Below are 56,276 nucleotides of genomic sequence, written 5' to 3'. Positions count from 1 at the left end.
GCGACGGAGGTGTACTCGCCGGCCGCCATCGAGAAGGCTCCGGCCGCGAGGCCCGCCAGCCCTGTGATCACGACGGTCTGCGGGGCGACGGCACCGCCGGCCACGCCGGTCATCAGCGCGAGGTTGGAAACGAGCCCGTCCATCGCACCGAACACGGCCGGCCGCAGCCATCCGCCGTTGACGTCACGGTGGGTGTGGTTGTCGCGGTGCGCGGTATGCAGCGGTGCTTCGATGTCGATGATGGACATGACGGATTCCTCCCCTTTTGTACGAGTGGGTACGCTGAACCACGCCATGCGCGACACGCAGGCACCCACTCCCCTGGAACACCTCGAAACTACGCACGATTTCTGCCGCCCGCCAGCAAGGAAGGCCGTACTTACCTGGGGTTTCGCGGGTCGGCGACCGGGTGACGGGGGCCTGGGCGGGGTGTTTCGCGGCAAGCGACAAACCACATGCCATGGCACAAATCCCCCAAGGGCTCATGATGAGCCCCATCCAAGTGGGAGAGGCGCGCCATGGAGCTGATGAAGCAGATTGCATGCAATCCGCAGGTCCTCCTCGAACGGGCCAGGGGCGCTCTTCTGGGCCTCGCGGCGGGTGACGCGCTCGGGGCCCCCGCCGAGAACATGAAGCCCTCCGAGATCCGGGCGAAATGGGGCCGCATCGAGGGCTTCGTGTCGGAGGACCCGGCGGGCACCGACGACACCGAGTACGCGATCTTCTCGGGGCTGTTGCTGGCCCGCCACGGTTCGGCGCTGACCGTCTCCCACGTCGAGCGGGCCTGGCACCACTGGATCGCCGACCTCGACGAGGGGCCGTTCCGCGGGGCGGGCTTCAGCGAGCGCGGCACCCTGGAGAACCTCCGCCGGGGGCTCGCGGCCCCCATCTCCGCGCAGCACCGCCACGCGTGGTCGGACGGCCTGGCGATGCGGGCGGCGCCCTTCGGGGTGTTCGCGGCAGGCCGCCCGGCGGAGGCCGCCCGGCTGGTCGCGATCGACGGCTCGGTCAGCCACGACGGCGAGGGCATCTACGGCGGCCAGGCGGTGGCGGCCGGCGTCGCCGCGGCGATGGCGGGCGGCTCGCCCGCCTCCGTCATCTCGGCGGCCCTCTCGGTCATCCCCTCCGACTCCTGGACGGCCCGGTCACTGCGCCGGGCCGTCGCGGCCGCCCCGCGCGGGGAGCGGGCGGTGCGCTCCGCGGTGGTGATCGGCGGCTACCCGTGGACGGACCTGGCCCCGGAGGCGGTGGGTCTGGCGTTCGGCGCCTTCGCGACGTGCGGCGGCGATTTCCCGTCGTCGGTCCTGACGGCGGTGAACATGGGCCGCGACGCGGACACGACGGCCGCGGTGGCGGGCGCCCTCGCCGGCGCCCTGTCGGGCGTCGCCGCCATCCCGGCCGCCTGGGCGGCGGCGATCGGCCCGGTCCGGGGCAGCTGCCTCCCCTCGATGCGGGGCTACCACGTCCTGGACATCGCGGACCTCCTCACCCCGGAATCCGAGACCCCCCGATGACGCCCCCCTCCCTCCCCCCGAACGCGCCGGCGGTCGACGCCGGGCCGGGCGCGGAGGTGCGTACCGCCCCCGCGGGGGCCGCGCAGGCCCGCAGCCTCGAGCCCTCTGCGGGGGCCGCGCTGGCCCGCGTGCCCCAGCCCCCCGCCGGGGTCCGGCGGATCGAGGGGTTGCTGCTCGGGCTCGCCGCAGGCGATGCCGCCGGCTGGCCCGCCGCCCGGCACCGGGCCAGCCGCATGCCCGAGTGGACCCGCCGCCTCACCCGCGAGCTCGACACCTTCGCCGAGCAGAACCAGACCACGACCCTCCCCGTGCCCATCGCCCTGAACCAGCCCCCGGAACCGCTGCGCCTCGGCCCCTCCGACGACGCCGAATGGGCCGCCTTCGCCGCCGAATCCGTGCTCACCGCGGCCGGCGTGCTGCTCAGCGACCTCAGCCGGTCCCGCCGGATGCGGGCCGCCATCGACCTCGCCTGGAACGCCCTGGCCAGCGAGATCGCCGCGGCGGCGGAGCGCGCCCCCGAGGTGGAGTCGGCCGTGCTCCCGCTGCGCGCCCGCATCTCCGTCCGCGCCGGCCTCGGCAACCTCGCCGCCGGCCTGCGCCCGCCCGCCACCGGCCACGACAACCCGCACTACTTCGACGACGCCGCCTGCATCCGCGCCTGCGTCCTCGCCGTCGTCCACCCCGGGGACCCGGCCGCGGCCGCGGACCTCGCCGAGTTCGACGCCCGCTACACCCAGGACGGCGACGGGGTCCACGGCGCCCGCGCCATGGCCGCCGCCCTCGCGGCCGCCCTCGCCGGCGCCGACACCGACACCGCCGTCGACGCCGCCCTCGGCCAGCTCCCCGAGGCCACCGAGATCGGCCGCAATGCCCGTCACGCCGTCAAGCTCGCCCGTACCCACACCGGCGGGGACGGCGCCTTCGCCATCGTCCCCACCCTCGAGCACGAGATCGTGGACCACGTCTACAGCTACGGCATCGCCGCCGCCGAGACCGTCCCCGTGGCCCTCGCCCTCGCCACCGCCGCCCGCGGCCGGGCCGCCGAGGCCGTCCCGGCCGCGGCCTGCCTCTCCCGCGTCGCGGACTCCGCCCCCGCCCTCGCCGGCGCGCTCACCGGCGCCCTCGGCGGCGGCGACTCGATCCCCACCGCCTGGCGCGAGGCCTGCCGCACCCTCTCCGGCTGCGCCCTCCCCCGCCTCGCCGGAACCGATCTGGTCGAACTCGCCGCGCTCCTCGCTCGTACGGAACTCACCTCACCCAAGGGATGATTCGGACATGACGCTCACTCTGGAAGACCGGGCGGCGGGCTGCCTCGTCGGAGCCGCCGTCGGCGACGCGCTCGGCGGTCCGGTGGAGGGCTGGTCCCCGGACCGGATCGTGGAACGGCACGGCGGCCGCGTGCACGGCATCGTCGGGCCGTGGCACGAGGACTGGCGCACCGCCCGCCCCATCGCGCCGTACCACAAGGGCGACGGCCACGTCACCGACGACACCCTCATGACGCATGCGCTGGTGCGGGTCTACGAGGCCGTCCGCGACCACCTCGACGCCTACGCGATCGCCGACCACCTGGTCCCGGACCTGATGACCAACCCGCGCTGGATCCCCGAACTCGAGGCCGAGGCCCTCCCGCTCCAGCGGATCTTCCTGGCCGAGAAGTGGATCGTGACCCGGCTGCACTACGCCCACGCGGACCCGCGCGAGGCGGGCGACGGCAACATCGTCAACTGCGGTGCGGCGATGTACATGGCGCCGGTCGGCATCGTCAACGCCGGCAATCCGGCGGGCGCCTACGCGGAGGCGCTGGACGTCGCCGGCGCGCACCAGTCCTCGTACGGGCGCGAGGCGGCGGGCGTCTTCGCGGCGGCGGTGGCGGCGGCGTGCGTGCCGGGGGCGACGGCGTCCTCCGTGGTGGACACGGCCCTGGCGCTGGCCAAGGACGGCACGCGGGCCGCCATCTCGGCGGTGTGCGAAGTCGCTGCGGGCCACCGGGACTTCGAGTCGGCCCTGGCCCCCCTCCGGGCGGCCGTGGCCCCGTACGACTCGGTGGGCCCGGACTACCGCTCCCCCTCGCTCGGCGCCCGCCGCCCGTCCCGCCTCCACTCGATCGAGGAGCTCCCGATCGCGCTCGGCATGCTGATCGTCGCCGGCGGTTCGTACGAGGGCTCGGTGCTCGGTGCCGTCAACTACGGCCGGGACTGCGACTCCATCGCCACGATGGCGGGGGCGATCGCCGGGGCCCTGGCCGGCGTCGCGGCGGTCCCGCCCGCCTGGGCCAAACAGGTCGCCGAGGCCAGCCGCCTCGACCTGCACGCCCCGGCGTCGGCGCTGGCCGCGGTGACCCGCGAGGTCTTCGCCCGGGACCACGCCCGCCGCCGCGCCCACGAGTCGGCCTTCTCCTCGATCGCCGCCCCGCAGTGACCGGCACCCCGCCCTGCGGTTCCCCCGCCCTCCCGGCCGCGTCCCCGCCCCCCGGCGGCGGTTCGGCTGCGGCGCTGCGGCTCAGCTGGCTGCAGCCCGAGGACCTGGTCGGGCACGAGCTGCGGCAGGCCGCCGAGGACGGGCGGGACGCGGAGCCCCTGCTCCGTGCCTGGCTCGCGGCCGGCGGCCACCCGGCGCCCGGCCGGGCCGGCGCCTCCCCCGCCCCGGCCCCGCCTGAGCTCCGTGCCCTGGCCTCCCGCCTCCTGACCGAACTCGCCGGCCTCCCCTCCCCGTCGGCCCGGGACGAGCCGACGGCCTGGCCGGCCATCGCCGCCACATGGACCGCGGCGCCGGCCGGCACCGGCCGCCGGGTCGACCCCGGGCTGCGGGAGCGGCTCGAGCGGGCCTGGGTGGGGCGGGCCGTGGGGTGCGTGCTCGGGAAGCCCGTGGAGAAGCTCCCGCTCGAGGGGATCCGGGCCCTGGCCCGGGCCGCCGGGAACTGGCCCCTGGACGACTGGTTCACCGAACACGGCGTCCCGGCGGAGCTGCTGGCCGCCCACCCCTGGAACCGGCGCTCCGCCGCCACCTCCCTCGCCGAGAACATCGACGGCGCCCCCGAGGACGACGACCTCAACTACCCGCTCCTGAACCTGATCCTGCTGCGCCGCTACGGCAAGGGGTTCACCACCGCCGACGTCGCCCGCCTCTGGCTCGACGAGCTCCCCGCGGGCCGGACCTTCACCGCCGAGCGCCTCGCGTACCGGAACCTGCTGCTCGGGCTCGGGCCCCCGGCCACCGCCACCCACCACAACCCCTTCCGCGAATGGATCGGCGCCCTCATCCGGGCCGACGTCCACGGCTGGACCAACCCCGGCGACCCGGCCGCCGCCGCGGCCCAGGCGTACCGGGACGCCGCTCTCACCCACACCGGCAACGGCGTCTACGCCGCCCTCTTCACGGCCGCCGCCATCGCCGAGGCCGCCGGCGGCCGGGCCGACGTCCACACCGCGCTCCGGGCCGGACTGGCCGTCGTACCGCCCCGCTCGCGGCTCGCCGAGGCCGTCCGGCACGCCGTCGGCACGGCCGCCCGGCACGCCGACGCCGGCTTCGACCGCGTCGTGGACCACCTGCACGCCCGGTACGGGCACTACCACTGGGTGCACGCCGTCCCCAACACCGCCCTGATCGCCGCCGCCCTCACCCACGCCGACGGGGACTTCACCCGCTCCGTCTGCCGTGCGGTGTCCGGCGGCTGGGACACCGACTCCAACGGGGCGACCGCCGGCTCCCTCGCCGCGCTCGTCGACCCGAACGGCATCCCGCACCGCTGGTCCGCCCCCCTCAAGAACCGCCTCGCCACCACCGTCCCCGGCTTCGACGGCATCGGCTTCGACACCCTCGCCCACCTCACCGCACAGGAGGCAGCCCGCCCATGACGGCCATCGCCGTGCTCGGCAGTACCAACATGGACCTCGTCGCCTACGTCCCCAAGGCCCCCCGCCTCGGGGAGACCGTCACCGGCCGCGAGTTCCGCACCGTTCCCGGCGGCAAGGGCGCCAACCAGGCGGTCGCCGCCGCCCGCTGCGGCGGGGAGGTGGTGATGATCGGCGCGGTCGGGGCCGACGAGTTCGGCGTACGGCTGCGCTCCGCGCTCGCCGCGGCCGGGGTCGAGACGGCGGCCCTGCGCACCGTCGAGGGCGCCAGCGGCACCGCCCACATCACCGTGGACGACGAGGGCGGGAACAGCATCATCGTCATCCCGGGCGCCAATGCCCACGTCACCGGCCTGGAGGCGGGTGACGACTCCCGTATCGGCGCGGCCGGCTCGCTCCTGCTCCAGCTCGAACTCCCGCTCCCCGCCGTCCTCGCCGGCGCGCTCGCCGCCCGCGCCCACGGCGTCCGTACGGTCCTCACCCCGGCCCCTGCCCAGCCGCTGCCCGCGGAACTGCTCGCCGCCACCGACCTGCTGGTCCCCAACGAGCACGAGGCCGCCGCCCTGACCGGCCTCACCGACCCGTACCAGGCCGCCGAGGCCCTGCTCCACGAGGTCCCGGAGGTCGTCATCACCCTCGGCGCGGCAGGGTCCCTGTACGCCGCCCGCGGGCGCGAGCCGCTGACCGTGCCCGCGCCCCGGGTCCGGGCGGTGGACACCACCGCCGCCGGGGACACCTTCGTCGGAGCGCTCGCCGTGGCCCTCGGGGAGCAGCGGCCCATGCCGGAGGCGCTGCGCTGGGCGTCGGCGGCGGCCGCGCTCTCGGTCCAGCGCCCGGGAGCCCAGGACTCGATGCCGACCCGCGCCGAGACGGACGCCTTCGCCGCGACGGCGGCCGGTCCCGGGGCCGGCACCGGCCGCGTCTGCGGAGCCACCTCGTGACCCCCGACGGGCAGCCCGGATCCGGAGCCGAGGGCGGATCCACGACCGGGCCGCTGGCCGGGATGCGGGTGCTGGACCTCGCCACGCTCTTCGCCGGGCCGCTCGCCGCCACCCTGCTCGGGGACTTCGGCGCCGACGTGGTCAAGGTCGAGCACCCGCAGCGCCCCGACCCCTCGCGCGGCCACGGCCCCGCCAAGGACGGCGTCGGCCTGTGGTGGAAGCTCCTCGGCCGGAACAAGCGGACGATGACCCTCGACCTGTCCACGCCCGGCGGGCGCGACACCCTGCTGCGGCTGGCCGCCACCGCCGACGTGGTCATCGAGAACTTCCGTCCCGGAACGCTCGAGAAATGGGGCCTGGGCTGGCCCGAGCTGTCCGCCGCCAACCCCCGGCTGGTCCTGACCCGCGTCACGGCCTTCGGCCAGCAGGGCCCGTACGCCCACCGCCCCGGCTTCGGCACCCTCGCCGAGGCGATGAGCGGCTTCGCCGCGATCACCGGGGAGCCGGACGGCCCGCCGACCCTGCCGCCCTTCGGCCTCGCCGATTCGATCGCCGCGCTGACCACCGCGTACGCGGTGATGACCGCGCTCGCCGGCCGGGACCGCAGCGGCCACGGGCAGGTGGTGGACCTGGCCATCATCGAGCCGATCCTCACCGTGCTCGGCCCGCACCCGCTCTGGTACGACCAGCTCGGCTACGTCCAGCCGCGCACCGGCAACCGTTCCACCAACAACGCCCCCCGGAACACGTACCGCAGTGCGGACGGGCGCTGGCTGGCGGTCTCCACCTCGGCCCAGTCCATCGCGGAGCGCGTCATGCGGCTCGTCGGCCGGCCCGAGCTGATCGCCGAGCCCTGGTTCGCGACCGGCTCCGGCCGGGCGGCCCACGCGCCCGTCCTCGACGAGGCCGTCGGGGGCTGGATCGGGCGCCACAAGGCCGACGACGTGGTCGCCGCCTTCGAGGAGGCCCAGGCCGCCGTCGCCCCGGTCTACGACGTACGGGACGTCATGGCCGATCCGCAGTTCGCGGCCCTGGACACCGTCACCGAGGTCAAGGACCCGGAACTCGGCCCGCTCCGGATGCAGAACGTCCTGTTCCGGCTGTCCGAGACCCCCGGCGGGATCCGCTGGGCGGGCCGCCCGCACGGCGCGGACACCGACGCCGTACTCACCGAACTCGGCCTGTCCGAGGCCGAGATCAGCGCACTCCGGATGGAGGGGGCCCTGTGATCCTGACCTGGCTCTACGTACCCGGCGACCGCCCGGAGGTGGTCGCCAAGGCCCTGCACTCCGGGGCCGACGCCGTCATCGTCGACCTCGAGGACGCGGTGTCGGCCTCCCGCAAGGAGTACGCCCGCGCCGCCACCGCGGAACGGCTGGCCGAGCGGCCCCCGGTCCCGGTCTTCGTCCGCGTCAACGCCCTGGACTCCCCCTGGGCCGGCGCCGACCTCACCGCCCTGACCGGGCTGCACGGCCTCACAGGGCTGCGACTGCCGAAGATCTCGGCCCCGGAGCAGATCGCCGCGGTCGCCGACCGCACCGGCGGGGTGGCCCTGCACGCCATGCTGGAGTCGGCGCTGGGCGTGGAGCGCGCCTACGAGATCGCCCGCGCGCACCCCGCCCTGCGCGGGCTCTCCCTCGGAGAGGCCGACCTCCGCGCCGATCTGGGCATCAGCGCGGAGGCGGGCCTGGACTGGCCGCGCTCCCGGGTGGTGGTCGCGGCCCGGGCGGCGGGGCTGGCCCCGCCCGCGCAGTCGGTTTTCCCCGACATCCGGGACCTGGAGGCGCTGGCCGTCTCCAGTGCGCGCGGGCGGGCGCTGGGCTTCCTGGGCCGGGCGGCGATCCACCCGCGCCAGCTGCCGGTGATCGAGCGGGCGTACCTGCCCGCCCCGGAGGAGGTCACGGCCGCCCAGGAGATCGTCGCGGCGGCACGGCGCACCCCGGGCGCGGTGGCCCTGCCGGACGGCCGCTTCGTCGACCCGGCGGTCCTGGCGGGTGCGGAACGGGTCGTCGCGCTCGCCCGCCGGGAATGACGGCCGCGCACCCGGCCCGCCGGACGGCCGGGTCGACGCCGGTGGAAGCAGAAACGGGAGGGGCGCCGCGCGGTGGCGCGGCGCCCCTCCCGTGTGATCGGGATGACCCGGTCAGAGCTTCTTGGCGGCCTTCGGAGCCTCGGCGTCGGGCTTCGGCTCGGAGTCCTCGGCCCCGGCGGTGGCCGCGGCGTCCGCGCCGGTGTCCTCCGCCTTGACCTCGGCCTTGTCCGCGTCCTTGACCTCGTCGGCCTTGACCTCGTCCTTGGTCGCCGGGTCGGATGCCGCGGGTCCGCGGTCCGGCTCCACGACCTCCTCGCGGCCCGGCCGCAGCTTCGCCGACAGCACGAGGTAGACCACGGCCAGGACGAAGACCACGATCGAGGTCCACACGTTCAGCCGGAGACCCAGGATGTGGTGGGCCTCGTCGACGCGCATGTACTCGATCCAGCCGCGGCCCACGCAGTACGCGGCGACGTACAGGGCGAACGCCCGGCCGTGGCCCAGCTTGAAGCGGCGGTCGGCCCAGATCACGAGCGCGGCGACACCGAGGCACCACAGCGACTCGTAGAGGAACGTCGGGTGGTAGGTACCGGCGACCCGGTTGGGGCCGTCGCTGATCTCGACCGCCCAGGGCAGGTCGGTGGCCCGCCCGTACAGCTCCTGGTTGAACCAGTTGCCCCAGCGGCCGCAGGCCTGGGCCAGCGCGATACCGGGTGCCAGGGCGTCGGCCCAGGCCGGCAGCGGGATGCCGCGCAGGCGGCAGCCGATCCACGCGCCCACCGCGCCCAGCGCGATGGCGCCCCAGATGCCGAGGCCGCCCTCCCAGATCTTGAAGGCGTCGACCCAGTTGCGGCCCTCGCCGAAGTACAGCTGGTAGTCGGTGATCACGTGGTACAGGCGACCGCCGATCAGGCCGAACGGCACAGCCCACACCGCGATGTCCGCGACCGTGCCCGGCTTTCCGCCGCGCGCGATCCACCGCTTGTTGCCGAGCCAGACGGCGACGAAGACGCCGATGATGATGCAGAACGCGTAGCCGCGCAGCGGGATCGGTCCGAGATGGATCACGCCGGTCGACGGGCTGGGGATATAGGCAAGGTTCATGGCAGTGCCGACGCTACCCTGCCGGGCGGTACGGACCGCAACCCGCCCGGCAACCTGGCGCCAAATCGAGACGGGACTCAGGGGGTGTCCGAGGTCCCCTTCGGGGCCGCGGCCGAACCGGCCCGCGACCCCGTCGAGGACGACCCGGACGAGCCCGAGGAAGCGGACGAAGACTTCACCGAGCCCGACGAAGAGCCCGCCGAAGAGGCCGACGGCGACGCGGACGCCGAGCCCTTCGCGCCCTTCCCGGAGGGGCTGGGCGAGGCGGACGGCGAGGAGCTCGCGCCCCCGGTGCCCTTCGCGGTGCCCTCCACCTGCTCCTTGAGCTTCTGCGGGGTGAGCGGGTTGGCCTGGTCGGCGAAGATGTCCTTGCCGTTCAGCAGCACGGTCGGGGTGCCCTTGAACTTCCCGGCGCGGAAGGCCTCGAAGGACTTGTTCACCCAGCTGTTGTGCGTCCCGTCCTCGACGCACTTGCGGAACTCCGGGGTGTCCAGCCCGTCCACCTTGGCGGCCAGCTCCAGCAGCTTGGCGTTCTTCCCGTAGGCGTCGTCGACCTCCTGCGGCTGGTTCGCGAACAGGACGTCGTGGTACGCCGCGAACTTCCCGGCGTCCTGCGCGCAGGCGGCCGCGTTCGCGCCCTTCAGCGAGCCGCTGCCGCCCATGTTCCCGTCGATCAGGGTGACGATGTGGTAGTCGACCTTGAGCAGCCCCTTGGCCTCCAGCTCGTGGATCGTGTCCCGGTAGTTGGTCTCGAAGGACTTGCACGCCGGGCAGCGGAAGTCCTCCCACACCGTCAGCGTGGACTTGGCCTCGGGCTTGCCCGTCTGGATGGCGAGCGCGTCCTTGCCCGTCGCCCCGGAGGGGGCGGTCACCGGGCCTCCGTCGGCGGACTTGTCCCCGTTGCCGGTGTTGGCCGCGATCAGGCCGACGACGGCCGCCAGGCCGAGGACGCCCACCACGGCCGACGCCACGATGATGGTCCGCCGCCGCTTTTCCCTCTTCTTCTCGCGCTCACGCTCCAGCTGGAGCCGCTCGCGGGCCGATCGTTTCGCTTCGCGGTTCGCACCGTCGTTCTTCTCGCTCACGTTCGGCCAAACGAAGCGGGGAGGCACTCGCGTGCCTCCCCGCCCCTACTTCCACCCGATCGGGCTACAGAACCCGATCAAGGGTTCGCGCCGTGAATCGAACGCTTGGGTCAGCTCCTGCGTACGCCCTCGGCGAGCTCGCCCGCCAGCGCCCGTACGGCGGCCAGCCCGGCCGGCAGGTCCGGCGCATCCAGCAGCAGCTTCACGAACGCCGAGCCGACGATCACCCCGTCGGCGAAGCCCGCGACCTCCTTGGCCTGCACGGCGTTGGAGACGCCGAGGCCGACGCAGACGGGGAGCTCGGTAGTGGCGCGGGTACGGCGGACCAGCTCCTGGGCCTCGTGGCCGACCGACTCGCGGGTGCCGGTGACGCCCATCAGCGAGGCGGCGTAGACGAAGCCGGAACCGGCGGCCGTGATGGTCGCCAGGCGCTCGTCCTTGCTGCTCGGAGCGACGACGAAGACGGTCGCCAGACCGTGCTTGTCGGCGTGCTCACGCCACAGCGCGGACTCCTGGACCGGCAGGTCGGGCAGGATGCAGCCCGCGCCGCCCGCCGCGGCCAGCTCGGTGGCGAACCGCTCGACGCCGTAGCGGTCGATCGGGTTCCAGTACGTCATCACCAGCACCGGGGCCCCGGTCGCCGCGTGGGCCTCGCGCACGGTGCGCAGCACGTCGGCGATCTTGACGCCGCCGCGCAGGGCGATGTCGTCGGCGGTCTGGATGATCGCGCCGTCCAGGACCGGGTCGCTGTGCGGGAGGCCGACCTCGACCACGTCCGCGCCGCCCGCGATGACTGCCTTGACGGCCTCGATGCCGCCGTCGACGGTCGGGAAGCCGGCGGGGAGGTAGGCGACGAGGGCCGCGCGGTCCTCGGACCTGGCCTTGGCGAGGGTGTCGCTCAGCAGCTGGATGCGCCCGGTCTTCTCGCTGGCCCTGCTCACTTGTTCTCCCCCTCGGTGTTCCCGGTGTTCTCCGTGCCGTCGTACAGCCCGAAGTAGCGGGCCGCCGTGTCCATGTCCTTGTCGCCGCGGCCGGACAGGTTGACCACGATCAGCCCGTCCTTGCCCAGCTCCTTGCCCAGGTCGAGGGCGCCCGCGAGGGCGTGTGCCGACTCGATCGCCGGGATGATGCCCTCGGTGCGGGAGAGCAGGCGCAGGGCCTGCATCGCGGCGTCGTCGGTGACTGCGCGGTACTCGCCGCGCCCCGAGTCCTTGAGGAAGGAGTGCTCCGGGCCGATGCCCGGGTAGTCCAGACCGGCCGAGATCGAGTACGGCTCGGTGATCTGGCCCTCCTCGTCCTGGAGGACGTAACTGCGGGAACCGTGCAGGATGCCCGGCTCGCCGGCGGTCAGCGTGGCCGCGTGCTCTCCGGTCTCGACGCCGTGCCCGGCGGGCTCGAAGCCGACCAGGCGGACGCCGGCGTCCGGGATGAAGGCGTGGAAGAGGCCGATGGCGTTGGAGCCGCCGCCGACGCAGGCCGCGACGGCGTCGGGCAGCCGGCCGGCGCGCTCCAGGATCTGGCGGCGGGCCTCGACGCCGATGACCCGGTGGAAGTCGCGGACCATGGCCGGGAAGGGGTGGGGGCCTGCGACCGTGCCGAAGAGGTAGTGGGTGCGGTCCACATTGGCGACCCAGTCGCGGAACGCCTCGTTGATGGCGTCCTTGAGGGTCCGGGAGCCGGACTTCACCGCGATGACCTCGGCGCCCAGCATCCGCATCCGGGCCACGTTCAGGGCCTGGCGCTGGGTGTCGATCTCGCCCATGTAGACGGTGCACTCGAGGCCGAAGAGCGCGCAGGCGGTGGCGGTGGCCACGCCGTGCTGGCCGGCTCCGGTCTCTGCGATGACGCGGGTCTTGCCCATGCGCTTGGTGAGCAGCGCCTGGCCCAGCACGTTGTTGATCTTGTGCGAGCCGGTGTGGTTGAGGTCCTCGCGCTTGAGGAAGATCCGGGCGCCGCCGGCGTGCTCGGCGAACCGCGGCACCTCGGTGAGGGCGCTGGGCCGGCCGGTGTAGTTGACCATCAGGTCGTTGAGCTCGGCCGCGAAGGCCGGGTCGTCCTTGGCCTTCTCGTACTCGACGGCGACCTCGTCCACGGCGGCGACGAGCGCCTCCGGGATGAACTTGCCGCCGAAGTCGCCGAAGTAGCCCTCGGCGTTGGGGACGTGACCCTCCGGGTCCGGAATGAAGAACGAGCTGCTGGACATGCCCAGTACTCCTACGGGTGCGATGGGATGGTTGCACCGTATTGCGCTGCAGGCCCGCCGCACGCGCACCCCGCTGCGGGGGTGGGGATGCGTACGGACGCAGCGGCCCGCGCCCTGAGCCGGCGGCTCGGGGCGACAGGCCGTAAGCGAGCACCGCGCGGGGCGGTACGCCGGGCGGCGTCGGGTGACGACCTCAGGCGTACCGGACCGGGACGGCCCTCGTTACAGCGCGCCTGTGGAGCGCCATCGCATGCCGTTGACCTGACCGGGCTCGGAGCCGATCACGTACCTGACCCGCCGCCCGTGCACCCGCCGGGCCGGGGCACGGCAGCCGCGGGGGCGGCAGCCGCGCGCCAGCGGCGCGTGCGCCGTCGGCACGCCGGCCGGGGCGTGGCCCGGTCGGGTGCGGACGGAGGGGCGGTCACAGGCCATGGGACGGGTCAGCTCCGTCCGTGGCGCAGGGCGGGGTGGGCGCCGGCGGCGACGAGGTCGGCCACGGCCGACTTCGGGTCGCGTCCGGTGACCAGGGACTCCCCGACGAGGACGGCGTCGGCGCCCTCGTTGGCGTAGGCGATCAGGTCGTGCGGCCCGCGGATGCCGGACTCGGCAACCTTGACGATGTGGGCCGGGATCTCGCCGACGACGCGCTCGAACGTGGAGCGGTCGACCTTGAGGTCCTTGAGGTTGCGGGCATTGACGCCGATGATCTTGGCGCCGGCTGCAACCGCGCGCTCGACCTCGTCCTCGTCGTGGACCTCGACGAGCGGGGTGAGCCCGATGGACTCGGCCCGCTCGATGAGGGAGACGAGGGCCTCCTGCTCCAGGGCCGCGACGATCAGCAGCGCGAGGTCGGCGCCGTAGGCGCGGGCCTCCCACAGCTGGTACGCCGTGACGATGAAGTCCTTGCGCAGGATCGGGATGTCCACGCGGGCGCGGACGGCCTCCAGGTCGGCCAGCGAGCCGCCGAAACGGCGCTGCTCGGTGAGGACGGAGATGACCGCCGCACCGCCCGCCTCGTAATCGGCGGCGAGTCCGGCGGGATCCGCGATGGCGGCCAGCGCGCCCTTGGAGGGGCTGGAGCGCTTGACCTCGCAGATCACCTTGACGCCGTCGCCACGCAGGGCCGCGACGCCGTCCTTGGCCTGGGGCGCCTTGGCGGCACGCTCCTTGAGCTCGTCGAGGCTCACGCGGGCCTGCCGTTCGGCAAGGTCTTCGCGGACCCCTTCGATGATCTCGTCGAGCACACTCACGCGAGCGGCCCCCTTCCGGGTCGATGACGGTCGGCCGCCTTGCAGACACGTACAACTGCAAGGTCAGCAATCAAATGGTATCCGCAGGAAGCCTTGCGCTCCGCACGCGGTTGACGGCGTCCCAATCACTGGACATTCGGAATCCGGGATTCATATAGGTTCCGGGCAGGCCGGATAAGGCCTCAGGGGGCCAGGGCGGATCCGAACGGCAGGTTTCGGACCACCACGAAAACCAGCGCCAGCACCCCGATGACCCACCAGTACGGCCGCCGCAGGGCGAAGCGCGGGGCCGGGCCGCCGCGGTAGGCGCGAACCAGCCACAGGATCATGAATCCGGCGAAAGCGAAGTAGCCGATGACGGCCAGGGCATTTGCCCCGAAAGCCGTGACCAGATCGCCGTGGGCGAACGCGTGCGCACTGCGCAGCCCGCCGCATCCGGGGCACAGAATTCCGGTCAGCCGAAAGAGCGGGCAGACCGGATAGTGGCCGGGTTCATTGGGATCCACGGCCCCCACGTACGCAAAGGCCAGCGCCGCCGAGGCCAGCGTGAGCAGCGGCACGGCCAGCCGCCGCGCGCGGCTCTGCGGAGGCGCGGGCGGTGCGGGCGGCACGTGCACCGGCCCGTGGCCGGGCCCGGGCACGGGCGGCGCGGGCGCGGGCCCAGGCACCGCGAAGGGGCTGCGTGAGGCGTCGTCCACCCGCTGATTCTCTCCGCTCATGACAAAAGGCGCAGCCCGACGGGGCCGCGCCTTTCGAAGGTGTACCGGTACCCGGACCTCTGCGGTGCTCAGACCTTGGCGGCGGCCTTGTTGGCGGCGATGACCACGGCCAGGTCCTCGTGGGCGGCCTTCGGCGCGCCCATGCCCGCGGCCTTCATCGCCAGGCCCACGACACCGCCGAGCGCGACGACGACGAGACCGGCCCAGAACCCGAGCGGGTTCGCGATCACCATGAACGCGCCGGAGATGCAGAAACCGATGAAGGCGATGGTGACACCGGTCCAGGCGGCCGGGGTGTGTCCGTGGTTAGTGCCCGCCATGAGTTGCTCCTCGTTTGCTCTGTCGCTGTGCTGTTCAGAAATCGCGGTCTGTGTCGAATGCTCGGTGCCCATTGTCCCGCACCGGGCGCGGTGCACGGTCAGCGGGTCGGGTCCTCGCCGCGGTCCAGGGCCTTCCACAGGTCCTCGGGCCGGTCGGGGTCCACCGAGGCCGCCCTGCGGGTCCGGGGGCTGCCGTCCCGCTCGTAGCGGCCGCCCATCGCCGGCCAGCTGCGGCCGAAGCGCAGGGCCAGCAGTCCGGCGACCAGGATCAGGGCCGCACCGGCGGCCGTGATGTACGGCCAGGCCGTGTGCGTCAGCGCCCCCACCTGCGCCGCGGTGTCCGCGGCGGTACGGGCGGCCTGCGCGTCCAGCGCCTGCCGGTCGTCGGCGGCCAGCACCGCGGAGACCGCCGCGCCCAGGCCGCTCAGCGCGAGCAGCCCGGAGACCAGCAGCCGGCTCCTGCCGCGTACGGCGAACACGGCCACGAGGGCCGCGAGGCCCACGATGGCCAGGGCCGCCGGGAGCCCGGTCACGGCCCGCCCGTCCGCGGTCAGCGGCAGCGAGCCGCCCCCCACGGCGGCGGTGCCCCGGGCCCAGACGCGTCCGGAGGCGAGCAGGACGACGGTGGCACCGAGCGCGCCGAGCAGCAGGGCGACGGCCACGCTGCGGCGGCCGCCGCGACCGTCGCCGCCGCCCGCGGTGTCCGCGGCGGCGGAGGGGGCGTCGGTGTCGTTTCGGGGTGGGGGTACGGCACTCACGTACCCCACTATCCCCTACGCCGTCACGAGCCGTTCAGCCGGTTCGCCGCTCCCACCGCGCGCAGGACGGCGGCCGCCTTGTTGCGGCACTCCTTGTCCTCCAGCTCCGGCACCGAGTCCGCGACGACTCCCGCACCGGCCTGGACATACGCCGTGCCGTCGCGCAGCAGCGCGGTGCGGATGGCGATGGCCGTGTCGGAGTCCCCGGCGAAGTCGAGGTAGCCGACGCAGCCGCCGTACAGGCCTCGGCGGGAGGGTTCGAGCTCCTCGATGATCTGCATGGCGCGCGGCTTGGGCGCGCCCGAGAGAGTGCCGGCCGGGAAGCAGGCGGTGAGCACGTCGAAGGCGGTCCTGCCCTCGGCGACGCGGCCGGTGACGGTGGAGACGATGTGCATGACGTGCGAGTACCGCTCGATCGACATGAAGTCGACGACCTCGACCGATCCCGGCTCGCAGACCCGGCCCAGGTCGTTGCGGCCCAGGTCGACGAGCATCAGGTGCTCCGCGCGCTCCTTGGGGTCGGCCAGCAGCTCATCGGCGAGCTCGTGGTCCTCCTGCGGGGTGGCCCCGCGGTGGCGGGTGCCGGCGATCGGGTGGACCATGGCCCGCCCGTCCTCGACCTTGACCAGGGCCTCGGGGCTGGACCCTACGACGTCGAAGCCGTTCTCGAAGCGGAACAGGTACATGTACGGGGACGGGTTGGTGGCCCGCAGCACCCGGTAGACGTCCAGCGCGGAGGCCTTGCAGGGGGTCTCGAACCGCTGCGAGGGCACGACCTGGAAGGCCTCGCCGGCCCGGATCCGCTCCTTGATGTCCTCAACGGCGTCCTGGTACTTCTCGCCGCCCCACAGCGCCGAGAACTCCGGGAGCTCGGAGGCGGGCAGCGGCGTGGGGGTGTACGGGGCGGGCCGCGCGAGGTCGGCCTCCATCGCGTCGAGCCGGGCCACCGCGTCCGCGTACGCCTCGTCCACGCCGGTGTCGAGGTCGTTGTGGTTGATGGCGTTGGCGATGAGCTGGACGGTGCCGTCCCAGTGGTCCATGACCGCCAGGTCGGAGGTGAGCAGCATGGTCAGCTCGGGCAGCTGCAGGTCGTCGGCGGTGTGCTCGCCGATGCGCTCCAGGCGGCGCACGATGTCGTACCCGAGGTAGCCGACCATGCCGCCGGTGAACGGCGGCATCCCGCCCGCGAGGTCGCGGGGCGTGTGCAGGGTCTGGACGGTGGCGCGCAGGGCCTCGAGCGGGTCGCCGTCGGTGGGGACGCCGACGGGCGGGGTGCCGATCCAGTGCGCCCGGCCGTCGCGGACGGTCAGCGTGGCGTCGCTGCGTACGCCGACGAAGGAGTAGCGCGACCAGGAGCGGCCGTTCTCGGCGGACTCCAGGAGGAAGGTGCCCGGGCGTTCGGCGGCCAGCTTGCGGTAGAGCCCGACGGGGGTGTCGCCGTCGGCCAGCAGCTTGCGGCTCACGGGGATGACGCGGCGGTCCGCCGCGAGCTTGCGGAACGTCTCAAGATCCATGGCTTGGGACCCTACCTACCTATTCGGCCAGCGGAAGGACATCGGCGTCGAAGCACGTACGGGCGCCCGTGTGGCAGGCGGCGCCGACCTGATCGACCTTGACGAGGAGGGTGTCGGCGTCGCAGTCGAGGGCGACGGACTTCACGTGCTGGAAGTGGCCGGATGTGTCCCCCTTCACCCAGTACTCCTGGCGGCTGCGGGACCAGTACGTGCAGCGGCCGGTGGTCAGGGTGCGGTGCAAGGCCTCGTCGTCCATCCAGCCGAGCATGAGCACCTCACCGGTGTCGTACTGCTGGGCGATGGCGGGAACCAGGCCGTCGGCGGAGCGCTTGAGCCGGGCGGCGATGGCGGGATCGAGGGAGGACGTACTCATGGGGGACATTGTGCCGCGCCCGGGCGGCGGTGACGGATCACCGTCCGCCTGATGAGCGGGCACGGGCCGGGTTCCGGCCGTAGGGTGGCCCCCATGTCTACCCATGCGAAGCGTGAACGCCTGCTGCTGGCGGACCTGTTGGAGGCGGCCGGGCCGGAGGCGCCGACGCTGTGCGACGGCTGGCGGGCCCGGGAGCTGGCGGCGCACGTGGTGGTCCGGGAGCGTCGCCCGGACGCGGCGGGCGGCCTGCTGCTGAACGTCCTGAAGGACCGGCTGGACAGGGCGATGGCCGAGTACACGGCCAAGCCGTACGAGGAACTGATCCAGCTGATCCGGACCGGCCCGCCGAAGATGTCCCTGTACGCGCTGAAGCAGATCGACGAGGCGGCGAACGCGGTGGAGTTCTACGTCCACGCGGAGGACGTACGCCGGGCCCAGCCGGACTGGTCGCCGCGCCAGCTGGACCCGGTGTTCTCGGACGCCCTGTGGTCCCGCCTGGAGAAGCTGGCCCGCCTCACGGGCCGCCGCTCCCCGGTGGGCCTGGTGCTGCGCCGACCGAACGGCCAGACGGCGGTCGCCCACAAGGGCACCCCGGTGGTGACCGTCACCGGCGAACCGGGCGAGCTGACCCTCTTCTGCTTCGGCCGCCAGGACGCCGCCGCGGTGGAACTGGACGGCCCGAAGGAAGCCGTCGCCAAGCTGACGACGGCGAAGCTGGGCATCTGATTCTCCACGGCGTGCCCGGGGCAGCGCCCCGGGCACCGTCGTCGCCGCCCGGCCAAGGCGTCAGCGGACCGGGTGGCCCGCCTCCCTCAAGGTGGCCTTGACCTCGGAGATCCGCAGGTCGCCGAAGTGGAACACCGAGGCTGCGAGCACCGCATCGGCGCCCGCGTCGATCGCCGGGGCGAAGTGCTCCAGCCTGCCGGCACCGCCCGAGGCGATCACCGGCACCGTGACGTGCTTGCGCACGGCCGCGATCATCTCGGTGTCGTACCCGTCCTTCGTCCCGTCCGCGTCCATCGAGTTCAGCAGGATCTCCCCGGCGCCCAGTTCGGCTGCCCGGTGCGCCCACTCGACGGCGTCGATGCCGGTGCCCCGGCGGCCGCCGTGCGTGGTGACCTCGAAGGATCCGGTCGGCGTGCGGCGGGCGTCGACGGACAGCACGAGGACCTGCCGTCCGAAGCGCTCCGCGATCTCCTGGATCAGCTCGGGCCGCGCGATGGCGGCGGTGTTCACGCCCACCTTGTCCGCACCGGCCCGCAGCAGCCTGTCCACGTCCTCCGCGGTGCGGACGCCGCCGCCCACGGTCAGCGGGATGAAGACCTGCTCGGCGGTCCGCCGCACCACGTCGTACGTGGTCTCGCGGTTCCCGGACGACGCGGTGATGTCGAGGAAGGTCAGCTCGTCGGCGCCCTCGGCGTCATACAGCTTGGCCATCTCCACCGGGTCACCCGCGTCGCGCAGGTTCTGGAAGTTGACACCCTTGACGACGCGGCCGTTGTCCACGTCCAGGCAGGGGATCACTCGTACGGCGAGCGACATCAGGACTCCCCTCGGAGGGTTTCGGACCGGAAGGCTTCGACCTCGACTTCGACGACCAGGCTGGGGTCGATGAAGCCGGAGACGATGATCATGGAGGCGGCGGGACGGACGGAGTCGAAGAGCTCCTTGTGGGCGCGGCCCACCTCGTCCACATCCCGCGCGTGGGTGATGTACATCCGGGTCCGGACCACGTGCTCCGCACCCAGGCCGGCCTGCTTCAGCGCGTCGATCGCGACGCGGAAGGAGTTGACGGTCTGATCGTACGGGCCGCCGGCCACGATCTTGCCGTCGACGACGGAGGTGCAGCCGGAGACGAGCACGAGCCCGTTCGGCAGCTCCACGGCGCGGGAGTAGCCCACGGCCTCCTCCCACGGGCCGCCCGACGAGATGCGGCGGACCTCACCAGCGCTGCTCATGAGCCGGACACCACCCGGAGGGCCTCTTCCAGGGTGAACGCCTTGGCGTACAGGGCCTTGCCCACGATCGCGCCCTCGACGCCCAGCGGCACCAGCTCGGACAGCGCCCGCAGGTCGTCGAGCGAGGAGATCCCGCCGGACGCCACGACCGGCCGGTCGGTGGCGGCGCAGACGTTCTTCAGCAGCTCCAGGTTGGGGCCGGTCAGCGTGCCGTCCTTGCCGATGTCGGTGACGACGTACCGGGCGCAGCCCTCGGAGTCCAGGCGCGCGAGGGTCTCGTAGAGGTCCCCGCCCTCGCTGGTCCAGCCGCGGCCCTTGAGCGTGGTGCCGCGTACGTCGAGGCCGATGGCGATCTTGTCGCCGTGCTCGGCGATGGCCTTGGCGGCCCACTCGGGGGTCTCCAGGGCGGCGGTGCCGAGGTTGACGCGGGTACAGCCGGTGGCGAGGGCCGCGGCGAGCGAGGCGTCGTCGCGGATGCCGCCGGACAGCTCGACCTTGATGTCCATGGCGCCGGTGATCTCGGCGACCAGGGCGCGGTTGTCGCCGGTGCCGAAGGCGGCGTCCAGGTCGACGAGGTGCAGCCACTCGGCGCCGGAGGCCTGCCAGGCGAGGGCCGCATCGAGCGGGGAGCCGTAGGAGGTCTCGCTGCCGGACACCCCGTGCACGAGGCGGACGGCCTGCCCGTCGCGGACGTCGACCGCGGGGAGGAGTTCCAGCTTGTTGACGGGCATCAGAGGGTCTCGATCCAGTTGGTGAGGAGCTGGGCTCCGGCGTCGCCGGACTTCTCGGGGTGGAACTGGGTGGCCCACAGGGCCCCGTTCTCCACCGCCGCGACGAACGGCTCGCCGTGGGTGGCCCAGGTGACCTTGGGGGCGCGGATCACCGGGTTGGTGACCTCCAGGCTCCAGTCGCGCACCGCGTACGAGTGCACGAAGTAGAAGCGGGCGTCGTCGTCCAGGCCCTTGAAGGCCTGGCTGTCGGCCGGGGCGTCCACGGTGTTCCAGCCCATGTGGGGCACGATCGGGGCGCGCAGCGGCTCGACGGTGCCGGGCCACTCGTCGAGGCCCTCCGTCTCCACGCCGTGCTCGATGCCGCGTTCGAAGAGGATCTGCATGCCGACGCAGATGCCCATGACCGGGCGGCCGCCGGAGAGCCGGCGGCCGATGATCCAGTCGCCGCGGGCGTCCTTGAGGCCCTGCATGCAGGCGGAGAAGGCGCCGACACCGGGGACGAGGAGTCCGTCGGCGTCCATCGCCTTGTCGTAGTCGCGGGTGATCTCGACGTCCGCGCCGACGCGCGCGAGGGCGCGCTCGGCGGAACGGACGTTCCCGAAGCCGTAGTCGAAGACCACGACCGTCTTGGTTGGTCTGGCGGGACTAGCGGCGCTCATCCCAACCTCCTTGCGTGAAAACTCCCGGTTTCAGCCGGGTGGGGAAGGCATCTGCGGCTCGGGACCGCGCCCAGGCGCGGTGCCACTGCGTGATGCCGTGACCTGTACTTGTGTTCGGATCGTGACCGCCTCTAGCGTCCGGGGCGTGGCAACCTCTCCTCCGGTGAAGCGGGCGTTCAAATACCGCTTCCACCCGACCGATGCGCAGGCAGCCGAGCTGTCGCGGACGTTCGGGTGTGTACGGAAGGTCTACAACCTGGCCCTGGCCGCCCGCGCGGACGCGTGGACCCGCCAGGAACGTGTGGACTACGGACAGACGTCGGCCATGCTCACGGCGTGGAAGCGTACCGAGGAGCTGGCGTATCTGGCTGAGGTGTCCTCGGTGCCGTTGCAGCAGGCACTCCGGCATCTGCAGAGTGCGTTCGTCGGCTTCTGGGCGAAGCGATCGCGATGCCCCCGCTTCAAGTCGAAGCGGAAGTCCCGGGCGTCGGCCGAGTACACGCGCAGTGCCTTCCGCTACGCCGACGGCCGACTGACGCTCGCGAAGATGGCAGAGCCCTTGGACATCGTGTGGTCCCGCAACCTGCCCGCGGGTGCGCAGCCGTCCACGGTCACGGTCTCGTGTGACCGTGCCGGGCGCTGGTTCGTGTCGCTCCTGTGCGAGGACACCCCGGCTCCCATGCCGGCCACGACGAACGCTGTGGGTATCGATGCCGGTCTTACGGCTCTGGTCGCCCTTTCCACGGGCGAGAAGGTCACCAACCCGCGGCACGAGCACCGAAGCCGGGAACGACTGGCCCGCGCGCAGCGGGCGCTGTCGCGGAAGGAGAAGGGCAGCAAGAACCAGGCCAAGGCCCGCACCCGAGTGGCCCGTATCCACGCCCGGATCACCGACCGGCGCCGGGACCATCTGCATCAGCTGACGACTCGACTCGTGCGTGAAAACCAAACGCTCGTGATCGAGGATCTCGCCGTCCGCAACATGCTGAAGAACCACGCGCTGGCCCGCGCCATCACCGATGCGGCATGGCGTGAGCTGCGCAGCATGCTGGAGTACAAGACTGCCTGGCACGGACGCGAGCTGATCACCGTCGACAGGTGGTTCCCCAGCACACACCTGTGCTCGGTCTGCGGGACCATCGCCGACAAGATGCCCCTGACCGTCCGTGAATGGACGTGCGAGAGCTGCGGGACGACCCACGACCGGGACGGGAACGCGGCGATGAATCTTCTGGCCGCCGGGCTGGCGGTTGCTGCCTGTGGAGCGGGTGTAAGACCTCAACGGGAGTCCTCCTCTCGGTCGGGGCGGTCCGTGGTGAAGCAGGAAACTCCACCCGCAAGGGTGGAAACTCCCTCCGCTGCGGAGGGAAGGAAGTCAATCCCAAATCCCCTGGATCCGCAGGACTCCGGCGGCGAGGCACATCGCGGAGCCGATGGCGAGCAGGATGATGACCGACTTGGGCATCTGCTGCTTCTGGAAGGAGTAGACGCCTCCGGCCAGGAAGAGGCCGAAGACGATCAGGATGGTGTTGAGGCCGTTCACGGCTAGAGGGCGCCCTTCGTGGAGGGCAGGATTCCGGCGGCGCGCGGGTCGAACTCGGCCGCGTAGCGCAGGGCGCGCGCGAGGGCCTTGAACTGGCATTCCACGATGTGGTGGGCGTTGCGGCCGTACGGGACGTGGATGTGCAGGGCGATCTGGGCCTGCGCGACGAACGACTCGAAGATGTGCCGGGTCATCGTCGTGTCGTACTCGCCGATCATCGGCGCCATGTTCTCGGGCTCGGTGTGCACGAGGTACGGGCGGCCGGACAGGTCGACGGTCACCTGGGCGAGGGACTCGTCGAGCGGCACGGTGCAGTTGCCGAAGCGGTAGATGCCGACCTTGTCGCCGAGGGCCTGCTTGAAGGCGGCGCCGAGCGCGAGGGCGGTGTCCTCGATGGTGTGGTGGCTGTCGATGTGCAGGTCGCCGTCCGTCTTGACCGTGAGGTCGAAGAGGCCGTGGCGGCCGAGCTGGTCGAGCATGTGGTCGTAGAAGCCCACGCCCGTCGAGACGTCGACCTTGCCGGTGCCGTCGAGGTTTATCTCGACGAGGACCGAGGTCTCCTTCGTGGTCCGTTCGACCCGTCCGATGCGGCTCATGCGTGCTGCTCCTTCTTCAGTGCGCGAACCGCTTCCAGGAACGCGTCGTTCTCGGCCGGGGTGCCGGCGGTGACCCGCAGCCAGCCCGGTACGCCGTTGTCACGGACCAGGACACCCTGGTCGAGGATCTTCTGCCAGGCGGTGTGCGAGTCCTCGAACTTCCCGAACTGGACGAAGTTCGCGTCGGACTCGGTGACCTCGTAGCCGATGGCCCGCAGTTCGACGACCAGCCGGTCCCGCTCGGCCTTGAGCTGCTCGACGTAGCCGAGCAGGGTGTCGGTGTGTTCCAGGGCGGCCAGCGCGGTGGCCTGGGTGACGGCCGACAGGTGGTACGGCAGGCGTACCAGCTGGACGGCGTCGACCACGGCCGGGTGCGCGGCCAGGTAGCCCAGGCGCAGACCGGCGGCGCCGAAGGCCTTGGACATGGTCCGGGAGACCACCAGGCACGGGCGGCCCTCGATCAGCGGGAGGAGGGAGTCCCGGTGGCTGAACTCGACGTAGGCCTCGTCCACGATGACCAGGGAGGCCGAACCCCGATCGGCACGCGCCGCCTGCGCGGCCTCGTAGAGGGCGAGGACGGTCTCCGCCTCGACCGCGGTGCCCGTCGGGTTGTTGGGCGAGGCGATGAAGACGACGTCGGGGGCGTTCTCGGCGATCGCCTGTTCCGCCGCCGCCACGTCGATGGTGAAGTCCTCCCGGCGCGGGCCGGAGATCCAGCCGGTACCGGTGCCGCGAGAGATCAGCGCGTGCATCGAGTACGAGGGCTCGAAGCCGATCGCGGTGCGGCCGGGCCCGCCGAAGGTCTGGAGCAGCTGCTGGATGACCTCGTTGGAGCCGTTGGCGGCCCATACGTTTTCCCGCGCAACCGGGTGCTTGCCCGTACGGGTGAGGTAGGCGGCCAGCTCGGTCCGCAGCTCGACCGCGTCCCGGTCGGGGTAGCGGTTGAGGGTGCGGGCTGCGTCGGCGACGCGCTCGGCGATGCGCCGTACGAGCGGTTCGGGCAGCTCGTACGGGTTCTCGTTGGTGTTCAGCTGGACGGGCACGTCGAGCTGCGGGGCTCCGTACGGGGTCTTGCCGCGCAGCTCGTCCCGGATGGGGAGGTCGTCGATTCCGAAGCTCACTGGGTGGGCACCTTCCAACCGAAGCGGGCCTTGAGGGCTGCGCCGTGCGCGGGCAGGTCCTCGGCCTCGGCCAGCGTCACCACGTGGTGGGTGACCTCGGCGAGGGCGTCCCGCGTGTAGTCGACGATGTGGATGCCGCGCAGGAAGGACTGCACGGACAGGCCGGAGGAGTGGCAGGCGCAGCCGCCGGTGGGCAGCACGTGGTTCGATCCGGCGCAGTAGTCGCCGAGCGAGACGGGGGCCCACGGGCCGACGAAGATCGCACCGGCGTTGCGGACGCGGGCGGCCCAGGCCGCGGCGTCGGCGGTCTGGATCTCCAGGTGCTCGGCGCCGTACGCGTCGACGACCTTGAGGCCGTCCTCCAGGCTGTCGACCAGCACGATCGCGGACTGCTTGCCCGCGAGCGCCGGCTTGATCCGGTCCTCGACGTGCTTGGTGGCCGCGACCTGCGGCTCCAGCTCCCGCTCGACGGCGGCCGCGAGCTCCTCGGAGTCCGTGACGAGCACGGCGGCGGCCAGCGGGTCGTGCTCGGCCTGGCTGATCAGGTCGGCGGCGACGTGCACCGGGTCGGCCGTGGAGTCCGCGAGGACCGCGATCTCGGTCGGGCCGGCCTCGGTGTCGATGCCGATCCGGCCGGTGAAGTAGCGCTTGGCGGCGGCGACCCAGATGTTGCCGGGGCCGGTCACCATGTTGACCGGGAGGCAGTCCTCGGTGCCGTACGCGAACATCGCGACGGCCACCGCGCCGCCGGCCGCGTATACCTCGTCCACGCCGAGCAGTGCGCACGCGGCGAGGATCGTCGGGTGCGGCAGCCCGCCGAACTCCTTCTGCGGCGGGGACGCGAGCGCGATCGACTGGACGCCCGCCTCCTGCGCCGGTACGACGTTCATGACGACGGACGAGGGGTACACGGAGCGGCCGCCGGGCGCGTACAGGCCCACGCGCTCGACCGGAACCCACTTCTCGGTCACGGTGCCGCCGGGGACCACCTGGGTGGTGTGCTCGGTGCGGCGCTGCTCACGGTGCACGATCCGGGCGCGCCGGATGGACTCCTCGAGGGCGGCGCGGACGGCCGGGTCTAGCTCGTCGAGCGCGGTCTTGAGCGCCTCGGCGTCCACCCTGACCTGCGAGAGCTGAACGCCGTCGAACTTCTGCGCGTACTCGATCAGCGCCGCCGTGCCACGATGATGGACGTCCTCGCAGATGGGCCGCACCTTCTCCAGGGCAGCTTCTACGTCGAACTCGGCACGGGGCAGCAGATCGCGCAGGGCGCCGCCCTCGGGGAGGGCGTCACCGCGCAGGTCGATACGAGAGATCACCTCCCAATTCTCTCAGACCGCCTCCCGCCACCGTCCGCCTGTATCACTGGCTGATACACGCCCCGGATGTCACTGCCGCCCACTAGCGTTCCCCGTACACGTATGCACAGCGGAGGGGGGCCGCCATGGCGGAGGCACGGCCGGGCGAGGAGCCCGCGGATCTCACCGATCCCGAACGCCGTATGTGGCAGGCGTACCGGACGGGCAGCGTGTGCGATCTCAGCGCCCGGGCCGCCGACGAGGACAATCCGCACGGCGACCGGGTCTGGGGCAGCGGGCGCAGCGTCCGCGCCCAGGTGGTGGCGCTGCTGTTGCTCCACGGGCCGCCGCCGGTGCCGGGCCGGGTGGCCTCGCTGAAACTGCGCGGCGTCCGGATCACCGGGCGGCTGGACCTGTCCGGCGGCACCGTGCAGCCCTACGTCGAACTCCAGTCCTGCCGCTTCGACAGCGAGATCCAGCTGTCCGAGACCCGGTTCGTCACCCTGCGCCTGGTCAACTGCGCGATACCCCGGCTGGACGCCTCCCGGCTGCACACGGAGGGCGATCTGCACCTGCCGCGCTGCCGGGTGGCCCGCGGGATCCGGCTGACCGACGCGCAGATCGGCACCGACCTGCTGATCAGCCAGGCCGTGGTGCAGCGGGACAACAAGGGCCGGGCCATCGCCGCGGACGGGATGTCGGTCGCACAGGACTTCCAGGGCGAGCTGCTGGAGACGTACGGGGAGGTGAGTCTGCGCGGCGCGAAGGTCGGCGTGTCGATGAACCTGCGCGGGGCGCGGCTGCGCAACCCGTACGGGCGGCGCGCGCTGAACGCCCCGCAGCTGACCGTCGAGCGGACCCTGTACCTGACGTCGATCGCCCTGGACTACGTCCTCGGCGACTCCGGCTCCTCCACTCCCCCGTACGGGCTCGGCCAGACGCCCACGCGCGGGCAGCGGGCCCAGCGCTTCGAGTGCCGGGGCGGGCTGCGCCTGGACGACGGCCGTTTCGGCGACGCGGTCGACTTCTACGGCGCCCGGTTCACGCTGACCGACGAGCAGGAGGTCTCGCTGCGCCGGATCCAGACGCCGGAGCTGCGGTTCGTCGGCGAGCGGCCGGAGCGGGGGCGGGTGGTGCTGTCGGGGGCGAAGGTGGTCAAGCTGGTCGACACCTCCACCAGCTGGCCCGGCCAGGGCGGTGTGTCGATCGAGGGGTTCGCGTACGAGAACCTCGCGCCCCGCGGTCACTTCCCGCTGGCGCGCCGGGTCGAGTGGGTGGAGGCGGCCACTCCGGAGTACTCGCCGGAGCCGTACGAGCGGCTGGCCGCCGTACTGCGCGCCAGCGGCGAGGACGCGGACGCCCGCGAGGTGCTGCTCGCCAAGCAGCGGCGGCGCCGGGCCACGCTGCCGCCGGCGCTCAAGGCCTGGGGGTACCTCCAGGACTGGACGGTGGCGTACGGGTACCGCCCGGGCCGGGCCGCGCTGTGGATGGCGGTGCTGTGGGCGGCGGGCGCGCTGCTCTTCTCCCGGCACGAGCCGCCGCCGATCAAGGCGGACGAACACCCGAACTGGGAGGCGGCGCTGTACGCGCTGGACCTGCTGCTGCCGGTCATCGATCTCGGCCAGGAGGGCCAGTGGAAGGTGGAGGGCGGCTGGCAGTGGGGCTCGGCGGCCCTGGTCCTGCTGGGCTGGATCCTTGCGACGACCGTGGCGGCGGGAGCCTCGCGTCTGCTGAGGCGGGGATGACGGGAAGGCGGGGAACAACTGAGGTGACAGGCCCTGGCCCGGGGCCACTACCCTGTGCCTCGTGACCACCGTTCGCCTGCCCCTCTTCCCGCTGAACTCGGTGCTGTTCCCGGGACTCGTCCTCCCGCTGAACGTCTTCGAGGAGCGTTATCGCGCCATGATGCGGGAGCTGCTGAAGACGGGCGACGAAGAACCGCGCCGCTTCGCGGTCGTCGCGATCCGCGACGGCCGGGAGGTCGCGCCGACCGCGCCCGGCCTGCCGGACCAGACGGCCCTGCCCGAGCGCGGCCCGACGGCGGGCTTCGGCCCGGACCCGATCCAGGCCTTCCACCGGGTGGGCTGCATCGCGGACGCGGCGACGATCCGGGAGCGGGAGGACGGCAGCTTCGAGGTCCTCGCGACCGGTACGGCGCGGGTCCGCCTGCTGTCGGTGGACTCCTCGGGCCCGTACCTGGTCGCGGAGCTGGAAGAGCTCCCGGAGGACGGGGGCGAGGGCGCGGGCGCGCTGGCGGAGGGGGTCCTGCGGGCCTTCCGGAACTACCAGAAGCGGCTGGCCGGAGCCCGGGAGCGGTCCCTGTCCTCGCCCGCGGACCTGCCGGACGAGCCGTCGGTGGTCTCGTACCTGGTGGCGGCTGCGGCCGTACTGGACATCCCGGCGAAGCAGCGGCTGCTGCAGGCGCCGGACACGGCGACGCGGCTCGCGGAGGAACTGAAGCTGCTGCGCGCGGAGACGGCGGTCATCCGCCACCTCCCGTCGCTCCCGGCGGTGGACCTGACGCGCGCGCCGACGAGCCCGAACTGATCGCGAAGGACTGATGGCGAAGAAGAAGGCTCCGGCTCCGGCCGGCACACCGGCGATCGCGGCGCTCACGTCGGCGCAGGCCGAGTTCACGGTGCACGCGTACGAACACGACCCGGCGCACCCCTCGTACGGCGAGGAGGCGGCGCAGGCGATGGGGGTGTCCCCGGACCGGGTCTTCAAGACTCTGGTCGCGGACGTGGACGGCGTCCTGATGGTGGCGGTGGTCCCGGTGTCGGGCAGCCTGGACCTGAAGGCGCTGGCGAGCGCGGTGGCCGGGAAGCGTGCGTCGATGGCCGACCCGGCGCTGGCGGAACGCACGACGGGGTACGTGCTGGGCGGCATCTCCCCGCTGGGGCAGCGCAAGCGGCTCCGCACGGTGGTGGACGAGTCGGCGCAGGCCCATGCCACGATCTGCATCTCGGCGGGCCGCCGCGGCCTGGAGGTCGAGCTCCCGCCCGCCACCCTGACGACCCTGACGGGAGCCACCCTGGCCCCCATCGCCCGCCCGTAGGCCCCGCTGCGCGGGGCCGGGTGTTGCCGCGCAGGGGCCATCTCAGCCCGTCCGGCGTTTGAGGACCGGGTCCGGCGTTTGAGGACCGGGTCCGGGCAGAGCCGGGTTGGGGGTCCCCCTGACGGAGTCCGGGGGGAGGGAGAAGGGCGGGGAGGGGCGAGCCCGCGCAGCGGCCCCGGCCCCCGCCCGGCGGTCAGGAGGCTCGCGGAGGCTCAGGCGCGGACGGGTCCGACGGGGCCGGGGCGGTCGCCCCGTGGACGTGGGGCGGAGGGTAGACGGCCCACGCCGGGTCGGCGGTGTCGGACGGGTCCGGGTCGTACGGGGACCACAGGGCCGTCAGGCCGAGGTGGACGGCGACGGCGACCATCGGCCAGACCAGCAGCACCCCGCGCGCCAGCAACTGCAGCGGCGCATCGAACGGCACCCCCTTGCCCGCCTTCAGCGCAGCCGCGGCCACGTCCGCCGACGGCCCCAGCCACAGCCCGAGCCGCCACCCCACCAGCGCGGCGAAGCCGGACCCGATCGCCAGGCCCACGACCAGCGGGACACCGCCCCGGCGCCGCCACAGGAACACGAGCACCGCGCTCAGCACGCCGAATCCCAGCGACAGCAGGAAGAACGTCCCGTCGGCCCCTATCCGGGACTCGCTCTCGCTGCTGCGCAGGAAGACGGCCTCGCCGTTGGACACGTACTGCGCCCTCGGCGCCAGCCACACCCACAGCAGTCCGAGCAGCACCCCGGCCACCCCGGTCACCAGGGCCACGGCGGCCCCGTCGCGGATGTCCCCCGGGGTGATGCCCGCGGCGGAGCCGCCCGGCTTCCCGGGCGGCAGCGGCGGTTCGAACGGGGACGGCGTGGTCACGGCTTCGGTCACCCCCACATCGTGCCAGGTGCCCGGCGCGTCGGTGTCAGCGGCTTCGGCTCAGCGGCTTCGGCTCAGCGGCTTCAGCGGCGCCGGCGCCGTCAGCGGACCGCAGCCCGCCGGTACGCCCACGTCGCCGCGGCCAGCGAGAGGACGCCCACCGCCCCGCACACCCCGAGGTCCAGCACGACCGCCGCCCAGTCCGGATGCGGTGCGAACGTCCGCGCGAAGGCCTCCACCCCGTACGTCGACGGCAGCAGGTCCCGCGCCCAGACGATCACGTCCGGCATCCGCTCCGGCGGCAGCACCCCCAGCAGCAGCGCCGCCGACATGCCGAGCTGCCCGGCCAGCGTGGCCAGCTCCTGCCGCGGTGCCAGCAGCCCCAGCGCCGCGCCCAGCCCGGCCAGCGCGGCCCCGGCCAGCGGCACCACCGCGGCCAGGATCCACAGCCCGCCCATCGGCAGCCCGAACAGCAGGCATCCGAACACCGCCGTCACCAGCGTGCCCGGCAGAGTGAAGGAGGCGTACGCGGCGGCCGCGCCCAGCACCACCGAGGCGGGCGGCACGGGCAGCGTGGCGTAGTGGTCCAGCCCGCCGCCGGCCCGCAGCTGCCCGAAGTACTGCGCGAGCAGGTTCAGCGCGACGAAGGCGACGACCAGCACGGACGAGCCCGCGACCACGGCCCGGGCCTCCGATCCCCCGTCCACCACGCCCCGCATCAGGATCATGATCCCGACGGACTGGAAGGTGGCGACGAACAGCAGCGGAATCCGGGACACGCGGGCCCGGGACAGCTGCGCCCGGTACACGGCGGCCAGCGCCGGGAAGAGCCGCGCACGCGGTGCGAGCACCCCGACGGCAGTGGTGCCGGCAGTGGTGCCGACAGCAGTGGTGCTCACGACTTCACCAGGCCCTTCGTCGTACGCCCGCCCAGCGCGAGGTAGACGTCCTCCAGGCTCGGGGTCGCCAGCGTGAAGTCGTCGAGGGCGGCGAAGGCCGGCCCGCCGGTCACCGCGGCCACCGCGGCGCGCGCCTCGTCGGGCTCCAGCCGCAGCACCCACCGGCGCCCGGCTTCGGCGGCCGCCGGCGCGAGCGCCGCGACCTCCGGTACGTCCAGCGGCGGCGCGGTGCGCCACACCAGCTCCAGGCGGACCTCGCCGGAGACGCGGGCCTTCAGCCCGGCCGGGGTGTCGCAGGCAATGACCCGGCCCTGGTCGATGACGGCGACCCGGTCCAGGACGGTCTCGGCCTCGATGACGTTGTGCGTGACGAGCAGGACGGTGGCTCCGTGCTGTGCGCGGCGCCGGTCCACGGCCGCCCACACGGCTCGCCGGGCCACGGGGTCCATGCCGGTGGTGGGCTCGTCGAGGACCAGTACGGGCCGCTCCCCCACCAGCGCGGCGGCGAAGCAGGCGAGGCGCCGCTGCCCGCCGGAGAGCTTCTTCAGGGGCCGCCCGGCGATCGGGGTCAGCCCGAGTTCCTCGAGTACGGCGTCCCGCTCGGCCCGCGCCGCCCGTACGTCGAGACCGCGCAGCCGTCCCGTGGTCTCGGCGGCCAGCGCCACCGTGAGCTCGTCGAGGGCGGTGGACTCCTGCCCCAGGTAGGCGAGCAGCCGGGCGGCCCGCTCGGGGTGGCGTACGAGGTCGTGGCCGAGCAGGGTCACGGCGCCGGAGTCGGGCCGCAGCAGGCCGGTGAGCTGGCGGACCAGGGTGGACTTGCCGGCGCCGTTGGGGCCGAGCAGGCCGAAGATCTCGCCGCGCCGGACGTCCAGGCAGACCCCGTCGGTGGCCCGGGTCTCGGGCAGGGCGGGGGCCCCGCGCCGGCCCCGCACCGCGGGATACGTCTTGACCAGGTCACGCACCACGCAGACCACATCGGAGGCCGCGTCCGCGGCCGCTGCCGTGCTCGGTCGTGCTGATGCTGTGCCCGTACTCACGAGGGAGCAGCCTACGCGGCTTCGGCCCCTACTCCGCTGCCGGGGTCGGCGGCCCCGCGGGCACGGCGGAGGGTGTGACGGCCACGTGCTCGGCGGCCGCGCGGACGTCGATCTCCCGCCAGAACCCGGCGCGGATGGCGTAGCGGTCGTGCTCGTCGATCTGGTCGTCCTTGTGGGCGAGCAGCCCGAACCGGGCGGCGTAGCGCAGCAGCTCCCCGTCGATGCGGTGCGGGATCCGCGGGTACATCGTGGCGAGTTTCTGCAGGTGGACGGTCTCCGGGAGGCGTTCCATCCAGCGCCGGGCGAAGACCTGGCCGACCTCGAAGGGGTCGCCGCCGACGGTGGTGATGTCCTCCTCGCGGTCGGCCCAGCGCTGCTCGGCGCTGGTGAGCTGGGCGAGGGTGGGCAGCGAGGCGGTCTCGGCGGGTTCGCCCAGCGGCCCGGCCCGGTCGATCCAGCCCTTGTCGGAGGACCAGCGCAGGGCGCTGCCGGCCGGGGGCTGCGGGGCGGTGGCGCCGTGGGCGGCGGAGGGGCCGGGCTGCTGGCCGGGGGCGCGCAGCGAGCCGGCGAGGTCCTTGGGCGTGGGGACGGTCTTGCCCCCGGCGGCGGGCGCGGGCACGGGGGCGCCGGTGCCCTCGGGCGCGGCGGGGGCGGGGGCTCCGGCGCCGTTGCCGCCGGCGCTGCGGGCGGCCTCGGCGAGGGCCGCCTCGGGCAGCGGGGCGGAGAGGATCGCGGCGATCTCGGGGCGCGGCGCGGGAGGCGGTGCGCACAGTCCGGCGAGGTCCTTGGCGCGGACGGCCCGGGTGATCCAGGCCCGGTCCAGGACGCGGCGTTCGTCGGCCTCGGCGACGAGGTCCTCGGACTGGTTGTAGTCGCCGTCGGCGGCCTGGACGGCCCACAGGTGGACGGCGACCCCGTGTTCCTTGGCGGACATCAGGCCGGGCAGCAGGTCCCCGTCGCCCGTGACGAGTACGACGTCGGAGCAGGCGCGGTTGCGGGCCAGCTCGGTGAGCTCGGCGTGCATGGCGGCGTCCACGCCCTTCTGCGCCCAGCGGCCGTCGCTGCGGGTCAGGGCGCCGAGGCGGACGGTGACGCGCGGCATGACGCGCAGCCGCCGGTGCTCGGGCTGGGGCACCCGGTCGGGTGCCCCGTCGAACCAGTAGATGCGCAGCAGGGGCTGTTCGGTGTCGGCCTCGGCCCGCTCGCGCAGGCCCTGGATGAGGGCGGCGTGGTCCACGGTGATGCGGGAGCGGGAGGGCTCTCCGGCGAGAAGACTGGCGGCGGCGCCCAGCAGATAGCCGGCGTCCACCAGGACGACGCAGCGGTCCACGCGTACCACCCTCTTCCCTGGGGATCCTCTGTGTTTGTCGCGGGTTCCCCGAGTCTGCCCGACCGCAAGGGTGTTGACGGCCGGAACTCGATCATCGGCGTGGCGGATCCTCCGGGCTTTTCCGAAACCGGGGTTCCCGGCTACGCGCAGTAAAGATCCAAAATGCGCGGTTTGTGGTGACGTGTGAGGGTGAAGGCGGTCCTGGCCCCTAGACCCTCACGGAGGCTCCACCATGGCCAAGAACAAGAACCGCCAGCATGAGCAGAAGCAGCAGCCCCGCTCGTCGTCGCAGGATCCGTCGAAGAGCTCGACGGAATCCGTGTCCGAGCCGTCCGGCGGCAGCCCGAGTCCGATGGACATGGCCCGCAAGGGCAAGCAGAAGAAGTTCGGCCACAACTGACGCCTCCGCGAGCACCGCGCACGAGGGCGCGCCCAGAGCTCTGGGCGCGCCCTTCTTCACGCTCGGCTACGTACGCAGGCCCCTGCGAGCGGCGTCATCCGGCCAGGCAGGACGGCCCGAGGAGCACCTTGAGGTCGCCGAAGAGCGCCGGGTCGGGCTGGACCCGGTGCTTGTCGAGGCGCAGCACGGTGGTGGTCCGCGGCCCCTGGAGCTTGATCCGGACCTCGGTGTTGCCCTTGTGGTGGCGAAGGATCTCGCCCAACCGGGTGACCATCGGAGGAGTGACCTTGACGGTCGGGATGGTGAGGACGACGGGCGCGTTCGTCCCGGCCGAGGAGAGGTCGGGGACCATCATCTCCATGGCGACGAGCCGGGGGACGTCCTCGCGCTTGTCGAGGCGGCCCTTGACGAAGACGACGGTGTCCTCGACCAGCTGGGTGGAGACGAGCTGGTAGGTCGCGGGGAAGAACATGCACTCGATGGATCCGGCGAGGTCCTCGACGGTGGCGATGGCCCAGGCGTTGCCCTGCTTGGTCATCTTGCGCTGGAGGCCCGAGATGATGCCGCCGATGGTGACGACGGCGCCGTCGGAGTGCTCGCCGCCGGTCAGCTGGGAGATTCCGGCGTCCGTCTTGTCGGACAGCACGTGCTCCAGGCCGAAGAGCGGGTGGTCGGAGACGTACAGGCCGAGCATCTCGCGCTCCTGGGCGAGCAGGTAGGACTTCTCCCACTCCACGTCGGAGAACTCGACGTCGAGCCCGAAGCCGGGCTCGTCGCTCGCGCCCTCGTCACCCATTCCGCCGAAGAGGTCGAACTGGCCCTCGGCCTCCTTGCGCTTGACCGCGACCACGTTGTCGATCATCGGTTCGTGGTGGGCGACCAGGCCCTTGCGGGTGTGGCCCATCTCGTCGAAGGCGCCGGCCTTGATCAGCGATTCGACGGTGCGCTTGTTGCAGACGACGGCCTCGACCTTGTCCAGGAAGTCGGGGAAGGTGGAGTACTTCCCCTTCGCCTTCCTGGTCTTGATGATCGACTCGACGACGTTCTGGCCGACGTTGCGCACCGCGGTGAGGCCGAAGAGGATCACGTCGTCGCCCTGGGCCGCGAAGTTCGGCTCGGACTCGTTGACGTTCGGCGGGAGCACCTTGATGCCCATGCGCCGGCACTCGTTCAGGTAGATCGCGGACTTGTCCTTGTCGTCCTTGACCGAGGTCAGCAGGCCCGCCATGTACTCGGCCGGGAAGTTCGCCTTGAGGTAGGCGGTCCAGTAGGAGACGAGCCCGTACGCGGCCGAGTGCGCCTTGTTGAAGGCGTAGCCGGCGAAGGGGACCAGGACGTCCCAGAGGGCCTTGATCGCCTGGTCGCTGAAGCCCTTCTTCTTGGCGCCCTCCTCGAAGATGACGAAGTTCTTCGCCAGCTCCTCCGGCTTCTTCTTGCCCATCACGCGGCGCAGGATGTCGGCCTCGCCGAGCGAGTACCCGGCGATGATCTGGGCGGCCTTCTGGACCTGCTCCTGGTAGACGATGAGGCCGTAGGTGACCGCGAGCACCTCTTCGAGCGGCCCCTCCAGCTCCGGGTGGATCGGGGTGATCTCCTGCTGCTTGTTCTTGCGCAGGGCGTAGTTCGTGTGCGAGTTCATGCCCATCGGGCCCGGCCGGTACAGGGCCGAGACGGCGGAGATGTCCTCGAAGTTGTCGGGCTTCATCAGGCGCAGCAGGGAGCGCATGGGGCCGCCGTCGAACTGGAAGACGCCGAGGGTGTCGCCGCGGCCGAGCAGTTCGAAGGTCTTGGGGTCGTCGAGCGGGAGGGCCAGGAGATCGATGTCGATCCCCTTGTTGGCCTTCACCATCTTGACGGCGTCGTCCATGATCGTGAGGTTGCGCAGGCCGAGGAAGTCCATCTTCAGCAGGCCGAGCGATTCGCAGCTCGGGTAGTCCCACTGGGTGATGGTGACGCCGTCGGTGTGCCGCACCCAGACGGGTACGTGGTCGGTGATCGTCTCGCTGGACATGATCACGCCGGCCGCGTGCACGCCCATCTGGCGGACCAGGCCCTCCACACCGCGCGCGGTGTCGATGACCTTCTTGACGTCCGGCTCGTTCTCGTACATCCCGCGGATCTCGCCGGCCTCGCCGTAGCGGGGGTGCTGCGGGTCGAGGATGCCGGAGAGCGGGATGCCCTTGCCCAGGACGTCGGCGGGCATGGCCTTGGTGAGCCGGTCGCCCATGGCGTACGGGTAGCCCAGGACGCGCGCGGAGTCCTTGATCGCGTTCTTGGCCTTGATGGTGCCGTACGTGCCGATCATGGCGACCTTGTCGGCGCCGTACTTCTCGGTCACGTACCGGATCACCTCGACGCGCCGACGCTCGTCGAAGTCGATGTCGACATCGGGCATGGAGACGCGCTCGGGGTTCAGGAACCGCTCGAAGATCAGGCCGTGGGTGAGCGGGTCGAGGTCGGTGATGCCCATGGCGTACGCGACGATCGAGCCGGCCGCGGAGCCTCGGCCCGGGCCCACCGCGATGCCCTGGTTCTTGGCCCACATGATGAAGTCGGCGACCACGAGGAAGTAGCCCGGGAAGCCCATCGAGATGATCGTGTCCATCTCGTACTCGGCCTGCTTCATCCGGTCGTCCGGGATGCCCCCGGGGTAGCGGCGGTGCATGCCGCGCATGGTCTCCTCGCGGAACCAGCTGACCTCTGTGTGGCCGTCCGGGATGTCGAACTTCGGCATCAGGTTCCGGAACTTGAACATGCCCTCGGTGTCGACCTGGTCCGCGACCAGCTTGGTGTTGGCGCAGCCCTCCTGCCAGGCGTCCGAGGAGTCGATCGCGTACATCTCGTCGGTCGACTTCAGGTAGTAGCCGGAGCCGTCGAAGCGGAAGCGGTCGGGGTCCGAGAGGTTCTTGCCGGTCTGGATGCAGAGCAGGGCGTCGTGGGCGCCGGCCTCGCTGGCGTACGTGTAGTGCGAGTCGTTCGTCACCAGCGGCGGGATGCCGAGCTTCTTGCCGATCTCCAGCAGGCCATCGCGGACGCGGCGCTCGATCTCGATGCCGTGGTCCATCAGCTCCAGGAAGTACCGGTCCTTGCCGAAGATGTCCTGGTACTCGGCGGCCGACTTCAGGGCCTCGTCGAACTGGCCGAGACGAAGGCGCGTCTGCAGCTCGCCGGAGGGGCAGCCGGTGGAGGCGATGAGCCCCTCGGACCACTTGGAGATGGTCTCCTTGTCCATGCGCGGCCACTTCGTGAGCCAGCCCTCGGCGTAGGCGTCGGAGGACAGCCGGAAGAGGTTGTTCAGCCCGGTGGCGTTCGCCGCCCAGATCGTCTTGTGGGTGTAGCCACCGGAACCGGACACGTCGTCGCGCTTCTGGTGGGGCTGGCCCCACTGGATGCGCCGCTTGTTGCGCCGGGACTCGGGAGCCACGTACGCCTCGATGCCGATGATCGGCGTGACCCCGGCCTTCTGGGCGGTGTGGAAGAAGTCGTACGCCCCGTGCAGGTTGCCGTGGTCGGACATGGCGATGTGCGTCATGCCCATCTCGTTGCACGCGTTGAACATGTCCTTCAGCCGCGCGGCACCGTCCAGCAGCGAGTACTGGGTGTGGACGTGCAGGTGCGTGAACGGCGGCTTGGTCACGGCGGGAGGCTCCTGACGGTGGGGGCGGCGGCAGCTATGAATCCTACGTCCCGGGAGTGACAGATCCGGGGCACGGACGGGTACGGTCGGGCGTTGCAGAACCAGGACGACCCACCCGGCGTCCAGTCGGTCAGAACCTGTACCACGTGCACCAGGAGGCACCCGCCATGGCGGTCCCCGAGACGACGAACGAGCAGCGCGCCGAGCAGATACTCGATGTGTTCGACACCGCATTCGGTGAGCTGCTCGCCGCCGACCCCGCGGCCTTCCAGGTCAAATTCCGCAAGATGGCGGCCTCGGCCTTCGCCTTCTACCGCGGCACGGCCTGCCTCTTCTACGCCGACCTGGAGCGGGACCGGCACGGCGGCCCCTACCTGGACGAGCGGACCGGCCGGGTCTGGATCCACGGCGATCTGCACGCCGAGAACTTCGGCACGTACATGGACGCCAACGGCCGCCTGGTCTTCAACGTAAACGACTTCGACGAGGCGTACGTCGGGCCCTTCACCTGGGACCTCAAGCGGTTCGCGGCCTCCGTCGCCCTGATCGGCTACACCAAGGCGCTCAGCGACGAGCAGATCAGCGAGCTGGTGCGGACCTACGCGGGCGCCTACCGGGAGCGGATCCACCGCCTGGCCACCGGCGCCAAGAACGAGGAAGTGCCCTCCTTCACCCTGGACACCGCCGACGGGCCGCTGCTGGGCGCCCTGCGCTCGGCCCGCTCCCGCACCCGCTTCTCCCTGCTGGACTCGATGACCGAGATCCGGGACTACGAGCGGCGCTTCACCTCCGGCGGTGGCTCGATCGAGCTGGACGCGGCCACCCGGTACAAGGTGCTCGCCGCCTTCGACGGGTACCTGGAGACGCTGCCCGACGAGTCCCTGGTCCGGCCGGACTCCTACCGGGTCAAGGACGTGGTGGGCCGCCGCGGCGTCGGGATCGGCTCGGCCGGCCTGCCCTCGTACAACATCCTGCTGGAGGGGCACAGCGACGCCCTGGAGAACGACGTCGTGATCTACCTCAAGCAGGCGCAGACCCCCGCGGTGTCCCGGCACATCACCGACCGGGCCGTACGGGACTACTTCCAGCACGAGGGGCACCGCACGGTGATCTCCCAGCGCGCCCTGCAGGCGCACGCCGACCCGTGGCTGGGCTGGACCGAGCTGGACGGCTCCGGCCAGCTGGTGGCCGAGGTCTCCCCGTACGCGGTGGACCTGGACTGGTCGGACCTGGACGACCCGGAGGAGATCGCGGCCGTGGTCGCGGACCTGGGCCGGGCCACGGCGACCATGCACGCGTCGGCCGACGAGGCCGAGAGCGGGCACTCGCTGGTGCCGTTCTCCACCGAGCGGGCCATCGACGCGGCGATCGCCGCGGACGAGGAGGGCTTCTCGGAGCTCCTGGTCGACTTCGCGCACGCGTACGGTGCCCGGGCGCGCGCCGACCACCAGATCTTCGTGGACCTGTTCCGCAACGGCCGCATCATGCACTGAGCGATTTCGGCCGCGGGCCCCGGGCCGCACGGGACCGGGGACCCGTTTTCACAGGTACTCGTGGCAGACTCGCGGCGATGGACATATCGAGGGCAGGACTCCGGGGGCTGCGGGCCGCGCTGTTCAGCGCACTCGTCGTGCTGCTCTCGGCCGGCTCGCACGTCCTGTTGTCCCGGGTCCCGCTGCCGCCCGCGCTGGTGGCCGGGGCCTTCGCGGGCGTGTTCCTGCTCACGTACGCGCTGGCGGGCCGCGAGCGGGGCTTCGGCCCCATCGCCGGACTGCTGGTGCCGCTGGAACTGGCCGCCGACACGGTCCTCACCGCAGGTCAGCACGTCTGCTACGGCCCGGCCGGCGGGCCCGTCGCCGGGCCGCTGCGGGCGCTGGGCCTGGACGAGCTGTGCGGCGGCCCGCCGCTGGGCGGGCCGCTGGCCGAGGTGCCCGGAGCCGTCCCCGACGCGGTGGCCCTGCTGGCCTCGCCCGGACCCTGGACCCCGTGGCTGCTGCTCGGCGCGCACGTCTCGGTCGGGCTGTCGGCCGCGGCCTGGCTGCGGTACGGGGAGCGCGCGCTGGGCCGGCTGCTGCGTGCCGTGGCCGCCTTCGCGTTCCGGCCGCTGCTGCTGGCGGCGGCCTCGGCGGCGGCCGCCGTCGGCCCGGTGCGGCGTGCGCTGCGCCCGGCCCTTCCGGGCGCGGGGGCCCGTACCCGCTTCCCCGCCCACTCCGTGGGACGCCGTGGACCTCCCGTACGCGGGGCGCTCGTCTGCGCCTGACCCCGTACGCAGTCCCCCCTTTCCTTGTGTCACACCCCACGGAGATCACCATGAGTTCACGCAACAGCCAGGCGAACAAGGCGGCGGCCCGCGAGCGGCTGCGTGCCGAGCGCGAGAAGCAGGTCAAGAGGGACAAGGTGCGCCGCCAGGTGCTGGTGGCCGGCGCCGTCGTCGCCGTCCTCGCACTGGCCGGCGGCATCGGCTACGCGGTCGTGCAGGCCAACCAGCCGGGCGAGTGGGACAAGGCCGCGGACGCCACGCTGGTCGCCCCGAAGAACACCACGGGCGACAACGGCACCACCGTCGTCATAGGCAAGGCCGACGCCAAGAAGACCCTCGAGCTCTACGAGGACGCGCGCTGCCCGATCTGCTCCCAGTTCGAGCAGAACGTGGGCCCGCAGATCAAGAAGGACCTGGACGCCGGCAAGTACAAGATCCAGTACGTCGGCGCCACCTTCCTCGACAAGGGCTTCGGCGGCAGCGGTTCGAAGAACGCGCTGAGCGCGCTGGGCGCGGCGCTGAACGTCAGCCCCGAGGCGTTCCTCGAGTACAAGGGCGCCCTGTACTCCAAGGAGAACCACCCGGAGGAGCGCGACGACAAGTTCGGCAAGGACGACTACCTGCTGAAGATCGCGGACCAGGTGCCGGCGCTCAAGGGCAACGCCGAGTTCAAGAAGGCCGTCGAGGACGGTACGTACAACCGCTGGGCGCTCGAGATGTCGAAGCTCTTCGAGAAGAGCGGTCTCGAGGGCACCCCGTCGCTGAAGATGGACGGCAAGAAGATCGAGATCAAGATGGCGCCGGAGGAGTTCACGGCCGCGGTCGACAAGGCCATCGCGGGCTGATCGGACATACCGGGCCGGACAGGCAGGCGAACTCCCAGAGTTCGCCTGCCTGTTGCTTTGTAAGGGGTGTACCGACGGTTATACCCATCAGTAATATGACCGCCCGTGACCAGTCATCTCCCCTCCCCCACTGCGGCAACTCCGCGCCGCCGTACGGTCGTCAAGGCCGCTGCGGCCACCGCCGCCCTCGCGCCCTTCGCGACGGCCGCACTGGGCATCTCCCCCGCGTCGGCGGCCTCGAACGGGCCCGCCTTCCTGCACGGCGTCGCCTCCGGTGACCCGCTGCCCGACGGGATCCTGCTGTGGACCCGCGTGACCCCCACCCCCGAGGCCGTGCCCGGCTCCGGCACCGGCCCGGCCACCGAGGTGACCTGGGAGGTCGCCGAGGACAAGGCCTTCTCCCGGATCGTCGTGAGCGGCTCGGTCACGGCGACCGCCGCCTCGGACCACACCGTCAAGGCGGACGTGCGCGGACTGCGGCCGCAGACCCCGTACTTCTACCGGTTCACCGCCGGCGGCGCCGTCTCCCCGGTCGGGCGCACCCTGACCGCCCCGGGCCACGACGCGACGACGCCCGGGGTCCGCTTCGGCGTGGTCTCCTGCGCCAACTGGGAGGCCGGCTATTTCTCGGCCTACCGCCACCTGGCCGCCCGCACCGACCTGCACGCGATCCTGCACCTGGGCGACTACATCTACGAGTACGCGAACGGGGCCTACCCCGAGGCGAAGTACGTCGTACGCGCGCACGAGCCGCGGCACGAGATCCTCACCCTCGCCGACTACCGGACCCGGCACGGCAAGTACAAGACCGACGCCGACCTCCAGGCCCTGCACGCCGCGCACGCGATCGTCGCGATCTGGGACGACCACGAGTTCGCCAACGACGCCTGGTCGGGCGGCGCGGAGAACCACACGCCGGGCGCCGAGGGCGACTGGGCGGCCCGCGCGGCCGCCGCCAAGCAGGCGTACTTCGAGTGGATGCCGGTGCGCACCTCCACGGCCGGCACCGTCTACCGGCGGCTGCGCTTCGGCACCCTCGCCGACCTGCACCTGCTGGACCTGCGCACCTTCCGCTCCCAGCAGGCCAAGATAGGCAGCGGCGCGGTGGACGACCCGGAGCGCACCATCACCGGGCGCGCCCAGCTGGACTGGCTCAAGTCCGGCCTCGCGAGCTCGAACGCGACCTGGAAGCTGGTCGGGACCTCGGTGATGATCTCGCCGGTGGCCTTCGCCTCGCTGCCCGCTCACCTGCTGGCCCCGCTGGCGAAGCTGCTGGGCCTGCCCGAGGGCGGCCTCGCCGTCAACGTGGACCAGTGGGACGGCTACACGGACGACCGCAAGGAGCTGCTGGCCCACCTCAAGGACCGGAAGATCAAGAACACGGTGTTCCTGACCGGTGACATCCACATGGCGTGGGCGAACGAGGTCCCGATGAACATGGCGACGTACCCGGGGTCGGGTACGGCGGCCACCGAGTTCGTGGTGACGTCGGTGACCTCCGACAACATCGACGACCTCCTGCACGTGCCGGCGGACACCGCGTCGCTCGTAGCGGAATCGGCCGTCAAGGCCGCCAACTGGCACGTGAAGTGGCTGGACATGGACGCACACGGCTACGGGGTCCTGGACGTGACGGCCGAGCGCTCGCAGATGGACTACTTCGTCGTGTCCGACAAGCGGAATCCGGCCGCGACGGCCGCGTGGTCCCGCTCGTACCGCACGCCGAACGGCACGCAGAAGGTGGAGCGGGCGTACCAGCCGGTCAGCTGACGATCTTCTGACAGGTTGTCAATTCTGCTGTTCAGAGGGGCTCCTGGTGCAGACCAGGAGCCCCTTCGGCCTCAGAAGCAACAAATCTTTTACTTCCAGGGCTTGCTTAGTGCATGACATGGACACATAAGCTTCGCGCCAGCGTGAGGAAATCCCTCACCCCCCACCACGCTTCGCGAGGAGTCAACGTGCGCGCCTCCGCCCGCATATCCCCCATGCTCCGACGCCGCCTCATGGGTACGGCCGTTCTGGCCGGAACCCTGGCGTTCGCCCCGCTCACGGTCCCCACGACCGTGGCCGCGGCCCCCCAGACCGGCTCCGAGGCCTGTGCCGACGCCGGCACCTCCGCCAACGCCCGGGTCGCCCGCCCGAAGGACGACCACGCGGCCGACCCCAACGAGGTGACGGACGCCCAGGTCAAGGCGATGGACGCCGACCTGGCCAAGAAGAGCGCCGAGCTCGGCCCGCAGCGCCAGATGCGCGCCGCCGAGGTCACCGCCGCGACGACCATCCCGGTGTACGTCCACGTCATCACCTCCGGCTCCGCCGGCAAGCTGACCGCCACGGACATCAACAACCAGATCGCGGTCCTCAACTCCGCCTACAGCGGCCAGGGCACCGGCAACGTCGACTCGGGCTACCAGTTCTCGCTGGTCTCCACCGACTACACCGACAACGCCGCCTGGTACAACGTCTCGGACGGCACCCAGGCCGAGAAGGACATGAAGAACGCCCTGCGCAAGGGCGGCGCGAACGCGCTGAACCTCTACACCGCCAACCTCGGTGGCGGCCTGCTCGGCTGGGCGACCTTCCCGAGCTCCTACGCCTCGCAGCCGAAGATGGACGGCGTGGTCCTCCTCAACACCTCGCTGCCGGGCGGCTCCGCCGCCAACTACAACGAGGGCGACACCGGCACCCACGAGGTCGGCCACTGGATGGGCCTCTACCACACCTTCCAGGGCGGCTGCTCGGGCAGCGGCGACTCCGTCGCCGACACCCCGGCCGAGAAGAGCGCGGCGTTCGAGTGCCCGACCGGCCGTGACAGCTGCACCAACAAGACGGGCGTCGACCCGATCCACAACTTCATGGACTACACGTACGACTCCTGCATGTACCAGTTCACCGCTGGTCAGGTGTCCCGCATGAAGAGCATGTGGAGCGCGTACCGCGCCTAGTCACGACCTGAAGAGAACGAGGGGCAGGGCACACGTCGGTGCCCTGCCCCTCGTTCATTTCCCCTGCTCCTACAGACCGTCGAGGAAGGCGAGCGCGACCCTCCAGGTCTGCTCCGCGGCCTGCGCGTCGTAGTCGTCGAGCCCCGGGTCCGTGAACAGGTGCCCGGCACCCGGGTAGCGGTGCACCTCCACGTCCGCACCCGCGCGCTGCATCCGCAGGTACCAGGCGGTCAGCCAGTCGTGCGTCTCGAACGGGTCCGGATCCGCGATGTGCAGCTGCACCGGCAGCTCGTCGACGGCGGTGTCCTCCTCCAGGTCCGCCGTCCCGTGCAGGAGCAGCAGCCCGCGCGCCTTCTCGTCGGCCAGCGCCAAGTGCTGGGCGACGGAACCGCCGAAGGAGAAGCCGGCGTAGACCAGGCCCTGGTCGGAATAGGGGGCGGAGGCCAGCACCGCGCGCTTGAGCAGCTCGTCACGGCCGATCTCGTCCCGGTGTGCCATGCCCTCTTCGACGGTCTCGAAGGTGCGCCCCTCGAAGAGATCCGGCACCTGGACGTGGTGACCGGCCGCGCGCAGCCGGTCGGCCGCCGCGTGCACCGCGGGCCGCAGCCCGTACGTCGAATGGAAGAGCACGATGTTCATGCACCCCATCGTGCCATTCATTGAACATGCACCCCATCGTGCCATTCATTGAATGGGAGGGGCCCGAGCCCGCGTTCCGGTTACGTTGAAGTCCATGGACACGGACACCGTTCTGCGCCCGATCGCGGTCCTCGCCGGCTCACTGGTCGTCACCCTGCTCGCCGGATGGCTGCTGGACCTGCTGCTGCGCCGCGCCGACGCCCGGCACAGCGAAACCCCGCTGTGGGGGCTGCTGCGCCACTGCCGCCTGCCCTTCCAGCTCGTCCTGTGCACGACGCTGCTGTACGGCTCCCACCGCCGGGCCGGGATCCCCGCGGACTACGTGTTCGCCGTGGGCCGCGCCCTGACCCTCGTACTCATCGCCTCGGCGGCCTGGCTGCTGGTGCGCATCGCGACGGCGGTCGTGGACTCCTCGTACGCCCGCTACGCGGAGCGGAACCCGGACGACGCACGGGTGCGCCGGGTCCGTACCCAGGTGACTCTGATCCACCGGGTGGTCACGGCGGTGGTCGTGGTGGTCGCGGTGGCGGCGATGCTGCTCACGTTCCCGCCGATGCGGGCGGTCGGCGCCTCGATGCTGGCCTCGGCGGGCGTCGTCGGCATCGTGGCGGGCATCGCGGCGCAGTCCTCGCTGGGCAACCTGTTCGCCGGACTGCAGATCGCCTTCGGCGACACGGTGCGGATCGGCGACACGGTGGTCGTGGACGGGGAGTGGGGCACGGTCGAGGAGATCACCCTGACCTTCCTGGTGGTGCGCACCTGGGACGAGCGCCGGATCACCATGCCTGTGTCGTATTTCACAGGGAAGCCGTACGAAAACTGGTCGCGCGGCGGCGCGCAGATGACCGGGACGGTGTTCTGGCACCTGGACCACAGCGCACCCCTGGACCTGATGCGGGAGCAGCTCCAGCGGATCCTGAACGAGATCCCGGAATGGGACGGCCGCAGCGGCAGCCTGGCGGTCACGGACACCACCCCGCACACGATCCAGGTCCGGGCGGTGGTCACGGCGAAGGACGCCACCGACATCTGGACGGTCCGCTGCCAGGTCCGCGAACACCTGATCACCTGGCTGCTCTCCCACCACCCCTACGCCCTCCCCCGCATCGCCACCTCCCCGGCGGACCCCCGCCCGGCCACGTCCAGCCCCGCCGGCGACTGAGGGGCGGAGCCCCGGGAAGCCGGGCCGCAGGTGATCACGGGCGGAAGGTCAGGCGGAACAGGGCTCCGCCGCCCGGGGCCGGCTCGGCCACGAGCTCCGCGGCATGCGCACGGGCGATCTGGCGGGCCATCGCGAGCCCCAGCCCCGACCCCGGCAGGGCGCGCGCCGCCCCCGCCCGGTAGAAGCGGTCGAAAACGTACGGCAGATCGTCGGCCGCGATGCCCGGCCCGTGGTCCCGTACCGTCAGCTCGGCCCCGCCACCGCCGCCCCGCGACACCAGCTCCACCTCCACCGGCGCCCCCGCGGGGCTGAACTTCGCCGCGTTGTCCAGCAGGTTCGACACCAGTCGCGTCAGCCGCGCCGGCACGCCCGGCACCACCACCGCCTCCTCCCCGCCCACGCGGACGCGGACCGGTACCGACGGCCAGTGCGCCCGCGCAGCCTCCGCGCAGTGCTCCACCAGCGGAGCCAGCCTGACCTGTTCGACCAGCGGCTGCGGCTCCTCGTCCCGGGCCAGCTCGATCAGGTCGTTCACGAGCCCCGTCACCTCCCGCAGCTGCCGCCCCAGCGCGAGCGAGGCCCGCTCGCGCTGCTCCGTCGTCAGCCGCTCACCCCGTGCCAGCAGCTCCGCGTTCGTCCGCAGAGCGGTCAGCGGGGTCCGCAGCTCGTGCGAGGCGTCGGCGACCAGCCGCCGCTGCGCCGTCACCGACTGCTCCAGCTCGCCCAGCATGGTGTTGAAGCTCACGGCGAGCCGGGTGATCTCGTCCTCCCTCCCCGGCGGCCCCGGCGGCGGCAGTTCGATCCGGTGCCGCGGATCCCGCGTCGCCGCGATCCGCTCGGCGGTGGCCGTGAGCCGGGTCACCGGGGCCAGCCCGGTCCGCGACACCCAGTACCCGAGTCCGGCCGCCACCAGCACCCCGGCCCCGCCGATCAGCGCCAGCCACCACGCCGCCTCCTCGATCCCGTCCTCGACGGTGTCGGCCCGCAGCGCCACCTGCAGCGCCCGCCCCTTCGCATAGTCGGTCGTGAGCATCCGCGCCGGGTGCCCCGCGTGCACGATGTCCGTGTAGTACGGCGCGTGCCGTCCGGCGGCCACCGCCCGCGCCGCCGCGTCCACCGGCAGCAGGTACGGCGCGGCCGGGTCGTCCGCCGGGTCCGCCGGCACCACCTCCGCGCAGGCGGGCGCCGCCAGGAACCGGCACTCCCCGGACAGGGTCCCCGGCCCGGAGCCCGGGTTGCGCTGGGCCGCGAGCCGCGCGGACTGGGTGAGGCTCAGGTTCAGCTGCTCGTACAGGGCGCTGCGTACGACGAAGAACGCCGCCGTGCACACCCCGACCGCGACCAGCGCCACCGCCGCGGTGACCGCCAGCGCCAGCCGGGTCCGCAGCGGCCGCCGTCTGCGCCAGCGCGCCCCGAGCCTGCGCCGCCCCCTCCCGGGCCCGCCGCCGCTCACGCCGTGCCCAGCCGGTACCCGATCCCGTGGACGGTGTGCACCAGCCGCGGCTCGCCGCCGGCCTCCAGCTTCCGCCGCAGGTAGCCCACGTACACGGCCAGCGAGTTGGAGTCCGGGCCGAAGTCCCGCCCCCACACCAGCTCCAGGATCAGTTCCCGCGGCAGCACCTGCCCGGGGTGGCGCAGCAGCAGCTCCAGCAGGGCCGCCTCGGTGCGGCTGAACTCCAGCGGCCGCCCGCCGCGCCGCCCGGTCCGGGTCCCGGGGTCCAGTACGAGGTCCGCGAACCCGAGCACGGCCGCGCCGGCCGGATCGGGCGCGGCCCGCCGCAGCAGGGCCCGCACCCTGGCCACCAGCTCGTCCAGTGCGAACGGCTTGACGAGATAGTCGTCGGCGCCCGCCTCCAGGCCGTCGACCCGCTCGCTCACCGAGTCCAGCGCGGTCAGGACGAGTACGGGCGTACGGTCGCCCAGCGCGCGCAGCTGCCGGCAGACGCCGAGCCCGTCCAGCACGGGCATCATCACGTCGAGCACCACCGCGTCGGGCTGCCAGCCGGCCACCTCCGACAGCGCGGCGAGCCCGTCGGCGGCTCCCCGTACCTCGTACCCCTCGACGGCCAGCCCGTCCTGGACGGCGGCCCGTACCTCGGGCTCGTCGTCCACGACCAGGATCCGCTGCCCACTCGTGTGCGCCCTCGTGCTGCTCATGGGCAAAGCCTGCCAAACGGTTCTGAGAGAACCTCTTAGAACGTTCTTAGGACGCACCGGGAGGGTGCGTCCATGACCACACCAGACTCACGACACGCACGAGGCGCGTCCCTCCCACCCCTGTCCGTCGTGATCGGCGCGGGCGGCACCGGCGGCCACATCTACCCCGGGCTCGCCCTCGCCGAGGCGCTGCGTGCGGCCGTCCCCGATGCCGTGGTCTCGTTCATCGGGACCGAGCGGGGCCTGGAGACCGAGCTGATCCCGGCCGCGGGCCACCGCCTGCACACCGTCGACATGATCCCGTTCGACCCGTCGCTCGGTGCGAAGCGCTATCTGCTGCCCGCCGCGCTGCTGCGCTCGGCCGGGCAGGCCCGGTCGGTGATCCGGGCCCAGGGCGCGCACGCCGTCGTCGGCATGGGCGGCTACCCGAGTGCGCCGGCCGTGCTGGGGGCCCGGATGGCGGGGCTGCCGGCCGTCATCCACGAGTCCAACGCGGTGCCGGGCCGCGCCAACCGGTTCGCGGCCCGGCTCACCCCGCACATCGCGGTGGCCTTCGACCGCAGCCGGGCCCATCTGGCGGGCGGGGCGCATGCCCTGACCACCGGAATGCCGATCTCCGCGGCCCTCGCGCAGCTGGCGGACCTGTCCCGCCCCGAGCGCACCGCCCTGCGCGCGGAGGCCCGGCGGGCCCTGCACGTCCCCGACGGCCGCCGCCTGATCGTCTTCAACGGCGGCAGCCTGGGCGCGGCCCGGCTCACCGCGGCCGCGGTCGGGCTGGCCGGGCTCTGGCAGGGGCGGGACGACGTACAGCTGCTGATCAAGACCGGCCCGCAGGCGCTGCCCGACACTGCCGCCGATCTCGCAGCCTGCGGCGGGCAGCGGATCGCCCGGGCCGTGCCGTACCTGGACCGGATGGACCTCGTGTACGCAGCCGCCGACCTGGTGGTGTGCCGGGCCGGTTCCGCGACGGTGGCCGAGCTGGCGGCGACCGGCGTCCCGGCCGTGCTCGTCCCGTACCCGCACGCCCCCGGCGACCACCAGACCCACAACGCCCGGGTCCTGTCGGACGCGGGAGCGGGCCTGCTGCTGCCGGATTCCGAGACCACGGCCGACCGGCTGGCGGTCCTGCTCGGCCCGCTGCTGGCCGACCCGGCCCGGCTGTCCGCGATGGCCGGCGCCGCCGACCCCGGCCCGCACGCCCGGGCCGCCGAACTGCTGGCGGCGGAGGTCCTCCGCGTGGCCGGCGTCCCCTCCCCCACCTTGGAGCGCATATGACCGAGCACACGTACGACCCCGGCACGTGGACGGACCGGAAGGTCCTGGTCACCGGAGCAGAGGGGTTCATCGGGTCCACCCTGGTCGACCTGCTGGTGGCCCGGGGCGCCCGGGTCCGCGCCTTCGTCCACTACAAGCCGTACGCGGAGAAGGGCAACCTGGCGCGCTACCTCGCGGACCCCGACGGCCCGGTGGAGATGTGGGCGGGCGACATCCGCGACGCGGGCCGGGTCAGCGACGCGGTGGAGGGCTGCGACACGGTGTTCCACCTGGCGGCGCTGATCGGGATCCCGTACAGCTATGCCTCGCCGGGCGCGTACGTCCAGACCAACGTGACCGGTACGGAGAACATGGCGGAGGCCTGCCGCCGCCACGGGGTGCGGCGCCTCGTGCACACCTCCACGAGCGAGGTCTACGGGACGGCCCTGACGGCCCCGATCGCCGAGACCCACCCGCTCCAGCCGCAGTCCCCGTACTCGGCGTCGAAGATCGGCGCGGACATGATGGCGCTGTCGTTCCACCACGCGTTCGAGCTGCCGGTGACGGTGGTACGGCCGTTCAACACGTACGGGCCCCGCCAGTCGGCGCGCGCCGTGATCCCGACGATCCTGGCGCAGCTGCACGCGGGCGCGCGGGAGATCCGCCTCGGCTCCCTGTCCCCCACCAGGGACTTCACGTACGTGACGGACACGGCGGAGGGCTTTCTCGCGGTGGCGGAATGCGACCGGGCCCTGGGCGAGGTGGTCAACCTCGGAACGGGCCAGGAGATCTCGATCGGAGATCTGGCGCAGGCCCTGATCCAGGCTTCGGGCAGCGACGCCCGCGTCGTGGTGGACGAAACCCGCCTCCGCCCTGCGGGCAGCGAGGTCCAGCGCCTCCTGTCGGACAACTCCCGTGCCCGTGACTGGGCCGGCTGGACCCCGAAGACCTCCCTACGGGAGGGCCTGACCCGAACCTCCGCCTGGATCGCATCGAACCTGCCCCTCTTCGCCCCCTCCCGCTACCAGGTCTGACCGCCCCGCCCCCGCGGCGCAGCGGCCGCCCCCACCACTACGCGGGTGCCGCTGCGCGGGGGTCCGGGGCCGGGCGGAGCAGGCGGCTACGTGCTGCGGAGGCTACGGACGTCCAGGTGGCGCAGGACCCGGTCCACGATCTCCGGATCCGCGCCGGGCTCGCTGCGTGCGGCCAGCACCTCGTGCCGCGCCGCCGACATCATCTCCCGCTGGATCCGCTGGACGTCCCGGATCCGCTCCACCCTCTTCGCGTACGCCTCCCGCCGCTCCTCGTCGACCATGTCCGGGCTGATCCTGGCCCCCACGTCGTACGCCCGCCGGTACAGCACCTCCACCAGGTCCTCCGGGAGGTCCTCCACCTCCTCGATCTCCTTCAGCCGCTGCTTCGCGGCCTTCGCCGCGCGGACCGCCAGCTTCCGTTCCATCTCCCGCTCGGCGTCCTCATCGGCCTCCACACCCAGCATCCGCACCAGCCGCGGCAGCGTCAGCCCCTGGCAGACCAGGGTCACCATGATCACGGCGAACGCGATGAAGATGATCTGGTCCCGCGCCGGAAACGGCGCCCCGCTCTCCACCTTCAGCGGAATGGCCAGCGCCAGCGCCACCGAGGCCACCCCGCGCATCCCGGCCCACCACATCACCACGCTCTCCCGCCAGCTCAGCGGGATCTCCTCGTCGTAGTCGCGCCGCGTGTGCAGCCGCTTGGCCAGCCACCCGGCCGGCAGCAGCCACAGCAGCCTTACGCCGACCACCACCGCGGTGACGGCGGCCGCCCAGCCCGCCATCTCCCACTCGCGGCCGCCCGCCACGCCGAACACGTTGTGCAGCTCCAGACCGATCAGCCCGAACGCCACGCCCGTGACCAGCATGTCCACGACCTCCCAGAACGTGTGCCCGGCGAGCCGTCCCAGCACGTCGTCCGCGTCGGAGGCGTACTCCGCGAGGAACAGTGCCGTCGTCAGCACGGCCAGCACCCCGGACCCCTGGAGCTCCTCGGCCACCACGTACGACACGAAAGGCACCAGCAGCGTCAGCCCGATCTGGAGCGTGGCATCGCCGAGCCGCCCCATGAGCGCGTTGGCGGCCCAGCCCAGGCCGAGCCCGACGGCGACGGCCACCACGGCGGAGAGCACGAACTCCCGCAGCGCGTCCGGCCAGGAAAAGCTGCCGCTGACGGCGGCGGAGATGGCCACGTGGTAGAGCACGATCGCGGTGACGTCGTTGAACAGGCCCTCGCCCTCCAGGATCGACACCATGCGGCGCGGCAGCCCGAGCGCTCCGGCGACGGCGGTCGCGGCTACGGGGTCGGGCGGGGCCACCAGCGCGCCGAGCGCGACCGCGGCGGCGAGCGGCAGCCCGGGGACGATGGCGTTCGCGACGGCGGCGACCGCGGCGGTCGTGACGAAGACGAGGGCCACGGCGAGCAGGAGGATGGGCCGGACGTTGGCGGCGAACTGCCGCCAGGAGGTGCGCTGCGCCGAGGCGTAGAGCAGCGGCGGCAGGACGAGCGGCAGGATGAACTCGGGCGGGATGTCGACATTCGGCACGACCGGCACCAGCGCGAGCGCGACCCCGCCGATGGTCATCAGGACGGGCGCGGGCAGCCCGAGCCGGTCTCCGAGCGGCACGGTGACCACGGCCCCGAGCAGCAGTACGAACAGCAGAGCAAGCTGATCCACTCCCCCACCCTGCCGTACCGCCTGCCGCGGAAACCCACGCCCCGTCGAAGCCTCGCCCGCCTGGCGGGTGCCACGCCCCGGCCGGGGGCCGGCCCCCGGAAACCCGCGTGGCGGGTCCGGGCAGGGCACGGGAAGCGGAGCATGGGCGGGGGCGGGGCGGGGCGGGGAAGCCCCGCGCAGCGGGGCCTCGGGGCCGGGCTACGGCAGGTGGCGCCGCATCGCGCGGTGCGCAATGCCCGCGTCCTCGAACTCCGGCCCGTAGGCCACGTACCCCAGCCCGGCGTAGAAGCCGAGCGCGTGCGTCTGCGCACCCAGGTCGACGGCCGACAGCCCCAGCCGGCCCGCCTCCGCCTCGATGGCCCGCACCAGCGCCGCCCCCACACCCAGCCCGCGCGCGGCCTTGCGTACGGCCAGCCGGCCGAGCGAGCCGACCGTCGGGTCACCGCCCGTCTTGCCCAGTGCCGCAGGCCCGTGCAGCAGTCGCCCGGTGCCCAGCGGCTCCCCGTCCGGCCCCACGGCCAGCACATGCACCGCGACCGCGTCGTACGCGTCGTACTCGATCGACTCCGGCACGGCCTGCTCCACCACGAACACCTCGGTCCGCACCGCGAAGCACGCCGCCATGTCCGCCTCGGAGGCGGCCACCCGGACGGCGAAGTCCGCGCCGGACGTCACTCGCTCTCGGCCCGGATCACGTCCAGCGCGTGCTGGAGGTCCGCCGGGTAGGTGCTCTCGAACTCCACCCACTGGCCGTCCGAGGGGTGCTCGAAGCCGAGCCGCACCGCGTGCAGCCACTGACGGGTCAGGCCCAGCCGCTTCGCCACGGTCGGGTCGGCGCCGTACGTGAGGTCGCCGACGCACGGGTGCCGGTGCGCGGACATGTGCACGCGGATCTGGTGGGTGCGCCCGGTCTCGAGCTTGATGTCGAGCAGCGAGGCCGCGCGGAAGGCCTCGATCAGGTCGTAGTGGGTGACGGAGGGCTTGCCCTCCTGGGTCACGGCCCACTTGTAGTCCGCGCTGGGGTGGCGGCCGATCGGGGCGTCGATGGTGCCGCTCATCGGGTCCGGGTGGCCCTGTACGAGCGCGTGGTAGCGCTTGTCCACGACGCGCTCGCGGAACTGGTTCTTCAGCGAGGTGTACGCGCGCTCGGACTTGGCGACGGCCATCAGGCCGGACGTGCCGACGTCGAGGCGGTGCACGATGCCCTGGCGCTCGGACGCGCCGGAGGTGGAGATCCGGTAGCCGGCGGCGGCGAGGCCGCCGATGACGGTGGTGCCGGTCCAGCCGGGGCTCGGGTGGGCGGCGACGCCCACCGGCTTCATGATGACGACGATGTCGTCGTCGTCATGGACGATCTCCATGCCCGGGACGGGCTCGGCGACGAGTTCGACCGGCCGCGGCGGCGCGGGCATCTCGACTTCGAGCCAGGCGCCGCCGTGCACGCGCTCGGACTTCCCGACGACGCTGCCGTCGACCGACACCTTCCCCGCGGCGGCGAGCTCGGCCGCCTTCGTCCGGGAAAAACCGAACATACGGGCGATGGCGGCGTCGACGCGCTCGCCCTCGAGGCCATCGGGAACGGGCAGGGTGCGGATCTCGGGAATCGTACTCACCCGTCGAGTATGCAGGACTCGGCAGCGCAGCTTTCCCGCGATCACAGCGCGACCAGTGCGCGGTCGGTCCGCAGTCGGCCCGCAGTCGGTGCCCGATCAGTCCTTGTGGACCGTGCCGTCGGGGTCCAGACCCTTGAACGACAGCAGCACGATCAGGATGCCGCCGCACACGATCGCCGAGTCCGCGAGGTTGAAGACCGCGAAGTGGGCGGGCGCGATGAAGTCGACGACGGCCCCGCGGAACACCCCCGGCGAACGGAAGATGCGGTCGGTGAGATTGCCCAGCGCACCGCCCAGCAGCAGGCCCAGCGCGATCGCCCACGGCAGGCTGTAGAGCTTCCGGGCCAGCCGCACGATCACGATGATCACGGTGGCCGCGATGCAGGTGAAGATGATGGTGAAGGCCTCGCCGAAGCCGAAGGCCGCGCCCGGGTTGCGGATCGCCTCGAACTTCAGCAGGTCGCCGATGATCCGGATCGGCGGCTGGTGCTCCAGCTTCGCGACGACCAGCATCTTGCTGCCGAAGTCGAGCAGGTAGGCGAGCAGCGCGACGACGAGCAGCGCGACGATCCGCCGACGCCCCTTGGGCTCGACGGACTCCGGCTGGGCGTCGTCCCCGACCTCCGGCGTACCGATGATGCTCTCCGCCTCTGCCACGTGAGTCCCTCGACTAGCTCGAACCAGGTTGCCGACGACACAGCCCTGCCAGGTCCCTGGACCCTGACGAGACACGAGAGTACGTCAGGGTCCGCCTGCGGCGGCAGCCCGGCCAGCCATCTCACCGCCCGCTCAGTGCCGCCGCTCCTGCTTCTGCTTGCAGTCCACGCACAGCGTCGCCCGCGGGAAGGCCTGCATCCTGGCCTTGCCGATGGGCTGGCCGCAGTTCTCGCAGAGCCCGTACGTGCCCGCGTCCAGCCGCTCCAGGGCCCGCTCGGTCTGTTCGAGCATCTCGCGGGCGTTCGCGGCGAGGGCCAGCTCGGACTCCCGGGTGATGTTCTTGGTGCCCGTGTCGGCCTGGTCGTCGCCCGCGCCGTCGCCGGAGTCCCGCATCAGCCCCGAGATGGCCTCGTCGGAGGCCTGCAGCTCGTCCCGCAGCCGCAGGACCTCGCTCTGCAGCTCGCTGCGGGCCTCGGCGACCTCCGCCGGGGTCCAGGGGTCCTCGCCGGGCCGTACGGCCAGCTCGCCCGGCGCCAGGCCCGCCGTGGCCCTGGCCTTCGGCAGACCGCTGGTGGCGGCCGCAGCCGTCTTCCTGGCCGTGCCGGTGCTCTTCTTGGCAACCACTTTCCGGGCTCCCGTCTGTTGCGCGGCGTGCGCCGCCCCCTCGGCCCCGGCCGCCTTGGCCGTGGCCTTCCTCGCGGTCGTCTTCCCGACGCCGGTCGCCTTCTTCACGGCCACCTTGTCGACGGCCGCCGTGTTCACGGCCGAGGTCTTCCTGGCCGGAGTCTTCCCGGCGACCGCCTTCACGGTCGCCGCCTTCTTGGCCGCCGTCTTCTTGGCGGGCGCCTTCTTGGCGGGCGCCTTCTCGACCGCCGTCTTCTCGACCGCCGTCTTCTTGGCGGGCGCCTTCTCGGCCGCCTTGGCCGCCGCCGTGGTCGCTTTGGTCGCCGACTTCACCGAATGCACCGAATTCACCGCCGTCCCGGCCGCCGGCTTCGCGGCCTTCTTCCCGACAGCGGTCGCCTTCCGGACCGGAGCCGCATCCTCGGCCGCCGTCGCCTTCCCGGCGGCCTTTCCGACAGCCCTCTCGGCAGTTCTGTCGGCGGTCTTCTTCGCCACCATGGCCGCGGCCCCTTCACATACTGTGATCTTGCGCGCGAATCGTGCCGGAACGATAAATCGACTCCGGCCTCGCGGCAACGGGGCACGCGTCCATCGATGCCAACCTGCATCCGTTGTGCCCATCAGGGAGCCCGGTAATCCGCCCCACCCGTCACACCGGAACCCGGACCGGCCCATCGGCCCGTTCGGGTCATGCGCCGCCCCCGCCCGGCCGCGGCCCCGCACGCTGCCCCGGGCCCCGCCGGAACCCGCGCCCCGACCCCCCGCAAGCCGGTCTGCCGAGCGCGCCCCCGCCCCGTACACTGGGCCCAGCGAAAGGCATGGACGGGGACGAGTAGCGTCGGACGCAGCCATGAGCGACCCGGGGACGGTGAGAGCCCGGGGGCGAGCGCGATGCGAAGGATCACCCCTGAGCCGCCGGAAGAAGGCCCGCACGGATCCCGTGGGCAGTAGAACCGGCTTCGCACCCCAATGAGGGGGCCACCGGATCCGTCCGGCGGCCAAGGAGGGTGGTACCGCGGGAGCAGCAGTCGGCTCTCGTCCCTCCGGACGGAAGTGACATCCCGCCGGAGGAAGAGTTCAGCCTCATGACCACACCGCCCCAGTACCGCCCGGTACCCGCCCAGGTCGACCTGCCCGCCCTCGAGCACGCCGTTCTCGACTTCTGGCGCGAGAGCAAGACGTTCGCCAAGACCCTGGAGCAGTCCGAGGGACGCCCCGAGTGGGTCTTCTACGAGGGCCCGCCGACCGCGAACGGCATGCCCGGTGCGCACCACATCGAGGCCCGCGTCTTCAAGGACGTCTTCCCCCGGTTCCGCACGATGCGCGGTTACCACGTGGCCCGCAAGGCGGGCTGGGACTGCCACGGCCTGCCCGTGGAGCTCGCCGTCGAGAAGGAGCTGGGCTTCAGCGGCAAGCAGGACATCGAGGCGTACGGCATCGCCGAGTTCAATGCCAAGTGCCGCGAGTCGGTGACCCGCCACACCGACGCGTTCACCGAGCTCACGACCCGGATGGGCTACTGGGTCGACCTGGACGACGCCTACCGGACGATGGACCCCGAGTACGTGGAGTCCGTGTGGTGGTCGCTGAAGGAGATCTTCAACAAGGGTCTGCTCACCCAGGACCACCGCGTCGCCCCCTGGTGCCCGCGCTGCGGCACCGGCCTCTCCGACCACGAGCTGGCGCAGGGCTACGAGACGGTCGTCGACCCCTCCGTCTACGTCCGCTTCCCGCTGACCTCCGGCCCGCTCGCGGGCGAGGCGGCGCTGGTGGTCTGGACGACGACCCCGTGGACCCTGGTGTCCAACACGGCCGTGGCCTCGCACCCGGACGTCACGTACGTCGTCGCGACCAACGGCGAAGAGAAGCTCGTCGTCGCCCAGCCTCTGCTGGAGAAGGCCCTCGGCGAGGGCTGGGAGGCCACCGAGCAGACCTTCACGGGCAAGGAGATGGAGCGCTGGACCTACCAGCGCCCCTTCGACCTCGTGGAATTCCCGGCCGAGGCCCACTACGTCGTGAACGCCGAGTACGTCACGACCGAGGACGGTACGGGCCTGGTCCACCAGTCCCCCGCCTTCGGCGCCGAGGACCTCGCGGTCTGCCGCGCGTACGGCCTGCCCGTCGTGAACCCGGTCCGCCCCGACGGCACCTTCGAGGAGGAGGTCCCGCTGGTCGGCGGCGTCTTCTTCAAGAAGGCCGACGAGAAGCTGACCGCCGACCTCGACGCGCGCGGCCTGCTCTTCAAGCACATCGCGTACGAGCACAGCTATCCGCACTGCTGGCGCTGCCACACCGCGCTGCTGTACTACGCGCAGCCGTCCTGGTACATCCGCACCACCGCCGTCAAGGACGCGATGCTGCGGGAGAACGAGAAGACGAACTGGTTCCCGGACTCGGTCAAGCAGGGCCGTTTCGGGGACTGGCTGAACAACAACATCGACTGGGCGCTCTCGCGCAACCGGTACTGGGGCACCCCGCTGCCGATCTGGCGCTGTGAGGAGGACCACCTCACCTGTATCGGCTCGCGCGCCGAGCTGAGCGAGCTGTCCGGCACCGACCACAGCGAGCTGGACCCGCACCGCCCCTACATCGACGACGTCACCTTCCCCTG

Annotated in this window: 52 protein-coding genes and 2 pseudogenes (1 of these 54 running past the window's edge); 22 read left to right on the top strand and 32 right to left on the bottom strand. The window is 72.4% G+C overall.

All coding sequences use genetic code 11. The annotated features are described in order from the left end of the window. Nucleotides 1–248, bottom strand: partial view of a VIT1/CCC1 transporter family protein gene (locus ACZ5WG_RS26635; protein WP_468726416.1) — the beginning only. The gene continues 484 nt to the left of window position 1, outside the view; the window shows 248 of its 732 coding nt (coding positions 1–248); it begins with the start codon at nt 246–248; its stop codon lies off the left edge, out of view. Between the two features lie 279 nt (nt 249–527). Here ACZ5WG_RS26635 and ACZ5WG_RS26630 point away from each other — a divergent pair, with 279 nt between their 5' ends. The 7 genes from ACZ5WG_RS26630 (at nt 528) to ACZ5WG_RS26600 (ending at nt 8,341) form a co-directional block, all read left to right on the top strand. Next, the gene (locus ACZ5WG_RS26630) at nt 528–1,514 is read left to right on the top strand and encodes an ADP-ribosylglycohydrolase family protein (RefSeq protein WP_468726415.1); all 987 of its coding nucleotides are present in this window, start codon (nt 528–530) and stop codon (nt 1,512–1,514) included. Beyond that, nucleotides 1,511–2,782, top strand: a complete 1,272-nt coding sequence (locus ACZ5WG_RS26625; RefSeq protein WP_468726414.1) for an ADP-ribosylglycohydrolase family protein — start codon at nt 1,511–1,513, stop codon at nt 2,780–2,782. The genes ACZ5WG_RS26630 and ACZ5WG_RS26625 overlap by 4 nt, the downstream gene beginning before the upstream one ends. A 7-nt stretch (nt 2,783–2,789) precedes the next feature. Next, entirely contained in the window at nt 2,790–3,935 is a 1,146-nt protein-coding gene (locus tag ACZ5WG_RS26620; protein WP_468726413.1) for an ADP-ribosylglycohydrolase family protein, read from the top strand. 89 nt (nt 3,936–4,024) lie between these two features. Beyond that, on the top strand, nt 4,025–5,371 hold the full coding sequence (locus tag ACZ5WG_RS26615; RefSeq protein WP_468726662.1) for an ADP-ribosylglycohydrolase family protein: 1,347 nt from the start codon (nt 4,025–4,027) through the stop codon (nt 5,369–5,371). Further along, a complete protein-coding gene (gene rbsK / locus ACZ5WG_RS26610) occupies nt 5,368–6,309 on the top strand; it encodes a ribokinase (protein ID WP_468726412.1) in 942 nt (313 codons plus the stop codon). The genes ACZ5WG_RS26615 and rbsK overlap by 4 nt, the downstream gene beginning before the upstream one ends. Nucleotides 6,310–6,371: 62 nt before the next feature. Beyond that, entirely contained in the window at nt 6,372–7,538 is a 1,167-nt protein-coding gene (locus ACZ5WG_RS26605; RefSeq protein WP_468726661.1) for a CaiB/BaiF CoA transferase family protein, read from the top strand. After that, on the top strand, nt 7,535–8,341 hold the full coding sequence (locus tag ACZ5WG_RS26600; protein WP_468726411.1) for an HpcH/HpaI aldolase/citrate lyase family protein: 807 nt from the start codon (nt 7,535–7,537) through the stop codon (nt 8,339–8,341). The genes ACZ5WG_RS26605 and ACZ5WG_RS26600 overlap by 4 nt, the downstream gene beginning before the upstream one ends. A gap of 111 nt (nt 8,342–8,452) precedes the next feature. Here the strand turns inward: ACZ5WG_RS26600 and lgt are convergent, their stop codons facing one another. The 11 genes and pseudogenes from lgt to hisI form a co-directional block, all read right to left on the bottom strand. After that, nucleotides 8,453–9,445 (bottom strand): prolipoprotein diacylglyceryl transferase, encoded by a 993-nt coding sequence (lgt, locus tag ACZ5WG_RS26595; RefSeq protein WP_468726410.1) that lies wholly within the window; start codon nt 9,443–9,445, stop codon nt 8,453–8,455. Between the two features lie 293 nt (nt 9,446–9,738). Continuing rightward, nucleotides 9,739–10,530, bottom strand: a pseudogene (locus ACZ5WG_RS26590) (DsbA family protein); the annotation flags it as partial. A 110-nt stretch (nt 10,531–10,640) separates the two neighbouring features. Continuing rightward, nucleotides 10,641–11,471: a tryptophan synthase subunit alpha gene (gene trpA, locus ACZ5WG_RS26585; protein ID WP_468726409.1), complete on the bottom strand. Its 831-nt coding sequence runs from the start codon at nt 11,469–11,471 to the stop codon at nt 10,641–10,643. Beyond that, entirely contained in the window at nt 11,468–12,733 is a 1,266-nt protein-coding gene (gene trpB / locus ACZ5WG_RS26580) for a tryptophan synthase subunit beta (protein ID WP_468726408.1), read from the bottom strand. The genes trpA and trpB overlap by 4 nt, the downstream gene beginning before the upstream one ends. A 222-nt stretch (nt 12,734–12,955) precedes the next feature. Next, the gene (trpM, locus tag ACZ5WG_RS26575) at nt 12,956–13,165 is read right to left on the bottom strand and encodes a tryptophan biosynthesis modulator TrpM (protein WP_468726406.1); all 210 of its coding nucleotides are present in this window, start codon (nt 13,163–13,165) and stop codon (nt 12,956–12,958) included. Between the two features lie 8 nt (nt 13,166–13,173). Next, nucleotides 13,174–13,983: an indole-3-glycerol phosphate synthase TrpC gene (gene trpC / locus ACZ5WG_RS26570; RefSeq protein WP_030291988.1), complete on the bottom strand. Its 810-nt coding sequence runs from the start codon at nt 13,981–13,983 to the stop codon at nt 13,174–13,176. Between the two features lie 182 nt (nt 13,984–14,165). Beyond that, entirely contained in the window at nt 14,166–14,702 is a 537-nt protein-coding gene (locus ACZ5WG_RS26565) for a DUF2752 domain-containing protein (protein WP_468726404.1), read from the bottom strand. A 68-nt stretch (nt 14,703–14,770) separates the two neighbouring features. Then, nucleotides 14,771–15,022 (bottom strand): HGxxPAAW family protein, encoded by a 252-nt coding sequence (locus tag ACZ5WG_RS26560; RefSeq protein ID WP_266630167.1) that lies wholly within the window; start codon nt 15,020–15,022, stop codon nt 14,771–14,773. A 98-nt stretch (nt 15,023–15,120) separates the two neighbouring features. Then, on the bottom strand, nt 15,121–15,789 hold the full coding sequence (locus tag ACZ5WG_RS26555) for a TIGR02234 family membrane protein (protein ID WP_468726402.1): 669 nt from the start codon (nt 15,787–15,789) through the stop codon (nt 15,121–15,123). 14 nt (nt 15,790–15,803) lie between these two features. After that, on the bottom strand, nt 15,804–17,294 hold the full coding sequence (locus ACZ5WG_RS26550) for an anthranilate synthase component I (protein ID WP_468726401.1): 1,491 nt from the start codon (nt 17,292–17,294) through the stop codon (nt 15,804–15,806). Nucleotides 17,295–17,313: 19 nt separating this feature from the next. Beyond that, on the bottom strand, nt 17,314–17,676 hold the full coding sequence (gene hisI / locus ACZ5WG_RS26545; RefSeq protein ID WP_030155922.1) for a phosphoribosyl-AMP cyclohydrolase: 363 nt from the start codon (nt 17,674–17,676) through the stop codon (nt 17,314–17,316). 84 nt (nt 17,677–17,760) lie between these two features. On the opposite strand from hisI, the gene ACZ5WG_RS26540 reads away from it, so the two are divergent. Then, complete coding sequence (locus ACZ5WG_RS26540; RefSeq protein WP_468726400.1) at nt 17,761–18,393, top strand: TIGR03085 family metal-binding protein; 633 nt, start codon at nt 17,761–17,763, stop codon at nt 18,391–18,393. 60 nt (nt 18,394–18,453) lie between these two features. Here ACZ5WG_RS26540 and hisF read toward each other — a convergent pair whose 3' ends face one another. From hisF to hisH, 4 genes are read right to left on the bottom strand one after another with little or no spacing between them, the layout of a single operon-like run. Beyond that, the gene (gene hisF, locus ACZ5WG_RS26535; protein ID WP_468726399.1) at nt 18,454–19,209 is read right to left on the bottom strand and encodes an imidazole glycerol phosphate synthase subunit HisF; all 756 of its coding nucleotides are present in this window, start codon (nt 19,207–19,209) and stop codon (nt 18,454–18,456) included. Further along, nucleotides 19,209–19,625, bottom strand: a complete 417-nt coding sequence (locus tag ACZ5WG_RS26530; protein WP_468726398.1) for a RidA family protein — start codon at nt 19,623–19,625, stop codon at nt 19,209–19,211. Before ACZ5WG_RS26530 ends, hisF begins: the two co-directional genes overlap by 1 nt. Beyond that, nucleotides 19,622–20,356, bottom strand: coding sequence for a bifunctional 1-(5-phosphoribosyl)-5-((5-phosphoribosylamino)methylideneamino)imidazole-4-carboxamide isomerase/phosphoribosylanthranilate isomerase PriA (gene priA, locus ACZ5WG_RS26525; RefSeq protein WP_383508273.1), 735 nt, complete (start codon nt 20,354–20,356; stop codon nt 19,622–19,624). Before priA ends, ACZ5WG_RS26530 begins: the two co-directional genes overlap by 4 nt. After that, nucleotides 20,356–21,015: an imidazole glycerol phosphate synthase subunit HisH gene (gene hisH / locus ACZ5WG_RS26520; protein ID WP_468726396.1), complete on the bottom strand. Its 660-nt coding sequence runs from the start codon at nt 21,013–21,015 to the stop codon at nt 20,356–20,358. Before hisH ends, priA begins: the two co-directional genes overlap by 1 nt. Nucleotides 21,016–21,178: 163 nt before the next feature. On the opposite strand from hisH, the pseudogene ACZ5WG_RS26515 reads away from it, so the two are divergent. Beyond that, nucleotides 21,179–22,348, top strand: a pseudogene (locus ACZ5WG_RS26515) (RNA-guided endonuclease InsQ/TnpB family protein); the annotation flags it as partial. Between the two features lie 212 nt (nt 22,349–22,560). On the opposite strand, the gene hisB reads toward ACZ5WG_RS26515, so the two are convergent. The 3 genes from hisB to hisD are packed head-to-tail and all read right to left on the bottom strand — an operon-like array spanning nt 22,561 to nt 25,594. After that, the gene (gene hisB, locus ACZ5WG_RS26510; protein WP_030155936.1) at nt 22,561–23,154 is read right to left on the bottom strand and encodes an imidazoleglycerol-phosphate dehydratase HisB; all 594 of its coding nucleotides are present in this window, start codon (nt 23,152–23,154) and stop codon (nt 22,561–22,563) included. After that, nucleotides 23,151–24,275: a histidinol-phosphate transaminase gene (locus ACZ5WG_RS26505; RefSeq protein WP_468726395.1), complete on the bottom strand. Its 1,125-nt coding sequence runs from the start codon at nt 24,273–24,275 to the stop codon at nt 23,151–23,153. The genes hisB and ACZ5WG_RS26505 overlap by 4 nt, the downstream gene beginning before the upstream one ends. After that, a complete protein-coding gene (gene hisD / locus ACZ5WG_RS26500; protein WP_468726394.1) occupies nt 24,272–25,594 on the bottom strand; it encodes a histidinol dehydrogenase in 1,323 nt (440 codons plus the stop codon). Before hisD ends, ACZ5WG_RS26505 begins: the two co-directional genes overlap by 4 nt. 125 nt (nt 25,595–25,719) lie before the next feature. On the opposite strand from hisD, the gene ACZ5WG_RS26495 reads away from it, so the two are divergent. From ACZ5WG_RS26495 to ybaK, 3 genes are all read left to right on the top strand, one after another. Continuing rightward, a complete protein-coding gene (locus ACZ5WG_RS26495) occupies nt 25,720–27,318 on the top strand; it encodes an oxidoreductase (protein ID WP_468726393.1) in 1,599 nt (532 codons plus the stop codon). A gap of 61 nt (nt 27,319–27,379) precedes the next feature. Next, nucleotides 27,380–28,120, top strand: a complete 741-nt coding sequence (locus tag ACZ5WG_RS26490; RefSeq protein WP_468726392.1) for an LON peptidase substrate-binding domain-containing protein — start codon at nt 27,380–27,382, stop codon at nt 28,118–28,120. A gap of 13 nt (nt 28,121–28,133) precedes the next feature. Continuing rightward, nucleotides 28,134–28,631, top strand: coding sequence for a Cys-tRNA(Pro) deacylase (gene ybaK, locus ACZ5WG_RS26485; RefSeq protein WP_468726391.1), 498 nt, complete (start codon nt 28,134–28,136; stop codon nt 28,629–28,631). A 193-nt stretch (nt 28,632–28,824) separates the two neighbouring features. Here the strand turns inward: ybaK and ACZ5WG_RS26480 are convergent, their stop codons facing one another. From ACZ5WG_RS26480 to ACZ5WG_RS26465, 4 genes are all read right to left on the bottom strand, one after another. Beyond that, the gene (locus ACZ5WG_RS26480) at nt 28,825–29,505 is read right to left on the bottom strand and encodes a hypothetical protein (RefSeq protein WP_468726390.1); all 681 of its coding nucleotides are present in this window, start codon (nt 29,503–29,505) and stop codon (nt 28,825–28,827) included. 89 nt (nt 29,506–29,594) lie between these two features. Beyond that, a complete protein-coding gene (locus ACZ5WG_RS26475) occupies nt 29,595–30,392 on the bottom strand; it encodes an ABC transporter permease (RefSeq protein WP_468726389.1) in 798 nt (265 codons plus the stop codon). Then, complete coding sequence (locus ACZ5WG_RS26470) at nt 30,389–31,429, bottom strand: ABC transporter ATP-binding protein (RefSeq protein WP_468726388.1); 1,041 nt, start codon at nt 31,427–31,429, stop codon at nt 30,389–30,391. The genes ACZ5WG_RS26475 and ACZ5WG_RS26470 overlap by 4 nt, the downstream gene beginning before the upstream one ends. Nucleotides 31,430–31,457: 28 nt before the next feature. Continuing rightward, the gene (locus ACZ5WG_RS26465) at nt 31,458–32,759 is read right to left on the bottom strand and encodes an NYN domain-containing protein (RefSeq protein WP_468726386.1); all 1,302 of its coding nucleotides are present in this window, start codon (nt 32,757–32,759) and stop codon (nt 31,458–31,460) included. A 232-nt stretch (nt 32,760–32,991) separates the two neighbouring features. On the opposite strand from ACZ5WG_RS26465, the gene ACZ5WG_RS26460 reads away from it, so the two are divergent. Continuing rightward, a complete protein-coding gene (locus ACZ5WG_RS26460) occupies nt 32,992–33,159 on the top strand; it encodes a hypothetical protein (protein ID WP_468726385.1) in 168 nt (55 codons plus the stop codon). A gap of 94 nt (nt 33,160–33,253) precedes the next feature. On the opposite strand, the gene dnaE is transcribed toward ACZ5WG_RS26460, so the two are convergent. After that, nucleotides 33,254–36,796, bottom strand: coding sequence for a DNA polymerase III subunit alpha (gene dnaE / locus ACZ5WG_RS26455; protein WP_468726383.1), 3,543 nt, complete (start codon nt 36,794–36,796; stop codon nt 33,254–33,256). A gap of 167 nt (nt 36,797–36,963) precedes the next feature. On the opposite strand from dnaE, the gene ACZ5WG_RS26450 reads away from it, so the two are divergent. From ACZ5WG_RS26450 to ACZ5WG_RS26430, 5 genes are all read left to right on the top strand, one after another. Then, nucleotides 36,964–38,289, top strand: a complete 1,326-nt coding sequence (locus tag ACZ5WG_RS26450; protein ID WP_468726382.1) for a DUF2252 domain-containing protein — start codon at nt 36,964–36,966, stop codon at nt 38,287–38,289. A gap of 77 nt (nt 38,290–38,366) precedes the next feature. Continuing rightward, a complete protein-coding gene (locus ACZ5WG_RS26445; protein WP_468726381.1) occupies nt 38,367–39,056 on the top strand; it encodes a hypothetical protein in 690 nt (229 codons plus the stop codon). A gap of 50 nt (nt 39,057–39,106) precedes the next feature. Then, complete coding sequence (locus tag ACZ5WG_RS26440) at nt 39,107–39,901, top strand: thioredoxin domain-containing protein (protein WP_468726379.1); 795 nt, start codon at nt 39,107–39,109, stop codon at nt 39,899–39,901. A gap of 105 nt (nt 39,902–40,006) precedes the next feature. Next, complete coding sequence (locus ACZ5WG_RS26435; protein ID WP_468726377.1) at nt 40,007–41,671, top strand: alkaline phosphatase D family protein; 1,665 nt, start codon at nt 40,007–40,009, stop codon at nt 41,669–41,671. A gap of 233 nt (nt 41,672–41,904) precedes the next feature. Further along, complete coding sequence (locus ACZ5WG_RS26430) at nt 41,905–42,846, top strand: zinc metalloprotease (protein ID WP_468726659.1); 942 nt, start codon at nt 41,905–41,907, stop codon at nt 42,844–42,846. Nucleotides 42,847–42,915: 69 nt separating this feature from the next. On the opposite strand, the gene ACZ5WG_RS26425 is transcribed toward ACZ5WG_RS26430, so the two are convergent. Beyond that, nucleotides 42,916–43,494: a dienelactone hydrolase family protein gene (locus ACZ5WG_RS26425; protein ID WP_468726657.1), complete on the bottom strand. Its 579-nt coding sequence runs from the start codon at nt 43,492–43,494 to the stop codon at nt 42,916–42,918. Nucleotides 43,495–43,579: 85 nt separating this feature from the next. Here ACZ5WG_RS26425 and ACZ5WG_RS26420 point away from each other — a divergent pair, with 85 nt between their 5' ends. Then, a complete protein-coding gene (locus tag ACZ5WG_RS26420) occupies nt 43,580–44,647 on the top strand; it encodes a mechanosensitive ion channel family protein (RefSeq protein ID WP_468726376.1) in 1,068 nt (355 codons plus the stop codon). 34 nt (nt 44,648–44,681) lie between these two features. Here the strand turns inward: ACZ5WG_RS26420 and ACZ5WG_RS26415 are convergent, their stop codons facing one another. Next, nucleotides 44,682–46,100: a sensor histidine kinase gene (locus tag ACZ5WG_RS26415; protein WP_468726375.1), complete on the bottom strand. Its 1,419-nt coding sequence runs from the start codon at nt 46,098–46,100 to the stop codon at nt 44,682–44,684. Beyond that, on the bottom strand, nt 46,097–46,804 hold the full coding sequence (locus ACZ5WG_RS26410; protein WP_468726373.1) for a response regulator transcription factor: 708 nt from the start codon (nt 46,802–46,804) through the stop codon (nt 46,097–46,099). Before ACZ5WG_RS26410 ends, ACZ5WG_RS26415 begins: the two co-directional genes overlap by 4 nt. A 72-nt stretch (nt 46,805–46,876) precedes the next feature. Between ACZ5WG_RS26410 and ACZ5WG_RS26405 the strand changes: the two genes are divergently transcribed. Together ACZ5WG_RS26405 and ACZ5WG_RS26400 are read left to right on the top strand one after the other, a co-directional pair. Next, nucleotides 46,877–48,079 (top strand): UDP-N-acetylglucosamine--N-acetylmuramyl-(pentapeptide) pyrophosphoryl-undecaprenol N-acetylglucosamine transferase, encoded by a 1,203-nt coding sequence (locus ACZ5WG_RS26405; RefSeq protein WP_468726371.1) that lies wholly within the window; start codon nt 46,877–46,879, stop codon nt 48,077–48,079. Continuing rightward, complete coding sequence (locus tag ACZ5WG_RS26400) at nt 48,076–49,092, top strand: SDR family NAD(P)-dependent oxidoreductase (RefSeq protein WP_468726370.1); 1,017 nt, start codon at nt 48,076–48,078, stop codon at nt 49,090–49,092. The genes ACZ5WG_RS26405 and ACZ5WG_RS26400 overlap by 4 nt, the downstream gene beginning before the upstream one ends. Before the next feature lie 86 nt (nt 49,093–49,178). Here the strand turns inward: ACZ5WG_RS26400 and ACZ5WG_RS26395 are convergent, their stop codons facing one another. The 5 genes from ACZ5WG_RS26395 to ACZ5WG_RS26375 all read right to left on the bottom strand — a co-directional run bounded on the left by ACZ5WG_RS26395 (nt 49,179) and on the right by ACZ5WG_RS26375 (nt 54,163). Next, the gene (locus ACZ5WG_RS26395) at nt 49,179–50,771 is read right to left on the bottom strand and encodes a Na+/H+ antiporter (protein WP_468726368.1); all 1,593 of its coding nucleotides are present in this window, start codon (nt 50,769–50,771) and stop codon (nt 49,179–49,181) included. A gap of 198 nt (nt 50,772–50,969) precedes the next feature. Then, nucleotides 50,970–51,395: a GNAT family N-acetyltransferase gene (locus ACZ5WG_RS26390; protein WP_468726655.1), complete on the bottom strand. Its 426-nt coding sequence runs from the start codon at nt 51,393–51,395 to the stop codon at nt 50,970–50,972. 47 nt (nt 51,396–51,442) lie between these two features. Next, nucleotides 51,443–52,384 carry an RluA family pseudouridine synthase gene (locus tag ACZ5WG_RS26385; RefSeq protein ID WP_389409288.1) on the bottom strand — a complete coding sequence of 314 codons (942 nt, stop codon included), beginning with the start codon at nt 52,382–52,384 and terminating at the stop codon, nt 51,443–51,445. A 96-nt stretch (nt 52,385–52,480) separates the two neighbouring features. Beyond that, complete coding sequence (gene lspA, locus ACZ5WG_RS26380; protein ID WP_266667885.1) at nt 52,481–53,041, bottom strand: signal peptidase II; 561 nt, start codon at nt 53,039–53,041, stop codon at nt 52,481–52,483. Nucleotides 53,042–53,173: 132 nt separating this feature from the next. Beyond that, complete coding sequence (locus tag ACZ5WG_RS26375; protein ID WP_468726367.1) at nt 53,174–54,163, bottom strand: TraR/DksA family transcriptional regulator; 990 nt, start codon at nt 54,161–54,163, stop codon at nt 53,174–53,176. Nucleotides 54,164–54,750: 587 nt separating this feature from the next. Between ACZ5WG_RS26375 and ACZ5WG_RS26370 the strand changes: the two genes are divergently transcribed. Continuing rightward, nucleotides 54,751–56,276, top strand: a 1,526-nt coding sequence (locus tag ACZ5WG_RS26370; protein WP_468726365.1) for an isoleucine--tRNA ligase, incomplete at its 3' end; no start/stop codon positions are given.

The sequence above is a fragment of the Streptomyces sp. NPDC032745 genome, assembly GCF_055579465.1.
Note: the sequence above shows the minus strand (reverse complement) of the source record. Positions and strands in the feature narration are given on the sequence as shown.

Bases quoted from the DNA above. Each gene is read 5' to 3' on its own strand.
- ACZ5WG_RS26630 (WP_468726415.1), top strand. From the start codon at position 528: ATGAAGCAGATTGCATGCAATCCGCAGGTCCTCCTCGAACGGGCCAGG.
- ACZ5WG_RS26625 (WP_468726414.1), top strand. From the start codon at position 1,511: ATGACGCCCCCCTCCCTCCCCCCGAACGCGCCGGCGGTCGACGCCGGG.
- ACZ5WG_RS26620 (WP_468726413.1), top strand. From the start codon at position 2,790: ATGACGCTCACTCTGGAAGACCGGGCGGCGGGCTGCCTCGTCGGAGCC.
- rbsK (WP_468726412.1), top strand. From the start codon at position 5,368: ATGACGGCCATCGCCGTGCTCGGCAGTACCAACATGGACCTCGTCGCC.
- ACZ5WG_RS26605 (WP_468726661.1), top strand. From the start codon at position 6,372: ATGCGGGTGCTGGACCTCGCCACGCTCTTCGCCGGGCCGCTCGCCGCC.
- lgt (WP_468726410.1), bottom strand. From the start codon at position 9,445: ATGAACCTTGCCTATATCCCCAGCCCGTCGACCGGCGTGATCCATCTC.
- trpB (WP_468726408.1), bottom strand. From the start codon at position 12,733: ATGTCCAGCAGCTCGTTCTTCATTCCGGACCCGGAGGGTCACGTCCCC.
- trpM (WP_468726406.1), bottom strand. From the start codon at position 13,165: ATGGCCTGTGACCGCCCCTCCGTCCGCACCCGACCGGGCCACGCCCCG.
- ACZ5WG_RS26565 (WP_468726404.1), bottom strand. From the start codon at position 14,702: ATGAGCGGAGAGAATCAGCGGGTGGACGACGCCTCACGCAGCCCCTTC.
- ACZ5WG_RS26560 (WP_266630167.1), bottom strand. From the start codon at position 15,022: ATGGCGGGCACTAACCACGGACACACCCCGGCCGCCTGGACCGGTGTC.
- ACZ5WG_RS26550 (WP_468726401.1), bottom strand. From the start codon at position 17,294: ATGGATCTTGAGACGTTCCGCAAGCTCGCGGCGGACCGCCGCGTCATC.
- hisI (WP_030155922.1), bottom strand. From the start codon at position 17,676: ATGTCCCCCATGAGTACGTCCTCCCTCGATCCCGCCATCGCCGCCCGG.
- ACZ5WG_RS26540 (WP_468726400.1), top strand. From the start codon at position 17,761: ATGTCTACCCATGCGAAGCGTGAACGCCTGCTGCTGGCGGACCTGTTG.
- hisF (WP_468726399.1), bottom strand. From the start codon at position 19,209: ATGTCGCTCGCCGTACGAGTGATCCCCTGCCTGGACGTGGACAACGGC.
- ACZ5WG_RS26530 (WP_468726398.1), bottom strand. From the start codon at position 19,625: ATGAGCAGCGCTGGTGAGGTCCGCCGCATCTCGTCGGGCGGCCCGTGG.
- priA (WP_383508273.1), bottom strand. From the start codon at position 20,356: ATGCCCGTCAACAAGCTGGAACTCCTCCCCGCGGTCGACGTCCGCGAC.
- hisH (WP_468726396.1), bottom strand. From the start codon at position 21,015: ATGAGCGCCGCTAGTCCCGCCAGACCAACCAAGACGGTCGTGGTCTTC.
- hisB (WP_030155936.1), bottom strand. From the start codon at position 23,154: ATGAGCCGCATCGGACGGGTCGAACGGACCACGAAGGAGACCTCGGTC.
- ACZ5WG_RS26495 (WP_468726393.1), top strand. From the start codon at position 25,720: ATGGCGGAGGCACGGCCGGGCGAGGAGCCCGCGGATCTCACCGATCCC.
- ybaK (WP_468726391.1), top strand. From the start codon at position 28,134: ATGGCGAAGAAGAAGGCTCCGGCTCCGGCCGGCACACCGGCGATCGCG.
- ACZ5WG_RS26460 (WP_468726385.1), top strand. From the start codon at position 32,992: ATGGCCAAGAACAAGAACCGCCAGCATGAGCAGAAGCAGCAGCCCCGC.
- ACZ5WG_RS26450 (WP_468726382.1), top strand. From the start codon at position 36,964: ATGGCGGTCCCCGAGACGACGAACGAGCAGCGCGCCGAGCAGATACTC.
- ACZ5WG_RS26445 (WP_468726381.1), top strand. From the start codon at position 38,367: ATGGACATATCGAGGGCAGGACTCCGGGGGCTGCGGGCCGCGCTGTTC.
- ACZ5WG_RS26440 (WP_468726379.1), top strand. From the start codon at position 39,107: ATGAGTTCACGCAACAGCCAGGCGAACAAGGCGGCGGCCCGCGAGCGG.
- ACZ5WG_RS26430 (WP_468726659.1), top strand. From the start codon at position 41,905: ATGGGTACGGCCGTTCTGGCCGGAACCCTGGCGTTCGCCCCGCTCACG.
- ACZ5WG_RS26425 (WP_468726657.1), bottom strand. From the start codon at position 43,494: ATGGGGTGCATGAACATCGTGCTCTTCCATTCGACGTACGGGCTGCGG.
- ACZ5WG_RS26420 (WP_468726376.1), top strand. From the start codon at position 43,580: ATGGACACGGACACCGTTCTGCGCCCGATCGCGGTCCTCGCCGGCTCA.
- ACZ5WG_RS26410 (WP_468726373.1), bottom strand. From the start codon at position 46,804: ATGAGCAGCACGAGGGCGCACACGAGTGGGCAGCGGATCCTGGTCGTG.
- ACZ5WG_RS26405 (WP_468726371.1), top strand. From the start codon at position 46,877: ATGACCACACCAGACTCACGACACGCACGAGGCGCGTCCCTCCCACCC.
- ACZ5WG_RS26400 (WP_468726370.1), top strand. From the start codon at position 48,076: ATGACCGAGCACACGTACGACCCCGGCACGTGGACGGACCGGAAGGTC.
- ACZ5WG_RS26390 (WP_468726655.1), bottom strand. From the start codon at position 51,395: ATGGCGGCGTGCTTCGCGGTGCGGACCGAGGTGTTCGTGGTGGAGCAG.
- ACZ5WG_RS26375 (WP_468726367.1), bottom strand. From the start codon at position 54,163: ATGGTGGCGAAGAAGACCGCCGACAGAACTGCCGAGAGGGCTGTCGGA.